Here is a 57,671-nt window from a genome sequence, read left to right as displayed (position 1 = left end):
ATTCTCATATATTGAATCGCATTGATGTAGCAAACTTTGTAGCCCTCTCTCATGTCATATGTAGTAAGGAGAAAGAGGGGGCGATAGAATGAAGGGTTTTGGGGCAATGGTTCTTTTCGTTTTGGCTGGTGCAACTGTCTTTTCAAACGGAGTAGTGGTTCCACCGTATCCAATTGAAAGGGGTCTAGGCGGATTTGTTATGAACTCTCACAATGTTCATATAAAAGTCGAAGACGGAATTGCAACTGTGATTATCGAGGAGGAATTTGAGAACAAATCTATGAGATTGCTTGAAGCGGTGTATCTCTTTCCAATACCTTCTTCGGCCGTGATTAGCGACTTCACTATGAAGATAGGGGATCAAGTTCTTAAGGGAGAAGTACTGCCGGCAGATCAGGCCCGAGAAATCTATCAGGAAATTGTCGCAAAAATGAAAGACCCGGCATTGCTCGAATACGTTGGAACTCAACTGATCCGAATGAGCATATATCCCTTTGAACCGGGAGAGAAACGCCAGTTCCTGATCCAATACAGTCAGCCTCTCGAGATTTCTTCTAATTCTTATTCGATGATCTATCCTTTAAAGATTGATAGCTTTCTCTCTGCACCGATAGGAGCTGTCAACATCAGAGTTTCGGTCCCGTTTGAGATTGCAGAGGTCTATTCGCCGACTCACCCGTTCAGAGAGATGGAAAGCGCATCGGGCAGGGATTACATCTTTAACGCAACCGATTTCGTGCCAGGTTCGGACGTGGCTTTAGTTCTTACATCATCTGAAGACGAGATCCCTTCATCCCTTGCAACTCACTGGGATGACGCCATGAATGAAGGATACTTCCTTCTTACAATTATTCCTAGACTGAAAGAAGAAACAATCATTCCCAAGGATGTTGTCTTCGTTCTCGACATTTCCGGCTCGATGTACGGCGAGAAGATGGAGCAGGCAAAAAGAGCTCTGGAGCAGGTCCTTCAGATGCTTCGCTCTGGCGACCGCTTTGCGATTGTGACTTTCGATGGCCATGTCCACAATCTCACGGGAGGATTGCTCGATGCATCTGAAAGGGCTGTCTGGATAGAGAATGTAAGGCGCATTCAGGCAGATGGCATAACAAATATCTATGACGCTCTTCAAACGAGCATAGACATGTTTAGCAAAGACGACCAGGGAAGGTTCAAAGTGCTCCTCTTTCTCACAGATGGGGCTCCCACCGAAGGAATTACGGACACGGGGAAGATAATCAACGATGCAACTCCCGAGGCAAGAGCCAGAAATGTACACCTGTTTTCTTTTGGAGTAGGAACGGGCGTTGTCGCTGAACTTCTGGACAGACTGGTTCAGGAAAATGCTGGAAGGGTAAGTTACATTGTTGAAGGCGAAAACATTGAAGGAAAGGTTACCGATCTTTACAGGACGATCGAGACGCCGGCTCTAGAGAATGTGACTATATCTATCGAAGGATCGGAGGTTGCGAAGGTTCTTCCGACCGGCCCGCATTCTTTATTCTCCGGACAGGCTCTAAGACTCTCCGGCATTTACTTTGAAGAGGGCGATCTGAAAGTAATCGTAGAAGGAACAAGAGGAGCGGAGAGATACAGATACGAGTATCTATTCAGAGTTTCAAAGAATCCTGACAACCTATTTATTGCAAAGATCTGGGCACAGAAGAGAATTGCTCATCTTGCAAATATCTTCAGGTATGATTCCTCTCTCTCAATAGCGGCAAAAGAAGAAGTGAAGCAAGAGATTATCGCTCTTTCAAAGAAATTCAACATAATTAACGAGTTCACCTCCTACCTGATTGCCCCTGAAAGAGTGCAGACCTCTACCCTGGGAGACAGGGGCGGCTTCAGCGCCTCCCCCGCTGTAGATGCCGTAATGGCTGCAAAGTCTGTTGCCGAGATGGAGCAAGACCAGTTTGTCGGAAGCGGAGCCTCTGACTACAAATTTGTAGACAGTATCGGATTTGCTCTCGAAGAAGGAATATGGGTTCAGGACGACGAAGAGGTCAAGACACTTGAACCGATAAGCCTTGTTGCTTACAGCAAAGCATATTTTGAATTAGCTGACAGAAACGAATGGGTCGAAAAGGTCTTTGCTCTCGGAGAAAAAATCAAATTCATCTTCGATGGAATTCTTTTCGAGATTTCAGACGAAGGAATTGAGAGCGTTGAAGAACTGGACGAAATCTTGAAATAGGCATTGTTTTCTAATAGAAACCCTCAAAAAGACCGTGTTAGTTAGAAGGAACGCAAGACAACTGCGTTCCTTTTGACCGGGTTCAAGTTATTATTACCCATAAGTTTTTTTGTTCGGATCAGAGCCGTTGCTTACACAATGTCATCTGAACACTGTTTAGACGAAGTATTAAACGAGAGGATGAGAAAGTATTATGTCGAGATTTTCTCTTTTTAGGGAGGGCGAACGGCCTTCGTCCTCAGCTCCTAAGCCTCACTTTCTTTATCAAATGGATTTTCACGGTCTCCGTACTTCTATCATCGGCTTTTGAAGTTTAGCATCTGTAGGTTTTGCGGTTAAAAGAGTTCAAGAAACCGAGCCTGTCACGAAAAATAGATAGAAAGATTTATAAAATAGAAAAGGAACGCAGAGGTTGCGTTCCTTTTCAATTTGCTTCGTTCATTCAGTTATTTTAACTGTGAGGCTCTTGAATCAGATGCCTGCAAGATTCATCGTTTCTACCGGATCAATCTCCAATTATCGGGGCGAACTGGAAGTCAATCCAGTTGTCGCCACCGGAGAGAGTTATCGTCTGTGCATTGTTCAGATTAGGTTCGCCTCCGGAGTAGTTGTAGTATCCGAGGAGATCCCCGGTATTGATCGTCCCGCTCTCATCCATATCTCTCCAGGCATATACCTTCACTTGAGAAAGACTCACATTGCTGAAGTGATACGCTCCTGAATCAGATAGGTTGGTGCTGGCAATGTTGGAGCCTGTTGAGGGATTCCTCAAGAAGACTTTGAACTCCTGCGGCGAGGTAATGGCTTCGAGAGCCGCTCCCGCGTCTATCAGTCCCCACCCATAGTAATCGTCTCTACCTGGAGAACCTAGATCGATCGCTGTACTGCGAAGAACGCTTCTGATATCGTCGGGATCGGTTAACCCGGCTCCCATAAGAAGAGCAACTACGCCAGTTACATGTGGCGTGGCCATCGACGTTCCCTGCATATACATATAAGTGTTGCCCGTAGGGGTCCAACCGGTGCTGTAGATTCCATTTGGATCAGTACCCGACAGCATGTACCCTCCCGGTGCCACAACGTCCAAAGCAGGTCCAAAGCAAGAGTATGACGATCTCGTGATTGTACCTCTATCTTCCCAGACGGCTCCTACAGCTATCGTCTCTGGATAGCGAGCAGGATAGAGGATATTGCCGTCTCCATTGTTTCCAGAAGCTGCGACCATAACCACTCCATTCCTTGCTGCGTATTTCACAGCATCATATACCGCCGGGCTGTCTGAAGGTCCTCCAAGACTCATATTAATGACCTTCGCCCCATGATCGACTGCGTAGATGATACTGTTCATAAGAGCTGCTGCGTCTTTGATTCCTCTTATCGGGATCAAGGTGATTCCAAATCCCCCCCAGGTAACTCCAGATACGCCTTTACCATTGTTTGTAAGAGCAGCTATCGTTCCTACGACGTGCGTGCCGTGACTGTCGATTGAAGTGGTTGGTTCAGATACATTTGTGTTGTTGTTCACAAAGTTATATCCCGATTCGAATATGCCGGCTAGATCGGGATGACTCGTGCTGAATCCAGAATCGATTACCGCAACAACCACACTCCTGGAGCCAACCGCGTAGTCCCAAGCTTGAGGCAAATTGATCAGCGGGTAGTTCCACTGTAGCGAGTAGTAAGTATCATTCGGTGTTGTCTCAAGCGCATAGAAAGTGCTGTTTCTAGAAACCTGGACGACTCCCGGCAATCCTGTCAACTCTTTTTCGCTGGCCGTTGTTCTCACATGTATGTACTGCAGTTCACCGTAATAGTCTTCTATCCTGCCAATTATCTGGATCTCGGGAAGAGAGGAGGTGGAGAATGATTCCTCTACCTCCTTGAATGATTCTACCTTCAATAGATATTCATTCTCGATGTATTCCGGTTTGTCGTTCGTAGTTCTTATTTCCGTATTGGAGAGTATCTCCATCTCATTCAGGTCTGCTGTCTTTATGTTTCCCGTGTACGGAGTAACGATTCCAAAGACATTCTTTGTCGTGGTCTCAGCATTATAGTATGCAATCACATTCTTGGGAGAGTTGACATTGACAGTTATGGGGTTTGCATCTCCCATGTTCGCTCCGTTTATTACCCAGTGTGAAAAGGTGTAACCAGCTCTTGTTGGTGCGGTGAAGTTCTTCACTGTGCCCGCGATATACCACCCTGCACCTTCTATGGTTCCGCCTGCAGGATTTGTTCCCGTTGTCACTTTGTACTCTACTTTCATCTCTGCGGTATAGGTCATATCTGAGTTCAAGGTAATCGTTCTTGGGTTGTTAGTATTCGTGTCGCTCCACTGTATGAAGGTGAAGCGGGTATCAGTTCCTGTCACTTGAGCTGATTTATCTTTCTCTTGAGGGGAAGTAACTTCGATGGCTCTTGAAGTTCCGCTGTTGAGAGTCACTGTCTTCGGCGAAGTGTAGTTAGTACCACCTATGCTGATGTTCAATCCGGTTTCTGGAATAGTAGTCACCGTAAGAGTGTACTGAGCCTGCTGCTCTGCGAAAACGGCAGTTACCTGATATGGCTTGTCAACCAATAGCTCTAGAGGACGTGCACTTCCCACATCTTTACCATTGACATACCAATGGCTGAAGTTGTAAGGACCCAAATCACCGCTGAAGTCGAACAGCCATTCAGCGCCTCTTTCTGTCCAGAAATCGGCAACTTCAGAGACTTCTGATGGTGAGGAATCAACGGTGATGCGATACTCGGTGTCCATTTCTGCAGTATATGTAATATCAGAGTTGACTATCACATTTCTGGGATTCGAAGCATTGCCATCATTCCAGTTACTGAATACGTATCTCGAGTCTATTCCCGTAAGCCAGGGTGATATGTCCTTCTGCTGTGGAGTAACGACCGAAATCTGCTTCGTTGTTCCACTGTTCACAATCATTCCTTTGGGTGAAGTAAAAAGCGTCCCGTCGATTCTTATGTCAAGTGCCAGATCTGGAGAGGTGGTGACAGTCAAATTACACGGAACTTGATTTGCAGTGTAAACGGCAACAACGTTCTTAGGCTCGTTAATTGTAACGCCAAGAGTCATCGAGGAACCCGAGTTTGTCCCATTTACAAGCCAATGGCTGAATGTATAACCTGCTCTTATTGGTGCGGTGAAATTCTTAACCGTCCCCGCAATGTACCAGCCTGCGCCAGCAACGTCTCCGCCTTCTGGACTGGTCGATGTGGTCACCTTGTACTCGACCTTCATCTCTGCCGTGTAAGTCATATCGGAATTGAGGGTTATAGTTCTCGGGTTGCTGGTGACCGTATCGCTCCACTGAAGGAAAGTGAAACGAGTATCCGATCCTATAACCTGACCCGATCTATCTTTCTCTTGAAGAGCGGTAACGCCAATATCCGTTGAAGTGCCGCCATTGAGAGTAACCGTCTTCGGGGAGTCATAACTTGTCCCAGCTATGCTGATGCTCAGTCCGGTTTCCGGCGCAGTCGTGACAGTCAATGTGAATTTGGTAGGGGTCGGACACCCCGCAAGCATAATGATCAGTGTTGCGGATAAGGTTATAAGAGCAAAAAACTTGATCTTCATAGATACCTCCTCGCGATGGAAGGAAACATTTCGCATAATCAAGTGTATATGAGGGCTTCAGGTTAGGAATTGCTTGACAATGTGTTAGCTCCGACAAACAATCCTAGCATGAATCATGCTATATATAGCAGCCAATTCCACTCTTAGGACGAAGCAGAGTATTGCCAACCGGAGGTCGTTATGAAAGCGATTGAAAGCTTCGTTTAACTGACAGAGCATGGTTTATCAAACTATCGTTGCTTTCTTTATTTCTCTAGACAGGCTCTCTTTTTTCTTGTACATCTTTTCATCGGCAACAATCAGCAATTCTCTTATTGTCTTGCCGTTTTCCGGATATACTGCTATACCCACACTGGCAGTTAGCTTTACACGTCTTCCCTTTACAGAAAAGGGCTCATCAAAGGCTTCATGCACTTTTGCTTCAGCCTTTATGGCCCCTTCTGTTCCCGTTGAAGGCAGAATGTACACGAATTCATCGCCACCCATTCTTGCAGTTGAGTTACTTCTACGGCAGATCGAACTTAGACGTTTCCCAATGCTTTTAAGAAGCGCGTCACCGAAGTCATGGCCAAGAGTATCGTTAACTCCTTTGAAGTCATTGAGATCGAGATACAGGATAGCCATTTCTTCCCCATTCCTTTTTGAGAGCTCTATTTGCCTCATTGCACAGTCAAAGAAGGCTCTGCGATTCGGAAGGCCTGTTAGGTAATCTTCCATTGATAGTCTTTCCATTAGCTCCCTTTGCCTTCTGAGTTCATTGACAGTCTGAATTCTCAATAGAAGAACCGAGATCGCCTTTCCAAAACTCATTGCAGTTCTAATTAACTCCTCGTCGTCAAAAGCAGTCGGCGAATTAAAACTGTCGAGGTTGAAATACATTTTCACTTCGTCATCGATCTTTATCGGGATAGATAGAGTACTCATTATTTCTCGCAGCCTTCCTCCATTAATAATCCTTTTGAGCCGTTCATTTTCCATTCGGTAGTCAACACTGTAGTCCTTTATAACAACTACCTCATCACTTCCTTTCTGGATTAGTTCTTCTGTACTGAAGGAAACTGACTTCAATTCTTCAAAGTCATAGTTGTATGTTGCAACAAAGTGAAAACGTCCGTCATCTTGCTTGAGAAGAAAGGCAGCTGCATCTGCTCTTGGAAAGGCTTTCACACACTTCATAAGAAAGTACTCGTAGGTCTCTTCGTAGAAATCGCTTCCAAGCACCTCTGTGATTAACTCATTAAGAACTCTTTGGAACTTGCTTTGCTCACTCAGAGCGGACTCAATTTTTCTAAGATGAGTAACGTCCTTAAAGGTAAGAACAATCGAATCAGGATCCTCCTTTGAATCTCTTCCTATCACTAGATTGATTTCCGCATTTAATCTAGACGTATCGGAAGTGATCAATTCACCTGAAAACGAAGCTGTGTTTTGACCGGCAAACAGAGATTTTTTCGCTTCTTTGTAAGCTTTCACACTTCTCTCAGAGAAAAAACCGAAAAAAGCCCGGTTCATTAGATCTTCTTCCTTGTATCCCAATAGAGCACATGCGGTTCTATTAGTAAGCAGAATCCTATCTGATAGATCGAGAATAAGTATTCCATCAAGCGAATTGTTTACAACGGCGGTGAATTCGGAGATTCTCTTCTTACGCTCCCTTAAGTGATAGATAACGTTAACTAGAAGGATTGGGAAGCCCGCAGCCAGCAGTCCCAATGAAATGAATTCGTAGGCTGCCATCCCGGTTAGTGCTTCAACTAGATCGAAATACGTTGACAACGATAACAGGATAAGGCCGATAGGAATCCCCCGATGAAGCTCCTTGCTTCCAAGAAGGTAGGCTGCGACAAGTAAAGCTCCGATTACAACCATCTCACTCAATATCGCCAGTAACTTAACCGGTTCAATCGAATGCAGGGAAAAGACAATTACAGATATGACAAGAATCGCCGCTGAAGTAAGATACACCTGCAGCTTGCTTCCCGAAATGTTCAATTCGCTATCACCTCAGTAGCATTATACATTCATTAAATAACCCTATCAGTCAAGAAAGCTCAATTCTGCTGCACGGCGATATTATACGCTTCAAAGTCTATCGAAGACTTCACACCTTCCCACTCACGGAAGTATCGAAAAACGATCGAGGTGTTACCCTCATCAACCGCCTGGAAGGTCCAGGTGACTCTCGAGGGAGCCCCGACCTTTCCGCTAGTGTCTGTCACTACATCTTTTGCAACTTCCCTAACTCCATCTCCGAGTATCTCATAATGCCATGTGTACCCTGTGCTCGCATTCTCTTCTAGAGTGATGGTGAAGGTTGAGCCGATATTCACTTCGTTCATGAGAAGCTTCAGATCAACTTGCCCTTTTCCTTCTCCAGAGACATCGACGGTTAACGCCCTGAAGTCTACCGATTGCTTTTCTCCTTCCCACTCTCTGAAGAGTTTTAGCGTGATCAGCGTCTTTCCTTCCTTTGCCGCGGTCATTATCCAACCTTTTACAGAAGGAGCCCCGGGCATAAAACTCGGTGCGTTATGCTCTTCAAGAAAGTTTCTAAGAACACCTGACGGTTCCGCGAAAACATGCCAGAGATAACCCGTTGACGGGTTTTCCTGGATCTCAAGAACGGCCAGTTGAGATACCATCATTGTGTTTGAAGACTTCACCAGCTCATTCGACAACCCCAGCACAGTCGTCAAAGCAACAATACAGATAATAACAAGAATTCTTTTCACGAATTCTCACCTCCTATAAAATGAATAGTTCTTCCTGCCTTCCATCTAGATAGTCGATCTTGTTGTTCCTGAAAGCGACCGTTTCTTCAAGGAATCCGTAGACCGGTTGGTCATCCCAAGAGTGCAAAGGAGACCGGCAGTTCAGCTCCATAGCAAAACAAGTCGAATTCCTGATCTTGAGATCTCCTGTACCCGGGATCTTCTCCTGATTATTCCATAGACCGATGATCGGTCCGGCCCCATGGCCGTGATACCCTACAGGGTGAGAGTAGATTGTCGCGTCCAAACCCCTTTCCTTTGCATCTCTTAAGGAGATGCTTAGCAACTCGTTTCCGCTTATACCTTCTATGAAATTCCGTGCCAGAATATCCTGAACTTCGTTTGTCTTCCTTATCACATCATCTAGCCCTTCCGGCAGATCGTTCTCTTCATCGCTCTTCAGATAAAACATCTGCTGGGTATCCGTCGCGAGACCACTGTACATAAAACCGAAGTCACAGTGAAGGAGATCTCCCCCCTCAATCACTCCGGTCTTTCTGGGATCTTCTGCGCCACGCCTTTGAAGGTCTACGTCCGGGCCAAACCAGGTTCTCAAACCGAGATTCGATGCGAGTTTTTTCAGTCGCATTTCGACATCTCTGGTAGTTGTAACCCCCGGAATGATATTCTCTCTAGAGAAGGCGTTACCAATGATTGTGTGTGCAATCCTGTCAAGCTTTCTGTAGACTTCAATCTCCCTATCACTCCTTGTTTGCAACCAATTTACCGCGATTCTCTCGGCGCTCACGAGATGTATATGATCGTCAAACTTCTGTCTTAGAGACTCGAAAAGCGAATGAGTAATTCCATCGGCCAACGCGAAATCCTCTGAAAAGTTCAGACCGAGTGTTCTTATCTTCAAATCTCTCAGAAGCTTAGCCATTGATTTGAAGACATCTCCTTCCTCAATTGTCCAAGCGCATTGATAGAACTCCTCCATTCGACTTCCGTAAGGAGACAGCACGAATCTCTCTTCCTTCGTGAACAGGAACGCGGTTACTCTGCTTGCCCCATGGAACGAACCGGGAAGGAGTGTCTTGATTATCGGGTCTTCATTGTTCTCCCTTCCTATTACCATCCAGGCATCAAATTCCTCTTCTTCGAGAAGTCCCGGCAAAACACTGTTCAATCTATATTGCAGGATTTCGTTGTACTCAACAATCCGTTGTTCTTCCGAGGGCATATTCTCGCTAATCTCTTTATATTGATCTGCAGAACTATTCATCAATATCTCCATCATCTTTGCCTATCGGGATATCTATCTCTGAGTTCTTAAGAAGCTTTTTGAGAAACTCATCATTCTCCTTTAGAAAACTCTCTTCAGTAACTAGACGGATGCCCATTGGTCCTTTGCTTCTTATCCTCAGTTTCTTGTGTGCGCTTTTCTGTCGGCTAATGAGTTTGTAAGTAATACCGTTGACTTCGACAAATCCCTTGACCTCCAATATATCACCTCCTGAGATAATCTATCATTTATGATTCGCAAAACAAAGAACTGTGCTCTCTTGCGTTGCAGGAAAGATACGGAGTAGAATAGAAAAGCCGTGAATGAAAGGAGAAGGAATTGCTTTTTCAGACCGAACCAGGAAGATTTCAGAGTCTTGATTACCTTTTCGGAGAGCTCGCTCAAAACCTCGCATATCTTTCGATCCTCCATCAAAACACCCGGGGAGCGGTCTACACTGATAACCCCGACGAGCCACAATTGGCTGTTGTATGGAACTGCTGTGATACTGTACTAATCGGAGGAGATATTGTCGGGGCTGCAGATTCGATACTTCTTGAGTTCTTCTCTGAAACGCTAATCCCCGAAGCAAAAGCGAGAGGGATACCTTCACTGAACGTCTATTCAGCTACTGATTTTTTTGAGAGACTTGGAGATCTTCTTGGGTTAATGAATCCCAGAAAAAAGATAAAAAGATAGCTCTTTCAGTTGCGTCAACTAGACACTCGAGATGTATCAGGTTTCATGATGGATCATTTCCTACAGAGGATTACGGAAAGAACGTTTGAGACAGGACTGGTCAACTCCCTCGCTGTTGAGGGATGGATATATTCATTCTAAGAAGATCTCGATTCCTTCATTGATAAGAGCGATGGCTACATGATAGTCAGGGATGGTGTAATACTAAGCTGGTGCATAGGTGTTTACAGATCCGATGATAGAGTTGAAGTTGGTTTGGAGATGGTCGCAGAGTATAGGAAGAGGGGATTTGGTTTGGCCGTATCACGGGCATACACAAATGAATTCCTGTCCAGGGGGCTGATAATTGACTGGCTCTGCAACTACGAAAACTTGCCATCAATTTGAATTGCTAAGGATCTTAGATTCGAAGAAAAGGCAGAGGATTCAGTCTATGAAATAAGGCTCTGAAAGAGGTGATATGATGAAACATTCGAGACTAATCTGCACTGCTTGCGGAAAAGAGTATTCTCAAGAATACTTCCGCTGCACGTGCGGAGAACCATTGGAAATCGTAATCGAAAACCAGAAGCTCATTAAGCTTCAATTCAGAAGATCAGAAATGTTGGAGAGCTTTTCTCATCTTTTACCAGAACTGAAGGATAACAACTTTCTTTCGATGGGAGAAGGATTGACCCCACTAACAAGACTGGAGAATACCACTCTTGATGGACTGGAACTGTTCGTTAAGAACGAGTCGATAAACCCCACCTGGTCATTTAAGGATCGGGGAAGCTATCTGGCAACGCTTGACGCTATAAATCAAGGATACAGACAAATCGGCACAGTCTCTACGGGCAACATGGGGGCTTCCGTCGCCGCCTATGGAAAGAGAGCAAATCTGAGAACAACGATCCTGATTTCAGATTCCATTCCAGAAGAGAAAATAGCTCCAATCGCAATATATGGACCAAGAGTCCTCAAGGTTACAGGAGACTACGGTGACTTGTACCACAAGTCTGTAGAAATTGGCGCGAAAGCCGGGATTTACATGGCAAATTCAGATGTTCCAATGAGGGTTGAAGGCTCGAAGACGATTGCGTTCGAGATATTTCTTCAGTTAGGTGAAAAGGTTCCTGACTTTATTGTTGTTCCAACAAGTTCTGGAGGCAATTTGAGGGGCATCGAAAAAGGCTTTCGCGAACTAAAGAAATTTGGATTCTCGAATACCCTCCCGAGAATTGTTGTAGCGCAGGCGATGGGATGCTGCCCCATACATCTGGCCTTTTCACAAGGGGCTGAAACTGTCTCGCGATTTATTGATCCTTGTACTGTCGCTCACGCTATCGAGAATCCTTTCCCTCCAAGCGGGAACGCAGTACTGAAGATTTTGAGAGAAACTGATGGAATAACTGTCGCAGTAGATGAAGCGAGTATCCTTAAAGCTCAAAGAGATCTGGCTGAAAAGGGGCTCTTCGCCCAACCAGCCAGCGCTGTGCCTTTGGCAGCTTTGAACAAACTGCAAAAAGAAGTGAATATGAAGAGAGCTGTTGTTGTTGCAGTTCTCACAGGGTCAGGGCTGAAGTACCCCACAATTCTTGAGAAGCATCCTTCGAAGATAGAAATAACTGATCTTATCTCTCTTGGAGAAACCCTAGAACGGAATCCTAACTGTATCCAGTAAGGAGATCGGCAAGCAACCGGCTTTGTCCCGGACAGAGTTCAATCAAAAAATCAGTAATTATTGTCAGTCTTATACTAAGAACGCTATACGATTTCATTATGTAATTATTTACGTCCCTATTACCCTCTCTAGAAAAGACTTATATTCTGTCTTAATTATGATTATCTCTTCTTGACAGGTGCACTCCACTTACCTATAATAGATTTGTAGATGTTGAGTTGGTGGCAAGGAGGGAAATCAGATGGCAAATAAGGAATACACAGTTGGTATTGACCTTGGAACTACAAATTCAGTTATTTCGTGGGTGAAGCCGGACGGTAACGTTGAGGTCATTCCCAATGCTGAGGGGAATCGAACCACCCCATCGATAGTTTCTTTCAGCAAAACGGGAGAGATCATTGTCGGCGAACCCGCCAAGAGACAAACGATACTAAATGCAGACAGAACAGTAAGATCTGTGAAGCGAAAAATGGGTTCCGACTACAAGGTGAAGATTGATGATAAGGAATACACGCCTCAGGAGATAAGCGCTTACATTCTGAAGAAGATGAAGGCCGACGCCGAGGCTTACCTCGGAGGAAAGATAACACAGGCGGTAATTACTTGTCCCGCATACTTCAACGATGCTCAGAGGCAGGCCACAAAAGAGGCTGGTATTATTGCTGGACTGGAAGTCCAGAGGATCATTAACGAACCAACAGCAGCTGCCGTAGCTTACGGAATCGACAAGAAACGCGGCGATAAGAAGATCATAGTATATGATTTGGGTGGAGGAACCTTCGACGTCTCCGTATTGGATATAGGTGACGGTGTAGTTGAAGTCTTGTCAACGTCGGGCAACAACCACCTCGGTGGAGATGACTTCGACCAGAGGTTGATTGACCATATAGCAGAAGACTTCAGAAAGAAGAACAACGTTGATCTTCGAAAAGACAAACAGGCGTTCCAGAGGCTTAAGGATGCCGCAGAAAGAGCAAAGATAGAGCTTTCTTCAAAGTTTGAAACGGAGATTTCTTTGCCTTTCATAACTGCAACTGCCGATGGACCATTGCATCTTGAAATGAAGATAACTAGATCGACACTAGAATCTCTGATAAAGGATCTTGTGGAAGGCACCAGAGAGCAGATAGAGAGAGCAATGAGCGATGCAAAACTCTCTCCGAAAGAGATAGATGAAGTGCTTCTTGTAGGAGGTTCAACAAGGATTCCAATGGTTCAAAGTTTCATCAAATCGATCTTCGGCAAAGACCCGAACAAGAACATAAATCCAGATGAGGCCGTTGCTATCGGAGCAGCTCTGCAAAGCGGAATACTGTCCGGCAGTGTAGAAAGTGATCTTGTGCTCGTAGATGTCACTCCTTTGACTTTAGGAGTAGAAGTAATGGGCGGTTTGATGGAACCGATCATCGAGAGAAACTCTACCGTTCCAGTCAAGAGATCGAAGGTTTTCACTACAGCGGCCGACGGGCAGACGGAAGTGGAGGTAGCGGTCTACCAGGGAGAAAGAACTATGGCAAGAGACAACATGTCTCTTGGAAGCTTCAAGCTTACCGGAATTGCTCCCGCTCCTAGAGGAGTTCCTCAGATTGAAGTGACTTTCGATATTGACAGCGATGGAATAGTTCACGTCTCCGCAAAAGACCTGGGAACCAATAGAGAACAATCCATGGTGGTAAGTGGAAGACAGAAGATGTCAGAAGAAGAAATAAAGAGAGTGGTAGAGGAAGCAAAGAAATACGAAGAACAGGACAAACAAAAGAAACAGGAAATTGAGTTGAAGAATCAAGCCGATCAGCTTGCATATAGTATAGACAAACTCCTTAGTGAGAGCGGCGACAAGATATCCTCTGAGGACCGAGGCAAGCTCGAAGGCCTCGTGAAGGACCTGAGGGACGCGATCAACGAAGACAACATTCAGAGAATAAAGCTGTTATTTGATCAGCTTCAGAAGGAAAGTATGAGAGTTGGACAGAGTGTTTACCAGAAAGCCCAGGCTCAAACTCCTGCAGACGGAGTCACACAAGAAGGTGAAAATAATGATAGTGACAGTGGTACCGAGTATATACCGCCGGAAGACAGTAAATAGCAGAAATCATAGAGATCCTAAGAATGGAGGTGTTAATATGTTGGCTATCAGAAGAGGAAGTGATGTTTTCAGACCTTTCGAGGAGATTCAAAGAGAGATGGACAGACTCTTTAATGAAGCCTTCAGAGGCCTGAATGATCAGTCGAAAGAAGCTGGGATGTTCAGTCCGGAAGTTGACATCTACGAAAAGGATAACTCAGTTTTTATCGAAATGGACATCCCTGGAATCAAGAAGGATGAACTCGAAATCAAGGTAGAAGATGATGTTCTCTCAATCAAAGGCGAGAAGAAGCTTGAAAGAGAGGAAAAAGAAAGAGACTACCATCGCTACGAGAGATATAGCGGAGCGTTCCAGAGAATATTCAGGCTTCCTGAGTACGTTAAGAGTGATGATGTCAAGGCGAAATACGAAGACGGTGTCCTAAAACTCGAGCTTCCCAAAAAAGAAGAAGTCAAGAAAGAAGCTATCCAAGTAAAGATCGATTAACGTTAGAGAAAAACTAAGGGGGCGCTTTCGGGCGCCCTTTTTTTGGAGGTGCAGTGATGATCAACTATGAAGAATACACCGAAAAGGCGAAGAAGATTCTTCTGGATGTCCAGGATATCCTAACCAGATACAGGCAGAATCAACTCGCATCGGAACATATACTTCTTTCCATGCTCGAGGACGGGGATAATATTGCCATCGAGATACTGAACGGGAAGAACATCAGCATAGATTCTCTGAAGAAAGATGTTGAAGAAGTCATCGGCCGTTATGGAAGTAGCCGAGAGTCAACAAACCAGATATATATCACTCCGGAGGCCAGGCACATCCTCGAGAATGCCCGAAGTGAAGCGAGAAGAATGCATGATTCGAAAACTGGAACCGAACATATACTTCTGGCGATGGTACGGGAGACCTCTGCTGTTGCAAGCAGACTCCTGTCCAAATACGGGATCAATCTCGATAATATATACACATTGATTCTCAAGGGCCGAACAAAAAGCGGCGCAGAAGAGGATGAGAATCTTTCTTCCTTGAAGAAGTTCACAATCGATCTTACTCAGCTTGCAAAGGAAGGCAAGCTTATGCCAGTTATTGGTAGAGAAGATGAAGTCAGAAGGGTAATACAGATTGTTGGAAGGAAAACCAAGAACAATCCCGCGCTCGTCGGAGAACCGGGAGTTGGAAAAACCGCAATTGTAGAAGGTTTGGCTCAACGTATTGTGAGTGGCGATGTCCCCGAATACTTGAATAACAAGAGCGTCCTGGCTCTGGATATGGGTAGACTGGTCGCCGGAACGAAATTCAGAGGAGAATTCGAAGAGAGAATGAAGGACATCATCGATTCAGTGAGAAAACTCTCTGGTGAAGTAATCCTGTTCATAGATGAGATACATAGCGTAGTAGGAGCTGGCTCAGCCGAGGGATCTATGGATGCTGCAAATCTCTTGAAGCCAGCTCTTGCCAGAGGCGAACTACAATGCATCGGTGCAACAACTCTTGATGAATACAGAAAGTACATCGAGAAAGACAGAGCCCTCGAAAGACGTTTTCAGCCTGTGATGGTCGATCAGCCGACCCCTGAGGAAACCTATAGAATTCTTGAGGGACTGAAATCTACTTACGAGAAGCACCACGAGATAAAAATCGAAGATGATGCTTTAAAAACAGCCGTCGACCTTAGCGTGAAGTACATAACTGACCGTTATCTTCCAGACAAAGCAATAGATCTTGTTGACGAAGCGGCTTCATTTGTGAGACTTCAAACGGGTTACATGCCGGAAAGACTAAGACTTCTTGACCGTCAGCTCAAGGACCTCGACTCTCAGATAACCTCACTTGCAGAAAAGGGAGAGTATCAGGCTGCTGCAGAGTTGAAAACGGAGGCCGAGAGAAAAAGCAGAGAATTTCGCGAAGAGAAAAAGAAATGGGAGTCAGATGAGTCATTTGGAAAGGCCGTAACACCAAATGTGGTAGCTTCTGTAGTTGAACAGTGGACGGGAATTCCGGCTGGAAAGATGCTTCAATCCGAGCGCGAAAAGCTTCGCGACCTAGAGTCAATAATCCATGAAAGGTTCATGGATCAGGAAGAGGCAGTGAACGTCGTCTCTCAAACAATTAGGCGAGCCAGAGCAGGCCTCAATGCTCCTCATAGGCCATGGGGTTCTTTCATGTTCCTGGGTCCAACCGGAGTAGGAAAGACGGAACTTGCAAAGGCACTTGCCTTCATCCTATTCGGTAGCGAAGATGCTATCGTCAGGATTGACATGTCCGAATACATGGAAAAGCATACTGTTTCCAGACTTATAGGCGCTCCTCCCGGCTATGTAGGCTACGAAGAAGGTGGTCAACTAACTGAAGCGGTAAGAAGGAGACCTTATTCTGTTGTGCTTCTTGATGAGGTTGAGAAGGCTCACAAGGAAGTTCACAACGTGCTGCTACAGATAATGGATGACGGTCGGCTAACAGACGGAAAGGGAAAGACCGTCTCATTCTCGAATACGATCTTAATCATGACAAGTAACTTGGCCTCTAAGGAACTAACTGAAATGAGTGATGAGAACCAAATGAAATCAGTTGTGGGGGAGATCTTACGAAGAGCTTTCAGACCCGAATTCATTAACAGATTGGACTCAATAGTGCTATTCAGACCACTAGACGAAAAAGCTATGGAAGGCATAGTCAAGATGAGGATAGCAGAAATGCAGAAAAGACTCGCTGAACAGAAGATTTCTGTTGAGATCAGCAAGGAAGCACTTGGGTATCTAGCAAAAGAAGGTTATGACAGAGAATACGGTGCTAGGCCAGTTCGAAGGTTGATTGAGAAATCTGTGGAAGGACCGATTGCCGATATGATAATCGATGGATCTCTGGTTGAAGGAATGAAAGTGATAATTGATTTGAGAGCCTCTGAAGTTATCATAAGACCGGAAAAAGCATTGTAAGTGAACTTATCGGCTTTTGAGAATAACTAATAATGATATCATCTTCTTAGGAGGTGCTTAATGGACAAAGTCTTCTTCACTTACAAGATCCCCGATGAAGGTATGCTTCTTCTGAAAGGCTATGATATCTATGGAAACACTGAAGACAGATTTCTTAAGAAAGAAGAGATAATTCGTGAAGGCAAAGACGCGTCAGCACTGATAACTCTTCTCTCGGACAAGATTGATTCAGAAGTCATATCTTCACTGCCAAAGTTAAAGGTTATCGCAAACTACGCAGTCGGGTACAACAACATCGATATTGAGGAGGCAAGAAAGAGAGGAGTACGAGTCACCAATACGCCGGAAGCTCTTACCGATGCCACTGCAGATTTGACAATGGCACTCATTCTGGCAACCAGCAGAAGAATCGTAGAGGGAGACAGTTTCATTAGAGAGCGCAAATTCGTTGGATGGAAGCCAGATTTGCTAACCGGCCCTTCTCTCTCCGGGAAGAATCTGGGCATAATCGGACTTGGCAGAATTGGAAAAGCTGTAGCGAAAAGGGCTAAAGCGTTCGGAATGAATGTCTTTTATTTCAACAGAAAACCACTTCTTTCTCAAGAAGAAGAGAGATTCAATGTAAGGCATATGAGTCTTGAAGAGTTACTGAAGAGTTCTGATTTTCTGTCGCTTCATGCTCCTCTAACTAAGGAAACCTATCACTTGCTGAACGAGAAGAGGCTCTCATTGATGAAGCCAGGAGCCATTCTAGTTAATACTGCCAGAGGTGAGATCATCGATGAAAGCGCACTGATAAAGGCGCTTAAGACCGGAAGACTAGCCGCAGCTGGCCTAGACGTATATGAAGAAGAACCTTATGTGCCTCAAGAGTTGATAGAACTGAACAACGTGGTTCTTCTTCCCCATATTGGATCTGCCACCAGTGAAGCAAGAAAAGAGATGGCAATTATTGTAGGACGCAACGTTGCAGCCGTTCTTGAAGGAAAGGAGCCACCTAACCCTGTGGTTTGATCACTTGGTCAAGAAGTACCATATCGGACCATGATATCTGTTGCCGGCTGCATCGACTGCTACGATTTGCCAGTAATATATAGTGTTTGGAGATAGTCTGTCTACGAAGTAAGTACTTGAGTTCGTTGTCGCATAAAGCTGCGGAGTCGGGGATGTTCCAAGGTAAAGATTGTAACTGACGACATCGATAAACGGCGATGACTTAAGACTAACTCTTGCTCCGGAATCCCTGTTTGATATCCAGAGATCTAGATTGCTCAACACAACGGAGCTGTTCCTGATAACAACGTCCCAGCTCAACACCACACTACCGCCATAGACAAAGGTTCCGTCTTGCAAATAAGTGTTAAAAACAGTTTGCGGTTCCTGATACATAGCACTTGCAGCAGCGACGATAAATATCGTCATTAGAACAGCAAAGAAGACTCTTTCCATAGTCCGCACCTCCAATTCATCAGACTGTGGATCGGTCTGCAAAGTTTATTAATCAGAAGGGAGAGTGAGATCATGAAAGTAAAAAACGTTGGAGAAGTTTACAGATGCGAGATATGCGGAAACGTAGTTGAAGTGAAAGAAGCCGGCGGAGGAGAACTCGTCTGTTGCGGAGAACCGATGAAGCTTGTTCAGAAATAAGAAGAGCCCCATAAGGGGCTCTTCTCCTAAAAATACATGTCGAATCTCAAGAGGACGGGAAGAGGCCAGAGGAAAAGTGAGAACTTGAACCTATCTGTCATCTTGGTCACATCAATAAAACCTATTTCTGGAGAGAGTCTTGTTTTGAATCTATCTGTTGACTCATAGAAAGAGAACATAAATTGTCCTCTAAGGCCCATGGAAAGCATGTACCTTCTGCCAAACAAGTTGAAAGAAAGGCTTTCAATCCCAGGTTACTAAACGACGACCAATACCCGCTTCGAGACCTGAGATTTTCCCGAGCGCACCCGAATATGACAAGTCAGGTCCTGCGTAAAGTATTGTTGGAGTAAATCGAAGACTGCCGGTTTGAGAGCCACCGAAGACTTCAAGACCCAACCTGTAGTAGCCATTTACAGAGAAAATACCTGGAAGCAATGGAAAATAGACAACTGAACCTCCAATATTGTTCGCGGTGAAATAGCTCCCAAATGAAACTGACGCAACAATCATCACGATTATGAAAAGTACGATTATTCTCAGCTTCACTACACCATCTCCATAAAAGTTTTGCACTATTAATCATACATTCCGTCCACTCTTGGGAGAAATGACTTAAGCAAAATTGAAGTGATCTTTGTCTCCCTAATTCTCATAGAAGACACTCTGAACACATAGGTTTCTTTGACCTCCTTGAGGACTCTCCTTCGATTTCTTTCCGGCAAAGGTTTCATGCCAAACATACCTTACACAAAAGGAATTTCTCCTTCAAGAAACAGATACAGAAATAGTTGATTATAGTACCATAAACTTGCTGGAGGTTGATCGATGAACAAATCCAATCTTTCCAGAAAAGAGATAGTCTCCTCCCTAGAAGAAGCAGTAAAAAGTAGAGGATCTGTTATGGGAAACGGTATACTGAGAGTGGACTCCTTTCTGAATCATCAGATTGACCCTTTACTTATGAAAAGTGCTGGAGAACTGATAGCTGACTTTTTCAGAGATTACGAAGTCACAAAAGTATTGACTGCCGAGAGTTCCGGAATAGCTCCCTCTCTAATGGCTGCTTGTGAATTGGGAGCTCAGCTTGTTTTCGCACGGAAGAGGAGGCCCATTACGATGCAACATTATCTTAGCGAATCGGCTCCTTCTCATACAAAAGGGGGAGTAGTGGAACTAAATGTTTCCCTTGATTATCTTGGCAAAGAAGACAGAGTAATAATCGTTGACGACTTCTTGGCAAGCGGCAAGACTATTGAGGCTCTTGCAACGCTTACTCTAAGAACTGGTGCATCCTTAGTAGGCTTCGCGGCAGTAATAGAGAAAACTTTTGAAGAGGGGCGCTCTCTACTCGAGAAGTTCAGCGTTCCTGTACTTGGAATTGTGAGAATTTCCTCTCTCAATCCACTTTCTTTTGCTGTGAATCAACCCTAGAAATACGCGCAAAACTGAGCGCCAAGACTTACAAACGAAAGGAACAACCTGTCTCCATCGAAAGAATTGGTCAAAGACCAGTATCTCGAACCGGCTCTCACGTAATAAAACGGGCCTTCAAAGTGGAGCCCTGCATAAAAATCGATAAAGCCGTTCCCTTTGCCGAGCCCTGTTGCTACCTCTAAGGCAACGAAAACCTGATCATTCATCTTTAACTTTATATCTGCTGCCGGACCAAAACCAAAATCAGTCTTCTTGCGGCTGTATTGCTCTGAACCCGTAAGATCAATCTGCTTGAATAACAGACGTCCTTGAACTCCAAGTTGAAGAGAAAAACGATCCAGAACGGGGAGAGCATATCCGTAAGTTATTGAGAGCACATCTTGCCTAAACATTGATTCGTAAGTAATTAGTGATTCTGTTCCTGTTGCTTCGAGTGAGCTGTTCACGGAGAAGTGTATAATACTCACTTCGATCAGGTGTTCCTGGAAAAACTCATATCCTGCAGTCGGAATGAAGTACGCGCGAAAGTTGCTTCTGTCGAGAAGATCAGTTTTCCCCGAACCAGCTTGTTCAAGAAATCCATTCCAAGGCATCGCAAAACCACTTTCTGCCTTCAGTTCAAATTTCGCACAACCGAGAACTGCAAGAAGCCCCATGAAGGCGAAAAGACAGAGTCTTCTTGATATCATGATCTAAGCAACCCCTTATCTATCATCCAGCCGGTAATTACTCTGACTTTTTCAATTTCCACATCATAGTGAATGCTGGCAAGAAGCTCTACGGATTCCCTACCTCCGATCAAGGCAGCTCCCCCTACCACAAAATCCGCGATGCTGGCGAAATCTATAGCCAGCTCCTCCTTTAGCTCTTGAGGAAATGTCTTAATCCATTCTAGGCCCAGAGAACTCTCGAATGTTGGTTCTAGAGGGCTTAACGAGGGGAGATTGTCTGAATTGCTGAAAATCTTTCTGAGTGAATCTCCCTCGAAATTAGAGATGAGAAGATCATAGATATCGTCACTTCCCTCCCTTCCAGCTATTCTGTTTAGAATCTGATATAGCTCGCCAATCATCCTGCCCCTAACACTTAGAAGCACATTAGGATCAGGCTGGACAAGCTGGTCGAGAGTTTCTAAAGCTGATAACCCCACCCATTCCAGCTCCATTTCGTCCATCATGCGAGGTGTGTCGAAATCAGAGTGATAGTATCTATCTGGCAGATGGCCCATAAACGGAGAAGGAATTCCTAGAGTCGTGAATACGCAGTGATCAGATCCGGCCATAAATGGGATCTCGCCAAATCTCTTCAATGGATAACCGGAACTAGACGGCATATTCCTTTCTATGTTGTAAGCAAGAGTCCTTCCCCATCTCTGAGGAAGATATGGTGGCACTTTCGAAAGAATGAAGGTTGAACCTGTCTTATCCTGATCGGCACCAACCATATCGAGGTTTATAGTGCAAACAGGGAGACGGCTCTCATTCTTGAGTTGAAGAGCATACGGAACACTACCTAGATACTCGGGAACCAGAGCAACCTTTACGGAATACGGGAATCCGCTGTCATTAAGAACCTTTGCAATCTCTGCAGCGAGAGCCGCACCGCTCGCATTGTCATCGGCCCCAGGAGAGGGGTGACATAGATGAGCAGTCAGAAGAACCTCAGGACCTTCGTTGAAGCCTGTTGCGTCTATCTGCAGAATCTCTAATTCGCCCTCTGTAAGTCTCGTTTCGGCCCTGAATCTTACAAGTGAAGAGCTCCTTTTTACGCGTTCAGACAGAAGATCGAATTTCTCCTTCGACACAGAAAACGCAACTGTATTCCTGTTTGCGGATTCTCTATCGTGTGGAATAGTCAGAAAGTTGGTCATTTCAGGTAAACTATCCAGGCTACGGCCAATTTCCTCAAAAGCCTTCCTCATGTGGCATAAGATAAGACACCTCGCTCCACCCTCAACTACTGCGTTTTGAAAGACCTTTGCCGGATCATCATTTGCCAAAACCGCCTTTTTCGAATAGTCTCCTTTACCATCATAGATAACCAGAGGAAGCGTTTCCCAGCCTTCTGTGCTCCCACTCCCCGAGACAAGGGAAACCTTCGTGACTGCTGTCGAAGTTATGAAAACCCTTTCGGGATCTTCCAGCCACAGTTCTCCATATATCGGTTCCCATGCAAGAGTAGACAGAGTATTTCCCGTTCTCGTAACTCCGTCTGCCGGGTAACTGAATATCTTGAATCTTTCCTCCGGAAGTCCCCCACGAAGAAGGTAATCAATAACGGCATGCATTGATTTGGTGTAATCCCTGCTTCCTCTCACTCTGTGATACCCAGAAAGCATCTCAATAAGTGACTTAACTCTAGCTCCTTCGAGTCTTCGGTTCAACTTTCACCACCTCTTTTCGACATAAATCATCTTCCGTGTCATGCCGCCATCAATAATCAGATTGGCACCCGTAATGAAAGAGGTCTCATCACTTGCCAGGAAAAGGCACGCTTTCCCTATGTCCTTTGGTCTGCCTACTCTACCCACGAGATGTTTTTTATGAGCGGTCTCACTCAGACTGGAACTACTATTGGCTCCCCTGTCTGTAACGTCAATCATTCCAGGGCTGATAGCGTTTACCTTATCTTTGGTCCAAGACTAATAGCCAGTGAATGTGTAAGAGCCAGTAATCCACCTTTTGAAGCCAAGTAAGGTTCTGAGTCTTGTTCAGACATTAGTGCTCTGGTTGAGACAATGTTAACTAAACTGGGAGCTTCAGAATTCATCAGATAAGGAACACAGTACTTAGTCATCATATAAGGGCCAGTGAGATTGACTTCAAGAACCTTTTTCCAGTCATCTATCGACCTGTCTAGAATCGTTCCAGTCCAAGCGATACCTGCATTGTTTATTAGCGTATTGATCGATCTTGTTGGCGCTGCGGCATAATCAACAGCTCTCCTAACATCTCTTCCCGAAGAGACATCTCCTTGAATGAAAAATGCTGACCTCCAAGCCCTTTAATAGTCTGCACTGTGTCGTTACCGGCCAATTCGTCAATATCCATCAGGACTACAAGCGCTCCAGATTCTGCAAAGCCAAGTGCTATTGCCTTCTTGATCCCTTTAGCACCACCGGTAATCAAGACCGCCTTGTCCGAGAACCTCAAAGAGCACCTCCTGACGCATCACATTTTATCCCATAGCGGGCTAGATCTTGGTTAGCCTTTCAGACTGTATCATTGCACACTTTTCGATTGCTGCAAGCTTTATCTCTTGTTCTTCAAAAGTCTCTGCAATAGCATGATAATGGTTGTAAGCCATTTTCCAGTATAGTGAAGCCCTGTCGGGTTCACGTTCGGTTTTTGCGATCTTTTCGAGAGTCATTCCCTTAACAAGCCAGAGAGACACATCATCGCCTCTCAACCTTAAGCCCTTTTCAAAGATTTCAAGAGCCTTATGATGTTCTTCAAGACGGTCTCGGAGCAAAACCCCCAGTTTCCTTATATAAACAAGCTTATCTTCCGGTAGTTGGAGAATCTCTATAAGTCTTTCGTAATCCCTGGCGAGCTCCTCAAGGTCTTCTCTGCTCGCATTTCTGTTTTTGGATCTTGATTCAGAGACCGAAATTCTTTTCTTGATCAATTCAATATCATTTGATTCATCTGAGCAAATCTCGTTAACACTTTCTGGAACAGATTTATCCAGAAGCCTGATCTTTTCAAGCAGAGCTTTCTTGTCTTCAAATCGATCTATCCTTGATAGGATTTGATCAAGCCTGATAAGAAACGACGCTTCGTTTCCTTTAAAAGAATACCCACAGCCATCAAACCTTTCGACTATTCTCTCAGCGATTTCACGCAAATCCTCCTCTGAAGACGTGACGAGACCATACATTATAGAAAGTTCCAGATACAGAAGCTCATCTCTTATAGTCATTTCACCAGAGACTACGATTCGCCTGAGAATAGCTAGCTGATCCTCTCTCGAAATCTCTCCCACTTCTGCAATCGTCTTCATGTACATCTCCTTAATCTTGGAAAGCCTCTCTCGACTTGCAGAAGCAACGGTCATTTCAATATTCTGGAGAGCAACCTCCACAAAAAAGACTCTTCGAGAAATCCTGTAGCAAGCAGTTGCCAAATCTATGGCTAGATCAGGCTCCTCGCTGAAGAAGAATCTCATAACTCTTTTCCATAGTTTCTCATCGAATTCTCCGGCAAGTCTGATCAAAGATCTGGTTGCAGCTGTTCTCATAGGTCTATCAAACTTTTTAAAGATGGCCGAGAAGTCTTCAAACGACTCATCGCTTCTGATAAGTCTTAGTCTCTCAACCGCAGCTTCAAAAGCACCTTCTATATCTCCGATTTCTACTTTCATGTTCATCAGTTCAGCGAGAAGTCTGTTCCTCTCTTCGTCCCCTTGTGATCTCTCTATTCTTCTCTCTATCTTTGACATCTTCCTATCTTTCATTCTTTGACTGATCTTCTTCAAGAACATCATATCCTCCGGCAATAACTGAATAAAATCGCTTCTATAAAAGGATACCAGAAAATGAGATCCTGATAACATGAAAGATTCTCACAAAGGCTCCTCATTATGGGTATTCCGCCAACGAACTCTTTACGATGGGTTACCTATACTACACGGAAGCAGACGAAATAGCCACATCGAGAATCAGATCAATCAAGGATCTACTCCATTCAATTCTGTAACCCCAGATCGTTCTTTGCAGATAGTAAACCCTCGCACCGCTGAACTCCGTGAAAACGTTTTTCTCGGAGGATCCAGGGATGAATATGAGGCAATAACTATCTGGATCGTCCTGCAACTCGTACAGTTCAAGAAAACTACTGTACTCAGGATCATCTTGAGTATATAGCGATCCGGACAATCCTTCTATGAACCAGTCGCCGGATCGATGCGCGTACTGGATGTAGTGACGCTGCATCAAGGGCCAATCTTTTTGGAAATCAAACACCAGACTCTTCATGTCACCCTCAAGCTCAACTATCGCCAGCTCTCTCAGGAACGCGATTTCCCTCTCATTGAGACCTGCCTTAGAACCGGCTTCCTGCTGCTGACGAATTTGAGCGGTGTAATCAAGCATAGCCCTTTCATACTGAATAAAAACTTGGCTGGGACTTCTGAAGAAATTGAAGCCCCAAATATACGATATTGCTAGAAAAGCCGTTACGACAACGAGAAAAGGTAACCAAAGTTTCAAATCAATACACCACCCGGTTTCACCGCATATTCAAAGATAACACAAGTCTCTGTAGCATAATCGCCCAGAAACAGCTCAAACTTCAAAACAGCCGGAGATGTTGTATCATTATGACTGACAAAGAACAAGAAGGGAAGCTATATGCTGTTAACTCTTAGCAAAGTGGGACATGATTATGGTCAGGACTTCCTGTTTGATGAAGTCTCAACCTCAATAGACAAGAGAGACAAGATTATCCTTCTCGGTAAGAACGGAAGCGGAAAATCCACCCTAATGAGAATCATAGCAGGAGAGCTTTCTCCAACTGAAGGAGAGGTTTTCCATTCGTCAAACGTAAAGATTGGTTATCAGATTCAGAGCAGAATTCCCGATGAGAAAATGACGCTTATGGAGTACTACCTGCAAGACAAATCAAATGTCCCTCTGGATACGGAAGAGTTCTATTCTTATGATAGAAGAGTGAGAAGCATTTTGGTAGGTTTGGAATTCTACGAAGAAGATTGGGAAAGACATTTGGAAACCTTCAGCGGAGGAGAACTCACAAGAATATCACTTGGAAAGCTCTTTCTTGTCGACCACGATATTCTCTTGCTAGACGAGCCAACTAATCATCTGGATCTTGAATCAACGGAGTGGTTGGTTGATTTCCTGAAGAGCTATAAAGGTGCGCTCCTGGTTGTCACTCACGATAGGTATCTGATAAGGAATGTTGGAAACAGATTCTGGGAGCTGAATGGAGGATCTCTCTGGGATTTCGCCGGAACATATGACAAATATCAGTCTGACAGAGAGATCATGGTTAAGAGTGGATTGAGGACACGAGAGAACCTTTCAAGAGAAATTGAAAGGCTGGATGCAGTTGCAAAAAGATACAGACTTTGGGGTCAAGAGAAGTTCATAAAACAAGCAGTTAATAAGGAGAGGCAAAGAGATAGACTCAAGGATCAGCTTGAAACTATAGATCTTCCAGACGAGGAAATCAGGCCAACTAAGTTCAGACTCCCTCAGCCAGACAGAACCGGCTACTCAGTTTTGAAGATCGAAGGACTGTCGTTCGGATTTGGAAGCAAGAAACTTTTCAACGGCGCCTCGGCAGAAGTGCACAGGAGGGACAAGATTGGACTTTTGGGCCCCAATGGAAGTGGAAAGACAACCTTGCTGAGGATAATAACTGAGAATCTTGAGGAGTATGTTGGGCAAATTACTTGGGGTCATAATGTTCGCTGGGGCTACCTGTCGCAGCTTACTGAAGATCTGAACCCATCTAATGATGTGATAAGCGAGATTTGGCAATTGATGCGGGGGCAGCCGGATTACGAAGTGCGGAAGTACATTGGAAGATTCGGTTTCCCGGGCGATGATGTGTTCAAACCAGTTCCATCTTTGAGTGGAGGAGAGAGAACAAAGCTAGCACTGGCAAAACTTATTCTATCGAAACCAAACGTTCTAGTGATGGACGAGCCTACAAACAACCTTGATATCTGGTCTATTGAGAGCCTTGAAGAGGTTCTGAAAGAGTATGAGGGTTGCATAATCCTAGTGTCACATGATAGAGAATTCGTACAGAACGTATGTGATCACTTCCTGATGATAGATGGGAAGAAGTTAAAGGCGGTATCTTCTGTTGAAGAATACCTTAGAAGAAACCAGAGAAACATCGATTCTACGGGCAACGAATATGCGAGGCTAACCTTTCAGGAGCGGCGTAGACTATCCAACAAGAAAAAGTCAGTCCTTGAAAGACTTCAGCAGTTGGAAGTTGAAGAGAACGAACTATCAAGGAAGTTGGAAATGGCACAGCTGAAGATGGGCCTTTTCTCAACAGATTACGAAAAACTTCAAGACCTTTATACTGGCATAGAGAGAATTGAATCAAGACTCCTAGAAATACTCCAGGAAAGAGAAATGCTGGATGATGAACTTGACAGGCTCTCTGAAACTCTTGATGAGACCTCATAACATCAAGAACGCGATGGAAACCGCTGACAATAATATGCAAAGATCTGAGTATATCAGATATCTATGAAAACTCTTCTTGTCGACCTCTACCATCGACCTGGGATCACTGGCCCCCTTTATTATCAACCGATCTGCCTTGTACCAACAGAGCGCGGCAGAGGCGATTGAACCGAAGAAGACCAAACTCCATATAATCGACAGTGAACTGATCAGTATGATAGATAAGGCAGTGCCAACAATCACAAACAAAGTAGCCACTGCCGGTATTCTAATAGTCTCCCAAAAAGTGTAAAGATAACCCTGTACTCTGGCTTCAGTTCTAGGATCTCGCAGAGGCATCATGAAGACTGAGACTAGTAGTCCCCCACCCGCCAAGAGAACATAAGAAAGCACAAACACCGTCTTGTTAAAACCTTCGAACACTCCCATGCTCATCACTCCAAAAAACCTGCCAGCTGGATCTTCTTGCTGAAAACAACAAACAAGTGCATCTGGAAAAGGGATACTTTTCAAGCCTGTTCTACAAAAATCATTATAGCAGATATTGGAATAACGATGATCCAGGGTTCCTACCAGCAAATCGAGAAGAAGGACTGGACAAAGGGCTTGCTCTCTTCATCGATCAAAGGTCAAACGGCTTTCCTCACTTCATTCGAGTCCGCCTCTTCACAGAGGCTCTCTATATCACAGGTTGCTCCCAGAGAAAAACTCTTAGTCTGGCCACCCTTAAGAGGCCCAAGAATCGCTGTGTAAAGCATTGACATTAGCATCACAAAGAACGGCGCCGGATCACGGATGTCCCATGAGTCGTCTCTCAGTCTCTTTCTGCTCTTGAAGAAGCCTTTCATTTTACCAAACCTTCCTTTGAACAGCACGCTGAAGAACCAGCCTATTTCCATTGCAGTTGTATAAGTGCCATTACCCACTTCTGGCGACATAATCTGCTCGGCTCTATTCTTGGTCACCAAGTCCATATATGCCTTTACCATATCTACTCCCGAACAATATGCCACCAAGAGTCCAGGACTCATCCTCGGATTAACATCAACCAGAAAATACGCGTCTCTTTCCTTATCATAGAGAAAATCCGTTGATATGAATCCCGAGTAATTGAGGTTGCCGACGATTTTCTCAACGTCTCTCAAGACCGAATCACATTCAATGGAGATCCTGCAAGTTCCTATCCCTCCGGATTCCGGATACTCTCTTACATTCTTGTAAATAACATTTCCTATCATTTTACCATTGTAGGCGAGCCCAGTAGTACATATTTGGTGAGGCGGCTTCAACTCCTGAACAAGAAATCTCTTTCCATCTAGCGCTTTCGAAATCTTCTCGAACTCCTTGGAAGAAGTTACTCTCACTATTCCTTCGGCGGACCTTTGATTACGCGGTTTCACTATAAGCGGAAACGAGCTGCCGTTAGGCTCAAATTCCCCAAGCAATGCTGTTCTAGGAACACATATTCCAAGTGACCTCGCGTAATCTGTCATAGTGAATTTGTCATGAAGAAGCTTGATGTGATCGTATGAAGGCACCAGAACTTTGACCCGCCCCTCAAATAGATGCAGGTACTTGCTTATAACAAAGCCCTCCTCAAACGTCGGGAATATCACATCTATCTTCATTTCATCTGTCTTTTCCAGAATCTCGTTGATAAATCCTTCGCTATCATCGCTGACCGATGGATAGACAAACTTCCCCTTTAGGTACCTAGAATAAAGGCCGCCACTGAACTTACTACTATCCGCAGCAAAAACATCATGCCCATTTCTAGCCAGAAGTCTGATAGCATTGATCGCATACCACATTCTCGCGCCAGTAATTAACACCCTCAAACTAAGAAACCTCCCGTGGACAATTAGCAAAACAAGGTAGTTACATTCATACTATGCTAAGAACGTAACAATTACATTATTCAAGGTGTTTCACTTATGGCGCTTCCTGAATTCTCCTGGCTCAGTACTGGCAATTTGATGAAAGACTGTGGAGTTATCAGAGACCTAAATATGTAAATTTGCACATCCATTTACATAATAAAGACGGTTTGATTTCTTTAAAAAGAAGTTGTATAATGTCTTTGAATGGTTGACGGTTAACTTCATTTATTATGTATTCACAATGAACTCGATCACATAACAAAGTTAGCCGCAATCCGGACAACTCCTCGTTTCGTAGCAATTCCCCCTTCGATTCCTGACGCCAGTCAGGAATCCTTTTTATTTATCTCTATGATTCGAATAAGGTAAAAAGAGCCGCCTTCTGGCGGCTCCACTAACAGACAAGACTATCTTAATCTCTCAACAAGTGAATAAATCGATTCTGCTGCCTCCGCAGGCAGCTTGTCAAAACCTCCTCTTTCAATTTCTCTGGATCGAAGAAAGCTCAGTCTGTCAACCAATCTATCTCTTACCAGCTTCTTATAACTCTCGTCAGTAAGATCGGGGATGAATCCTTTAATCTCCATTGTCTCCAGTTCAGTGAACGGACCCCAGGGAACAAACTCGGCCCGCCTCTCCACTATCAACTCAAGAATCTGAAGAGTAAGGTCTTTTGGAACTTTCACATCACGGAAGTATCCTGTGTTGAAAATGTAACAATCGATGCTTCTACTTGTGAACAGCTCTAGATAACGGTCAAAATCAGCAGAAAGGGGATAGGTTCTGAAGGGATTAGCGTATGGTTCGATTACCAATGCATTGGGATCCACGCCTGGCGCAAGGCGTTCAGCAGAGGTTCTCTTCGTCGCAAGGGTAGCTCCCATGGTTGATGCAAGAACGGGATCAACAACTCTAACCACAGGGGGAATCGAAGGATCCTTCATTAGCCATACTATCGAATCTACCGGCTCGTCAAATCTGTCTACTCTGTTGGGTGACCATAGCTTCGACTTGATTGCACGACCATTTCCATTCCTTATATCCTCGGTCACGATGACTATTCTCCCCTCATCATCTTGAGTAGCTCCGACATTTTGAACAGATAGAAGATACTTATTGTCTTCACTGCTCAAGGGATAATCAGAGGTCTTATCGAAATACGAAGGCTCTAGCGCCACAGAGGAACCGTCTGAAGAGGAAATGACAAAAGCATCGTCATGAAGAACAGTTACATCATACTTACCGCCATGCTTGGCATGCGTTAATGTCGATTTCCCCGAACCTGAGAGTCCGAAGAACCCGACCACGAATTTTCTGTCCTGAAGATTGTATCTCTTCTGACCGCCATGGCAAGCTGCAAATCCGCGCCTGTTGGCACAGCCCCAGGCAAGGGTTAGAGTACCTTTCTTGAATTCGCCAAAGTACCTCATTCCAAGAATTGCCGCGCAATTATGTTCTGGATCAAAGAACGATAGTCCCAGCGGATGATCCGGATGTTGCCATTCCGGATCGGAGAATACGAAAATATCTCCCTCACCTTCGAATCCTTCAGAGGTCTCGTACATCCCATTATAGAATTCGTTTATTGGCTGGAAGTTCAGTAGCCAGTTATAGATAAGATTCTCATGAGTTTCTGGAACAAGAAGATGGGCCTTGACCATGAAGTTTTCATCTAATCCTATATAGGCCTGTGCATGATACATTTTCCTACTTCTTGTATTGTAGATTGCCTCCCGGATCTTTGCCCCGTATTCCGCTTCATCTACTCCTGGCTCCCCCAAGATTCTCCGCGCAGTAGCACACCTGCCTGTTACGGCGCCATCGTTGAAAAGCAGAACTCGCGAGTCACACTCAAGTCCGACCTTCTCGGGTTTGAAGACATGAAGATCCGTCACAATTGTACCAGGAGAGTCCTTAGCCAGTTTATAGGCTTCACTCGGGGAAGAAACCGGAATCACGTTATTCCCGTAGAAAGCAGTTTCAATCGTTACTCTAGCCATTGAAAATAGGGGGTTATTCTTTCCTATCTCACCCCTGATGAATCTGGAACTGGTTGACATTTTTCACCTCCATAGACCATGAGAAAATCGGCCGATTCCTCGGCAAAGGTATTTCCTTAGCAACAACTAGAAGGATTCGCAAAGTCTTGGTTGACTGTGCGAATCACAATTAATCTTGCATCATTGTGCATGAATGGGGTAGATTCAGGAAGACTAGAACACAAAAATGATGTACAGTTATAATGGGGAAAGGTAGTCAATTATTGATGACGAGTTCCGTATCTACCGGCTTCTTTTTGAAGACAGATTACACAATTCCTGAATCGCTCATGAGAAACTCGTTGCTCTTGCTCTAGTCGCCGCTCGCTTGAGCAGATCAGTGGAATTCATCTCTATGTTATCTAGCGTTTTCCGGTAGTCTCTCCATATAGTTCGCACCGGTACATCGGCGAATCTGTCTTCTCAAATCCGAGGAGATCCCCTCTTATTATTGGTGACACTATGTTTCCGATTCTAATCTGTCTTCAGAAGGAGCCCCTGGTACCAGAGAGTATTTACATTCATTTCCATCCTTTTAGCGCCAGTTCTCAACTTAGGAAGTCAAGTTTGAGACTTAGAGTCAAGACTATATGGAAGTACAGAGCTTGACAGACCGATTAGTGGAGATTGTTCCAGCCAATACTTTACTAAGCCAGGTAAAGAGTTTTCGAAGAGACCACGCGGCCTGTAATTTCCTGAGAGAAAAAAAGGCATGACTTAATCCCATCCTTAGTTATCCACGACATTTCGTCCAAAACAAAGCCGCTTCTCGCTGTCTTGTGGAACAATCGCTCGTTTGTTAGAAATACCAAATACTGAACACTTCTTCAACTATCCAGATTTTCTCTTCTAGAAAAAAGCTCTGCAATCTTCACAATTACCATAACGGCCTTTTCCATCGAGCTTACCGGGATATACTCGTATCTTCCGTGAAAATTATGACCTCCGGTGAAGATGTTCGGTGTTGGGAGACCCATGAAAGAGAGACGCGCGCCATCGGTGCCCCCTCTCACTGGTGAAATCCTTGGTCGAATTGAAAGACTCTCCATAGCTCTTTCTGCAATTTCAACAAGGAACATCTTTTCTTCGATTTTCTCTTTCATATTATAATAGGAGTCTCTTGTCTGCAAACTCACCGTATCATCGCCGTATTTCGAATTCAAGAAGACCGCGATTTCCTTAATCATTTTCTTCTTTCGTTCAAACTTCTCCATATTGTGCTCCCTAATGATGTACTTCAGAATTGTCTCTTCCACTGAACCTCTTATACTGAGCAGATGGAAGAAGCCTTCTCTACCTTCCGTTGCCGCAGGTACTTCACTTGAAGGCAGCAGATCGTTGAACTCGCATGCTATCAGTATCGAGTTCTTCATCTTACCTTTTGCACTTCCAGGATGAATGTTCCTGCCTTTTACAACAACTTCGGTATTTGCGGCGTTGAACGTTTCGTACTGGATTTCGCCCAAAGCCCCTCCGTCAACTGTGTAAGCATAGTCTGCCCCGAATTTCTCTACATTGAAGTACTCAGTTCCCCTTCCTACTTCCTCGTCAGGAGTAAATCCTAGTCGGATTTCGCCATGCTTGATCTCTGGGTTTGAAATGAGGTACTCTATTGCGGAAAGAATCTCCGCAATTCCTGCTTTGTCGTCTGCTCCTAGCAGAGTAGTTCCGTCTGTCACGATCAGCCTTTCACCAACATACTCTTCGAGCTCAGGAAAGAGCCGGGGATCGATGAAGATATCCTTGTCTTTGTTAATGACTATCTTGCCTCCTTCATAATCAACAATTGAAGGCTTGATATCTTTGCCGCTCATATCTGGGCTCGTGTCCATATGGGCTATGAATCCCAAAACCGGAAGTCCATCACCAGCATTTGACGGCAAAGTCGCCATTACGTATCCGTGGTCATCCAATGTCACTCCTTTCAGACCCATTTCCTCCATCTCCGTTTTGAGAATATGAGCAAGATCAAGCTGACTGGCAGTTGATGGAAACGAATCTGATTCAAAACTTGAGGTAGTCTCTACAGATACATACCTTAGGAACCGTTCAATCACTCTTTCCATTTGTTCTCTCCTTCCGTTGTTTAGCCTTGTTCTTATGTACTAGTACTTCGATAAGCTCTCTAGGTCTTGCCGCAAGTCGATTAGCTAACACTGCAGCCGAATTAAAAACCATTCCCGACACAGAGACCACCTTTCTCGTCTTGACTCTCTTCAAGAAAATCAAAGAGACGCCTCTGAGAACAAAAGTAACGAAGAACAGGATCTGGATGCCGAAAAACCTGTGTCCACCAACCATCCAAGTGAACCTGTTCAGATATGCAGCGAAAAATCCTCCCACCAGGGAGCCAACAAGAGCCGAGGCACCGTTGGTGAATGAAAGCAAAGCATAGTAAGACTGGGCGTCAACCCCGCTAAGCAAGTCGAGCATTGTGGTGAATAAACAGAGGTTTATGGCGCTCCATGAAGCGGTCCCGATAAAAGTATCAATATACAACAGATAGACCGTCCCGGTGTCCATAAACAACCACAGGATTGTCTTGAGGAAAGCCCCAAGAACCCCAAACTCAAGGACCGCCTGACTCCCGATTTTGTCAGCGATCTTTCCCCACAACAAGTAAAACAGTATTGTTAGGAGCGAACTGAAGACATTCAGTATACTAAGAAATGAGTAATCCAGTTTCATGTTGACTAGCTCATGATAAGCGAAAAAGGGCGAGGTAATAGCTATTGAGAAGCTCCAGAAGGAGTAGAATCTCAAATACGGCATGAACCTTATGTCTTTAGTGACGGCCCTGAACAAACCTCGACCATGACTTATTTCGTGGGGAGGATCGTTATGAAACCCCAAGAGCACGAGGCTGACTAATGCACTTGCCACTCCAAAAGCAGTGATCAGAATGAAACCCATTCTTCCGGGCACCGAATCAAGGATAAAGGCGTAGAACAACGTTATAAACATATTCGTGAAAGTGAATATCACGTTTCTCATGCTGAAGAATCTAGCAGCACCTTTTAACGGCGCCACATCTCTTATAATCGAAACCCAATAGTTTCCGGTAAGACTCGCCGCAAGCGAGAAGAAGGCAAGAATAGTCAGCAGAAGTGACTGCCTGTTTATTCCAAGAGCAAGCGTGATAGGAATAAAAGCCGTAGACAGCCTGCTTGCGGAAGCGCAGATCATCATCGCCCGCTTTCGGCTCTTGACAATTCTCAAGAAGGATGGAGCCAGCAGCTGAATGAACTGGGAAACCGAAGGAAGAACGCCAATCAAGGCTATCACCGGTTCAGATGCCCCAAATTCGAGTGCAAGCCCTGTACCAAGAAAACCCTGAGTTATCAAGAAGAACCCGTTGTATATTGCACCCTCAAAAACCGAGAGAATCCTAGTCTGCCGATTCTTATCCAATCAATACATCTCCGGACGACGTAGAGTAATACAAACAGTGCTACTGCATATTATCGCAATTTACTGGCAAAACAACTACGAGAGAGATCACTTTGTCTACTAAAAAATCTTTAGAAGACCCGCGAAGATGCCTATTAACGAAATGTTTACAAACTAAAAGCCGATAATTCCACTCTACTATCTTGACAAACCCGATCGATTTGGGTACAATTAATTCAAATAGATAAGAAACCTTGCAACCCCAAAAGCTCAACCGGTCATTAAAAAAGACAAAGCACCTGAAAGCAATATGCAAGTCCCAATTACCCCCCATATTGTTGAATGGACGTGCATGTTGAAACCCCCTGGAATATCCCGACTTTTAAGCCGCCAATTGGCGGCTTTCTTTTTTACTACTCAATAATCGCTGCAACACCTACGAGACCAGGACCTGTATGACACACAAGAGACTGAGAAATTTGACCTGTTATCACATCATCTATTCCTGCAGCCTTAATCTCTTCTATTGCCATTCTAAAGAATTCCATTGTCTTTTCACTCTTATCTGAAGTATATGCGGCAATGTTCAGAAGCCTCTTGCCTTCAATGAAATTCAAGAGATTCTTCACAGAAGCCCTGACGGCTCTCTTCATGCCTCTCTCTTTTGAAACACTGTGATAGACTCCATCTTCTCCAACGGTTATTACGGGTTTCAGGTCAAGAATATCACCTATAGTTGCAGTAACTTTTCCTATTCGTCCTCCAGCCTTTAAAAACTTCAGAACAGGTATGCAGAAAAAAACCTTAGATTTCTTTACAGAAGCGTGAATTTCGCTCACAACCTTTTCAAAGGCAAGACCACTCTTAACCATATCTATCCCCTTCATAGCGAGCAGCCCCGAGCCAATCGAAATATTCATTGAGTCGACTACCTCGACCTTCACATCGGAGTGCTTTTCGGAGAAGTCTCTGACAAAAGTCTTCACTTGACCAAGCGTTCCGCTCAGACCGCTGGATATTCCAATATAAAGCATCTCCTTGAATCCCTTTTCATAAAGGCTGTCAAAAGCCTCACCGATTTCCGACTGTCTTGGAAGAGATGTCTTGGGAAACTTATCTTCCATATAGTGAAGCAGATCGGGTGTGGATATGTCGATGTTGTCTCTGTACTCCTTACCATCCAGAACTATCTTCAAAGGTACAACTCTAACGTTATCTCTTGCTTTCATCTGTTCAGGAAGATCACAACCTGAATCGACAATAAATCCAATCATCTGGCAAACCCCCTGTCATACAAGCTAATTACATACCTCTCTTTAAGACCGGCGTCTAGATTGCTGCGTTCACAGTTCGAAGAGTTAAACGTTGAAACGACCGTTTCTAAGTCAGTTATGTCTACCAAAATCTGATTCACAAAGACCGAAGGAAATCCCTGTAATAGTTGAAACTCTTCTTTGGAACTCGTTTCAGATCGTTTTTGAAGTCCACGTATACCAAACCAAACCTCTTGGAGTAACCTCGTGCCCATTCGAAATTGTCCATCATAGTCCAGACAAAGAAGCCCCTAAGATCCACTCCTCCCTTGATCGCGTTAAGAGCAGCTGAAAAGTGCTTTCTAAGGTAATCAATTCTCGGGCCATCGTCAACGTTGCCATCAACCAAAGCATCTTTGCTTGCGATACCGTTCTCAGTAACATAGATCGGTTTCCTTCCGTATTCTTTGAAGACCTTGAATAGAAAACCTTCTAGACCTTCTGGGTAGATCTCCCATCCCATCTCGGTCTTCGGGAGGTCTCCCTGAACAACTTCGCTGCCAAGCACGCTTGATTCTTGGCTTCTAACAAGGTTTCTTGTATAGTAATTCACACCCCAAAAGTCGAACGGCGTGGATATTAGTTCCATATCTTCATCTTCGATAGTTGGGCTCACTCCTGCAATCTCGAACCTTGAGAAGAGTTCGGAAGGATACTCGCCAGTGATTGGGGTTTCAAAGAACCACCCGTTTACGAATTGATCATAGAGTCTTGCCGCTCGAAGATCAGCTCTGGAATCGCTGGCAGGCTCAACAAAAGCAGATACATTGGTTAGACCAATCATGCCGTCTCTCACTTCTTCCCTAAAACGCTTTACCGCTTCACCATGAGAAAGCAAAAGGTTGTGAGCAACGGAAAGTGAAATCCTCAAATCTCTCTTTCCGGGTGCGTGTTCCCCCCAGAGGTAACTGACGTGGGATGAGCAATACGGTTCGTTCATAGTTATCCAGAGCTTCACCCTGTCACCGAATTTGCTGAACATACTGCTGGAGTAATCGCCAAAGTAATGCCTTATTTCTCGGGACTCCCATCCATTAAATCTTTCCTGCAGTTTAAGAGGGAGATCCCAGTGGTAAAGAGTAACAACAGGCCGAATACTCCTCTTAAGAAGTTCATCAATCAGTCTATCGTAGAAGTCGATTCCCGTCTGGTTTATCTGTCCTCTACCTTCAGGAAACACTCTTGGCCAGGATATGGAAAATCTGTAGGAGTTCACTCCGAGCCTAGTCATAAGCTCAATGTCTTCCAAGTACCTGTGGTAGTGATCGCAGGCAATATCGCCATTTTCCCCGGAATCTATTCGTCCTGGTTCATGGGTGAAATCTGACCATATCGAAGGCCCTTTACCTTCTTGCAGGTCTGCGCCCTCAATCTGATAAGAAGCCGTTGCAACACCCCAAAGAAAGTCCTCAGGAAAACTTGCTCGCAAAGAGATCCCCTCCTAGCCAACTTCTCACTTTACAAATCCTACCACATTACTCTTTCCAACATGTAGAATCAGAGGTCGGTAAGAACCAGGAAATCTGTCCCATCTGATCAAAAGCCTTCGGCTTGTATTAGTATTGATAAAGAAAGCAGTTCCGAATTTGTCGGTTCTTGATTTCTCCATGCTAGGAGTTGAATTCATTTCTGGGAGGCAGCACTGATGAATCTACTGTCGAATTTCGTTATTCCCGCGCAAAACTTGATAATGTTTGCTATTGGCGGAGTTCTGATCTATCTAGCGATAAAGAAAGAATACGAGCCGATGTTGCTTCTTCCAATCGGTTTCGGAGCAATACTCACAAACATTCCGGGATCATCGGCTATTGGAGAACATGGAGTGCTAACTATCCTATACGAAGCTGGAATTGCAAATGAGCTCTTTCCTGCCTTGATCTTCATCGGGATTGGAGCGATGATCGATTTCGGACCTCTTCTTCAAAAACCGGTCATGTTCTTCTATGGAGCAGCTGCCCAATTGGGGATCTTTCTGACGATAATTGTGGCTGCTCTGCTGGGATTTGATATAAGAGAAGCGATCGCTATCGGGATAATCGGGACCGCGGATGGTCCGACATCAATCTATGTCGCAAGCAGATTGGCCATTCACATGCTTGGGCCGATTTCAGTCGCCGCGTATTCCTATATGGCTCTTGTTCCGGTAGTTCAACCACCCATTATTAAGCTTCTTACTACCAAGGAAGAGAGAAGAATAAGAATGGATAATAGAACCGAAAAAGTCCCCAAGTACGTTAAAATCCTCTTCCCGATTCTTGTTACGCTTCTTGCCGGTATCATCGCCCCTGTAAGTGTAGCTCTGATCGGAATGCTCATGTTTGGGAATCTGATAAGAGAATCGGGAGTTCTGAACAAGTTGAGTAATGCTGCTCAGAACGAGCTCTCAAACATCATCACTTTGTTTCTTGGAATCGCCATCGGTTCTACTATGACGGCCAGCGCATTCCTGAACTCCAGAACACTGTTGATTCTTCTAATGGGATTAGTTGCTTTCGTACTTGACACTATGGGTGGAATCATTTTCGCAAAGGTTTTCAACCTATTTAGAAAACAGAAGATTAACCCTATGATTGGCGCAGCAGGAATATCGGCTTTTCCTATGTCGGCAAGGGTTGTGCATAAGATGGGACTCGAAGAAGACCCGAACAACTTCTTAATAATGTACGCAACAGGCGCGAACGTAGCCGGGCAGATCGGCTCCGTTCTAGCCGGCAGCATAGTTTTGGCGATCTTTTTAAGATGAAAGGAGCATAGACAATGAGTGAAGCAGTCTCTAGTAGCATCGCGATTTTTCTTGAAGGTTATCCTACGATATTTGTCGCTACGATTGCCTTCTTCATAATGATAAAATTGCTAATGAAGTCTACCTCAAGAAGGAATGAGAAATAGGTCGCTGCAGCACGTTTCTTTTATCAATAGACCTCGCCTGGGGACTTCAAAAAGCACGAAAAGGAGAGTTGCCATGATTGATGGAAAAAACGGCACTTACCCTGTGCTTACCGAAATCCTTAGAAAATACGATACATCCTTCGACAGAATAGAGAATTTCGTCAACTCGAAGCAGGGCTTTTTCTTCATTTTCAGTTCAAAAAGGGTTGAAGGAAGTAGAGGTCCTTACTACGACTGCATTGTCGGAGACTCCAGAAACAGAATCGATGCAAAGGCATGGATAAGCGAACAGGGCTGTTTGGAACCTGTGATAGGTAATGTGGGCCTTGCTGACTATCTTATGGATGATAGATACGGGTTGAGTATTAAAATAAGAAGGCTGTTCTCGGTAGATGAGATGGAAAACTACAGTTCCGGTTCGATTTCACAGTTACTTCCGGTTGTCGAAGATCCTGAGAGAATCGTATCGGAAGTACGCGAACTTATCGAATCTGTCAAAGACGACTATCTGAAGGCCCTTGCAGAAAAGCTTATTTCAGAGGACGGGCCTTGCCCAGACTTCTTCGAAGCGCCGGCAGCCAAAATGTATCATCACGCCAGAATAGGAGGACTTGCGGAACACAGCCTTTCGGTAGTCAAGTACGCACTTGCTCTGACTGAGGTTTCTGGATCAAGAGCAAATATCGACAGGGACCTCATAATCACCGGGGGACTCTTCCACGATATTGGAAAGACAATATCATATACCACAGAATCATTCGAATTCGACTACTCAGATGAGGGTTACCTTGAGGAACACATAGCGATCGGCGCAAGAATCATTGAGATTGAGATTTCAAAGATCAAGGGTTTTCCTGAAGAAAAAAGAAAGACACTGATCCACATAGTTCTGAGTCATCATGGGGAACTGCAGTTCGGTTCTCCCGTTACTCCAAAGACCCGCGAAGCAATTCTCATATGGCTTTGTGACAATCTCGATTCGAAGCTTGATAGCTTCGAGACCAACGCTTCCACAGCTTCAAAGGGAAGCAAATGGACTGCTTTTTCAAAGATGTTTCAAAGCAGACTATACTTAGGTGAACGAGAGAACGAAAAGGAGTCTGAATTCTGATAAATCAGGCTTCCGCCTAGATAGATTGTATTAACAACTGATCGTTGTCTTTTTCCGTATCAACATACAATCAAACTGCGAAAGGGTGATTTGATGAAGAATTTTATCCTGGTGTTTCTCCTGGTCTTTGCTTATATAATTCTCGTTGGCGGGGAGTTAACGCTTTTCTTTGGAAATCCTCATTCTCACACTTCTTATTCTGATGGCACTGGATTCCCTGAAGAAGCGTATTCGTATGCAAAGGGTGTACCCAATCTTGACTTTCTTGCTATAACTGATCACGCTTATTACTTCGTTCAGGACCTCCCCGACGGAAGAGATAAGCTGGCAGCGACTATAGAGGCAGCCCGGCAAGCATCATCTGCCGATTTCCTGGCACTTGCCGGATTCGAGTGGACGGCTACTGGCACCGGACACATCAACGTCTACGGCACCAGCGATTGGACTGATAGAGTCAAGTCTGATCTATGGCATTTGTACGACTGGATTATCGAACGTAACGCAGTTGGGCAGTTCAACCACCCGGTGAGAGTCTTCGGAGACAACTTCAAAGATTTTCAGTACTCTCCGGAAGCAGATCTCCATATGAACCTGATAGAAGTAGGAAACGGAAACTGGTGGGAAAACGATACAATTGTAGACGAGATGTTCGAAGCTTACCTTCAGGCACTTGGCAAGGGTTGGCATCTCGGAGCAACTCTTGGTCAAGACAACCACAAACCTAACTGGGGCGGAGCAAACGATTCCAGAACAGCCGTATATGCACGCGAGCTGACAGAAGAAGCAATTTTAGAGGCATTCATCAATCGAAGGACCTACGCGACTGAAGACAAGGACATCTTGATTCACTTCTCGACCGAAGAAGCCTTCATGGGAGATATCGTGTATGATACAGATCAAGTTAATTTGTGTATCTCCATAAAGGATACAGCAGACGATCCGCTGGAAATAGTCAGGATTTATTCTCTGGAAGGATTGTTTGCAGAGTTTCTGGTTGACGGCAATGAATGTGTTCTTGAGCTCGCCGTTGATATAAAAACGGGTTTCCAGTACTTCTTCATATACGCAAGGGGAAAAGACGGTGAGGAAGCGGTATCTTCACCAATCTGGATTCAGAGGTCTCACCCGATCCATCTTCACAACCCGAGCGCTTATCCTGAGAGCGTGAAGCCGAGAGAGAGCGTTACACTTTCCTTTCAGCTCTCCAATGTTGAGCAAGGAGAGGCTTCTTCATTGTTGCAGATTACCAATTCCCGCGGAGAGATACACAGCGAAATCGTCACACTCCAAGGATTTGAATCCAAAATAATTAACTTAAGAAGGGAAGTAGAGGAATACGATGGAGAGTTATCATTCTTTCTCGACTCAATTCTATATTCAGTTTTGAAACTCAATATCAGGAGCGCATCTTCATTGAACATTCTACTGGATAGGAGCCACGTCAACTTCGCCAGTAACGAACGAACCAAGTTGCAGACGTCACTCGAAGATATGGGTCATAAGCTTCTTGCTGCCGATAGGATTTTCAAGGCAGGAGAGCTCGATACTATAAACGTTCTTCTTCTCCCTCTACCAGGTGCTGGTGGAAGTTTTGAACGACTGAAGATGCTCATGCCGCAACAGGCACTGATCATTAAAGAGTTTGTCGAAGATGGGGGGACACTAATAATTACCGGAACTGGTGAAGAGATCAGTGAGGAGGTTCTGTCCACATACAACATGCTATTGGAAGATATGGGTATTGCATGCAGCTATGAAGGACGCATAACCGAAGAAGTAAGAGAGATTGATGGAGTCTTCTTTGATGGGCTGTCTCGGTTGGTCGGAGAATCAGGAAGATACCCCCTGGGTCGAGGCGAGGTGATTTTACTTCCTGGCGACCCTTTTACAGACGATGTTATTGATAGTAACGGAGAGCTGATTGATCAGCTGTTCAAATAACAGAAGGGCGGGACGTCTAATGCTCAGCTGCAGTGAATAATTTGGCTCACTTTGCTCTCGGTCGTACCGCTTATTCCGTTATCCTCCTAATTCAGAAATCTTAGGCAGAACTAGAATTATTTACCTCATGACAGAGCAAGGTCATTAAAGTTAAAATACGCTTTAGAGAATCTTTGACTTTGAAGTTGAGAATACTTACTTGTTGTGCTATAACTTGCCAGCAAAAAACAGCTTATGGAAGGAGGCATAGTTTGATGTTAATTAGATTCAGAGTTCAGGCAACCGTTTTCCTCAACCGGGTTTCCGGTGATGCCACGCTATGCCACGCCTTCTTCCATCGTTCGGGGTATAAGATCGTATAACGAAAAGGAATAATGAAGGACCGTGGCGAGTAAGAGCCACGGTCTTTTTTTGACTATCGGAGGTGATCAAATGTCATAGTAAATTGCGGTCAGTGAGTTAGCAGGATTTTACGGAGAAGCAAATGGATGCAAGAACGAAGAGAGGAGAGCCCGTCATTAGTTACAGTCAGCCTCGCCCGCCGGAAACGGGACAGGTTCTCCTAAAGGCCAAGGGGGTAAATATGTCAATAGTAATCGTTCCGCTAAGAAAGAAAAGAAGTGACGATTTCGGGGTCCTTCCGCCATTCATATGCAAACCGGAAAGTCTTGATAACCTTCCGAAGTAAGCAGATAACAGGAGGAAACCCAACTATGAGGAGAATACGAGGCTCAAAGAGTGCTTTTATCGATGGTTTGGTTTAAAAGCAGAAAGTTGAAATGGAAAGCAAATTCAGCAGACCTCATTATCTTTGAGGAGGTGAAAAAAGTGGCAGACGCTTTGCTTGCCAATAGTATCGTAAAGACTTTCAAGAAGAACAAGAAGGAAGTCAAAGCGTTGAAAGGAGTTAGTTTAAGAATAAAGGAAGGAGAGATCTATGGTCTTCTCGGTCCAAACGGCTCAGGAAAATTTACCTTTATAAGGATTGCCTCCACACTCTTGATACCTGACAGGGGGGCATATAGATTTTTGGATATGACTCAGTGAACAACTCTGCGGCGGTTTAAAGAGTGATAAACAGGGTATCCGTCGAGGCCAGTTTTTTCAGAAAACTGTCGGCTGTCGAAAACCTCTGTTTCGCGGCAGGACTTTATGGAATACCAAAACGAGAAGCCTTGAGGAGGATCAGCTCTCTCGCAGAGAGGTTCGGTCTGAATCTGAAGAGACTGAAAGATTCTCTCGAAGACTTTTCGAGAGGCATGCAGCAAAAGGTAGCCATAGTTAGAGCTTTCATGACTGAACCCAGAATGCTCTTGCTCGACGAACCAACAACAGGACTCGATCCAAGAGCAAAAAGAGATGTACAGAGCCTACTAAAAGATGTAAAAGAGACTATGAACACGACGATGCTTCTGACAACACACGACATGGACGAAGCAGAGAAGCTCTGCGACTATGTGGCCATAATCCATCTCGGAGAATTGTAGCTTCCGGAAGACCATTGGAGCTTAAGAAGCAGTTGCTCGGAAGGATTGAGAACCCAAGCTTCGAAGATGTCCTTCTCGAGTTCACCGGTGTGAGCATGGAGGAAGCAGAGTATCAGGAGGTAGAGTCGGCATGAGTTCGCAGTCAATTGCTCAAGAGCTCCGAGCCTCTTGGGCCTTCATCGAAAGGAACTTCAACTTCACCCTCCAGAGAGTGGTCCATGCTGACGACACCATGATAGCACTCCATGAAAGGCACAAATGAAAACGGCCCCATAATTCCCGGAGAGTAGAATCTGACGGGCCAAAGGTAAGGGTCTATTATCTTGATCTCTCCATCGATCTTGACTTTCTCATCCTTCATTTTGAGACTCACTCTTTCTGTTGAGAAGTGATTATCTCCGATTTCGACGGAGAATCGCTTTGTGTCGGAATGAAAATCATCGAAGGGATAAACGAAATTTCCGGATTCATTTCTGCTGCCTGAAAGGAACTGGATGAAAGAATGCGATTCGTTTTTTGAGGAAGCCGTTGAGACGCCGGGAATCACTGCAAAGGACTTTTGCTTTCTCTTGTCAACAAACTTGAATACCACCCCTCAAAGAAGCGCTTCTTCAGAGAATTGCCATGATATAGATAAGAATTGAACAGCGCACCGATACTCATAAGCCACCTCCCTGAGAGTATTTTACCTTTGACTGCGATCAATGCGTCGGGTTAGCCAGTGTACATCTTCTTCTGGACAATTGAATGTTAAGATTGATTATCATTAAGCAATTCACTCGCAGTGCGTTAAGGCCATCTGAAATAGATATCAACTGCCTCTTCTGTTGTGGTCTCTTATGCCTGACAGCTATTTTGGATGATGTTGGTTTACTCGATGCAGTTCATCTTAACCAAAGGGGGAACGAAATGGGAAGCAAAGTTCATGTGAAGGTTGAGTTCACGGGAGGCTTCACCGGTACAGGAATAACAGATTCCGGCTACAAAGTGAAAATCGGTTCAGATGGTGCGGTACCTTACGACCTGCTCCTAATGAGTCTGGTATCGTGCTTACACGCTACATTCCTCGATATTCTAAACAAAAAGAAAATTGACTTCACTTCTGCAGATATTGAAGTATGGGGAGAAAAGAGAGAACAAGTCCCCACCACTCTCAAAATATGCGAGATGAAGATTGGGATCAAGGGAGTAGATCTGTCTCACAGAAGTTCGGTCGAGAAGTCTTTCGAACTTGCAACAAAATACTGTTCAGTATACAAGACCGTTTCCAGCGTGGCAGAGATCGTCTGGGAAGTGAATTTTGACTGATAGGCGACAATCTTGTCGAGAGGTGGGACATTATGAAAAAAATGGGTGAGATGCTCTCGTCTCCAAACAGCGGTTCAGAAATAATGATAGGAAATACCGCGATTGTAAGAGCGATGCTGGAAGCAGGTGTTAGGGTTGTTACTTCGTATCCCGGATCTCCCACTCCAGAAATTGCAGCTGCAATAGCTTCGATTCCCGCGGAAAGAAATCCGATGTACTTCGAATTTTCAGTAAACGAGAAGGTTGCCACCGAGGTTGCCTTTGGAGCTTCTATCAATGGTCATCTTTCGTGCGTGTTCTTCAAGAGCGTCGGCATAAATGTGGCTGCAGATACTTTCGTTCAACTCTCTCTAATGGAACTCATTGGAGGCATGGTAATTGTATTGGGCGATGATCCGGGAGCAAACTCCTCACAAAATGAGCAGGACAACCGTCACTATGCGCATCTCTCATACACTCCAATCCTAGAGCCTTCAACACCTTCAGAAGCATACTCGATGTTTTTAGAAGCATCAAGACTTTCGCAAGAGATGCGTATGCCTGTAATTGTGAGACTCTCGACTCACGTATGCCACGCCAAAGAAAAGGTGGAGTTTAAGGAATTGGTTTTCCAGGTGCAAGATAACCGGCCAAAATTCAGTCTTGAGAATGGGCCATATATTCCAATAACTGCTGAAGCTCTTAAAATGAAGCGAAGAGCTCTGAAGAAACTCGAGGAGTTCAGAAAGACTACGGAGAAAAGCTGCCTGAATAGTGTCATTGAAGGCTCAGACAAATCAAGAGGGGTAATCACGGCCGGAGCCCCATTTCTCTCTCTTCAGGACGTCCTTAGTCTGTCAGATAAACGTCCGGATATTCTCAAGCTGGGAATAGTGCACCCTCTTTCTGAAAAGGAAGTTGTGGATTTCCTTTCTTCTCATGAAGAGGTAAAAGTCCTTGAAGAACTTGACAACGTGATAGAGAAAGAAGTCAAGGCAATTGCGTATGACCACAAACTGAATACAAGAATAACTGGAAAGCAAGACATCGAGGACTGGATAGGAGAGTATACACCAGACAAAGTTAGGGAGGTATTGTCAAGAATCTGGCCTGACGTTGTCAGTCCTCCTGGAGTAGAAACTGAGCCAATCGAGCTTGCGCCAAGACCAGCTCAGATGTGCCCTGGCTGCGGTCATAGATCAGCATTCTACGCCATCAAGAAAGTCCTGCATGCCTCTGATATTTCCGTGGCAGACATTGGATGCCATACACTCGGGTACCTCGAGCCGTATAGAGTGGGGAAAGTACTTCTTTGCATGGGGCATTCAAGCGGAACTGCTTCCGGCCTTTCATTATTCAATGACACAAGAAGAGTCGTGGCCTTCCTTGGTGATTCCACTTTCTTTCATGCAGGACTACCGGGCATTGTCAACGCGATCTTCAACAAACACAATTTCACACTGATTGTCATGGAAAATGGCACAACAGCAATGACGGGTCATCAGAATCATCCCGCCGTAGGGCGGAACTTCAGAGAAGTGACTCAGAAGATTCCCGTTAGGAAGGTTCTGGAAGGACTGGGTGTAGATAATATTCGAGAAGTCGATGCCTACAACCAGTCAAAGCTTAAGCAGTACGTTGAAGAAGCCCTGGCAGAAGACGGCCTCAAGGTCATTATCGCCAAACATCCATGTATGTTGAAGTTCACAAGAGAATTGCGCAGAAGCGGTAGGTCGCTGCCGAACCCCGTGAGAGTCGGCAACAAATGCAACAGGAAGTACATTTGCGTCAGTGACTTTGCATGTCCCAGCTACCAGCTTTCTGATGACGGTTCGGTCTGGGTACAAAACGATCTCTGCATAGGAGACAGATCTTGCGTCCAGACATGTCCTTCGGATGCGATTGCTTCCGAAGATAGATAAAGGATGTGAGAGAATGGAGAAATTCGACATATACATTACGGGAGTTGGCGGTCAGGGAATTGGTCTCCTCAGTGAAGCTCTATTAAGAGCGATCGACCATTCCGAGCAGAGGGGTATTGGGGCAGACACACACGGATTGGCTCAGAGAGGTGGCATGGTTTCTTCTCACTTAAGAATCGGTCACGGTGCCTACTCGGTTCTGATAATGAAGCACAGCGCAGACATGGTTATAGCACTTGAGCGCCATGAGGCTCTGAGAGGAATGGGAAACTATCTGAAGAAAGGCGGAACACTTATATACTATGATACTGTCTGGCAACCACTGGAAGTTCGTCTAGGAAGAGCAGAAGAGATTAAGAATGAAGATATTGAGCGAGAAGCCGACAAGAGAGATGTAAAGGTAGTAAAGGTATTGGTCGAGAATTTGAAAGATTCTAGAATGCAAAACGTAGTTCTCATGAGCAAGATTGCTCATGAGGGGCTTATTCCAGGTGTAACCGTTAAACATTTCGAACTAGCTCTCTCAGACCTTATGGAAGGAGACCTGCTCAGGAACAATCTTGAGCTCTTTGGAGAGCTTTCCAAACAAGGGTGATTAACATGGCCTTCGATGTTGCAGTTATTGGTGCGGTCGGGATCGATACGAATGTCTATCTGTCGGATTCTAAAGTAAATCTCTCGGTCGAAACGAGTTTTGGCGAGAACCTTGATTGCATAGGACAAGCAGGTGGATATGCCTGCCAGGGTTTTGAGAGACTTGGTTATAGAGTCTGCTTTGTTGGTTATGTCGGCGAAGACTTCTCAGGGAAATACATTCGACAGATTCTTACAGAGTTGGGTATAGACACTAGTCTGCTGATGATAGACCCACTAGGAACGAAGAGAAGCGTAAACCTCATGTATATGAACGGAGGCCGAAAGAACTTCTATGATGGCAAAGGAGCAATGAACCTCTGCCCCAATATCGAAGACATTAGGTCACATCTATCTGGAACAAAGCTAGCCCATGTAAACATCGTGAACTGGACTAGATTTCTGCTTAAACCACTGAAAGAAGAGGGCCTAATTCTTTCGGTAGATATCCAGGATGTCACTGACTCAGACGATCCCTATAGAAAGGACTTCATAGAAGAGGCTGATGTTCTATTCTTCTCTTCAACAAACTTCGCTGACCCGTATCATCTGATCAAGAAGTATCTCGAAATTAGAGGCGACAGGATAGTCGTATGTGGAATGGGAAAGAGGGGTTGCGCAATTGGCTCAAATAAAGGTATTGAGCACTTTGATCCAGTTGAATTGGAAGAACCCGTTGTGGACGCAAATGGAGCCGGCGACAGCCTCGCCGTAGGTTTTCTTTCAAGTCATTACTTCGAAGGCTATTCAATAGAAGACGCGATTCTGAGGGGTCAGATAGCGGCTAGATATTGCTGCACAAAAAAGGGAACATCATCGGAGCTAATAACGAGTGAGCATCTAGATAGGCTGTTCAAACAGATCAATACAAGTCGCAAACAAGATCAGTAAACGCTCCGGGATTATCTCTGAGTCAATCAGAAGAGGAGTGCCGGCTAAGAGCCGGCATCCCCTCTACTTTCATTCAGGTCTCACATCCGGAAAGACAATTACGTCTTTACTTGGCAGACCCACGAAAAGCACTTCATTTGTTACGTAATTCATCACTACAATCCTGTGCATGCCCTGCTGGTCCTTCTCAGTGAAGTATACGAGATTCCCTTCTATCTTCACCGAAGGTACCGGCGCATCCATGAAGAGAGTGCTGTCAGATATTACCCTATCCCGGCCGTTCACCGTGTCAAACACATGCAAAGAGTCGTACAAGAAGTCCGCATAGTCCTCAGGATACTCAAAATAGACTATTTTCCCGTCTTCACCAAACTCAGCCCAGAAAGCCGGCGCATCTGTATTCAGTACAGACTCTGTGTCAAGCTGAACTATGTTTCCTTCGTAATCAATCACGAACGTCTTCTCGTTTGAAAGAAAGACAAAGTGATGGTAGTCTTCAATCGTTTCTTGCACTTCTCCAGATTCCACATCTATAATCGAGAACACATCCCAACCGGTGGACACAGCTATTCTTGATCCATCAGGAGACCATGCAACCGGTATCATACCGTAATCTGCCTCCATTGACCATAGAACGCTAATATCACTGTCAACCATCGAAATTGTCTCTCGCCAGGTGTCCATTAGCAAGAACCTTGTTCTGTCAGGCGAAAGCGAATAGACGTCAACTCCATCGAATCTCGCCTTTTTCTCACCTTCTACGACAACGCCGTCCATATTTTCGGAGATGTAAACGTAAGTACTGGCATCCAAGAACTGCCCGTATATGGAATTGACTAGCGTACCCTGAAGAACTCCCTCAATATCGTAGAATCCTATGCTGATTTTCTCAAAATCGAAGTTTACTGAAGTATATGATACTACCGAAACCTCCTCAGCAAGGATTTCGGTTAATCTCTTCGGCTCAGGAACTCTGGAAACCCAGGAGAAGATCCAGGAAAGTTCAGGATAATTCGCAACAAACTCCTGAATATTCGCGTTCAACGACGTTTCGTCATCTGAAAGCACAATCGCTCTGAATAACGCATTGACATTGTCCGGGACATATATATAGTAGATCAGAGCCAGGGCTTCGTGAATCTCCGTTCCATCATCATATGCTTTACCCTGCAGAAACCATTCTACTGCGTCATCGTAAAAGCCTTTCTCAAGATCAAGAATCCCATTCAGGTAGTAGAACATCGGTTCCCTCTCTAGCAATCGAGAGCTCTCGTTCAGCAGATTTCTTGCAGCATAAAAGTCATAGTCATCTATCATCCCAATGATGTAAGGTATTAGATAGTCAGTCTCCCCGAAATCCTCAACTAGAATTCTAGATACTATCAAATTCAGATCTGCAGGATACAGTTCAACAGATTGCTCATGTAGGAAGATGTATGTTTCTAGCTGCCCTTCTCCAAGTCTGTCAACAGATTCGCGGACTCTCTCTTCGGATAGATACCAGCTGCTGTTCATTGCCTTAAGATACAGAAGCAGCGAATCTTTATTGGGCTTAAGCTCAAAGAAGACTCCAGAGACATCCTCGGCATAGTCTGAGTAATAGTTCTCGAGAAGTCTCTCAATTCCGTACTTGATCACTTGAAACATAGGTTCTGGAACTTCATCAATCGAAGCCACTACATCTTTCAAAAGCGTTCCGTAGCTCTCGAAATCTTAGTTGTCATCGTAGATCTTCAATAAAGCCTGAAGGCTCTCCACATCCATAGGATTCTCGGCCAGCTTGGCTCTGAGTTCTTCAACTTGCGCCGTCACAATCAGCGGCGTAATGAGCAGAAGCAGTACGAATATTAGTCTTTTCATCGAAACACCTCCTCGGCCAATTCTAACGCTGTCGGTAGTGCATAGCTGCCACGTTGAAGTGTCTCTTCCTAGAAAGAAGCCAGCTCACTGTCGACAAAGATCATGAGCTCCGACAAGTACTCTTCTGAGAAATCGAATTCTATCCCAGCGCTTTCAAACAACTCATCAAGCGGCCTTGAGTAACCCATTGATAAGAACCTCTTGTAATCTTCTATTGCGCTTGATCCATTTTGCTTGTAATTTCTGTATATCGCAAGAGCACCGAGCTGAGCTATTCCGTATTCGATATAGTAGAAGGGGTTCGTAAAAATATGAGGCTGAAGAAGCCATCGGATTCTCTTTTCACTTTCCAGTCCAGTCCAGTCAACACCTGCATTGAAGCGTTCAAAGATTTCGGCAAACTTCTCGTCTCTTTCATCGGGAGAATGATCGGGATATGTATAGATCCACTGCTGAAACGAGTCAACAACCATGCACCAGGGTAAGAAGCTCAAAGTACCGGTCAGTTCTTCTCGCCTGGCAATTGTCATCTCATCTGCGCTGTAGTACTCGTCCCAGTAATCCATCGTCAGGAGTTCCATGGACATAGAGGCAAGCTCAGCTGCTTCATGCGTTGTATGTCTGTACGTGATCAACCTTTCGTCTGCCGTAGCAAATGAATGCATTGCGTGGCCAGACTCGTGAAGGATTGTCCGGACGTTTGCAGGAGTTCCCGTAGCATTCATGAAAATGAATGGAGCACCAGTCTCATCAAGAGGATAGTTATAGCCACCTGGAGCCTTCCCCTTTCTGTTTTCAAGATCTAGCAGGCCGTTATCCCTCATCTTGGATAAGTTTTTACCGAACTCTTGATCGACTCTCTCAAGAATCCTGATAGCTTTGTCAACAAACTCATTCATATTACTGAATGGTTTAAGCACCTTCCCTGAGGGTACAACATTCATGTCCCATGGTTTCAACCTCTCCAGTCCAAGCTCTCGACTTCTTTTCTCATTTAGCTTGGAAACGTAAGGAACCACTACCTTCTCTACTGAATCGTGGAATCTAAGCACATCCTCGACCGAATACGCAAATCTGTTTTTCTTCTGATGCATATAATCCCTGTAAGTTGCAAAACCTGCATTCCTCGCCTGCGGAACTCTTATCGAGAGAAGTTTGCCAAACAGATCCTCCATGCTCTCATGAACTTCTTTCAGCTTTGCCATCGAAAGGCGCCATGCCTCTTCCCTGATTGAACGATCAGGTTCAAGTTGAAACTTTGAGAGTTGAGACAGTGTGTACTCCTGTTCTCCATACTTAACAGTCAGAGAACCAATACTTGCCGCATATTCAGAACTTAAATTCTTCTCCTGAACCTCCAGAGGAAGGTTCTCCTCTCTGAATAGTTTTACTGTATTGGAGACGATCGTATCGAAGTTCTCGTATCTGATTCGATCTAATTCGCTTCTGAAATCACTGTCTAAATACTTTTTCATCAGCATAATCCTATAAGGCTCCGCTTTGGAATATACCTCAGCGTAGAATCTTGAGTACTCCTGCCTCTTATCCTCGCTGTCGGCAGCCCTAGTCATGTCTATATACTTCCACGCGAGTCTTTCCTGAAGAATCATGAACAACTCACTCCAGAAGTAAAGAAAATCCTCAAGAGAAGCTCTATCTACTATCGGATACTCTTCCAGTCTCCTGAGCTCTTTCTCAAGGTCTTCCCATATGGAGAGGTCAACGTCTTCGCCGACATATCTTCTCTGAAGCTTTCTAATTGTCTTGCCACTCATTATTGAACCTCCTGTCTCGAATATGTGTAGTCAGTGTAAACTTAATTATACACGGTCCGCCCTTCAGTCGTTGAACACTAGATCTCCATAAACCAATGTTTTAGAAGATCCTGGCTCAGTTATTGGAAATCGTTCCTGCAGTGATAGACTTATCATTAGAAGGAGGCATTGAATTGTCGCGAATTGCCGTTGTTGGTGAACTGCTTATTGACCTGATATCAAGCAGTTTTGTGAGAGATCTTGGCGAAGCTACTTCTTTCGAAAGATACTTTGCCGGTTCTCCAGGAAACCTTGCTGTAAATCTTCATGATCTAGGTGTTGACGCAACTCTTCTCTCCAGAGTAGGCGATGATTCCTTTGGAAGAGCTTATCTTAAACACCTCGCTTCGCGAGGAATAAATATCTCTTATGTTCAGAGAGACGCGGAAGCACATACTTCAATCGTATTCGTTTCGAAGTCACAATCATCCCCACAGTTCATAGCTTTTAGAGGTGCGGATTGTTTTCTTGAAGAACCGGTGGATATCGTGAGTTTTCTCGAAGATGTGGAATTCATTCATTTCACATCTTGGCCATTCTCATGTGAGCAGTCGCGGCTGGCGTGCATGAAGCTGGTGAGAAAGGCATTGGAAGCGGGAATAAAGATAACATTTGATCCCAACTACAGAAGGGTTCTCTGGGATCGAGAGGATGATGGTTCGGAATTCATAAAGGAATTCCTGAAGTATGCATTCATTGTAAAACCTTCTGAAGATGATGCCTTACATATCTTCGGTACCGGAGATCCTCATGAATACATTGATAAGTTTCATAATGCCGGCGCCTCAAATGTCGTCCTGACTTTGGGCCACAAAGGATCTGTGATTTCTGACGGTCACAAAACTGAAACACTCTCTCCATGCGCAAGAAGAGTAGTGGACACCACCGGTGCTGGAGATGCTTTTTGGTCCGGTATCCTATATGGCCTCCTTCAAGGGAAGGATATCTTTGAATCGGCCGCTTATGGGAACTATTGTGCCGCCTTTAGAATCGAACATGAGGGAAAGGATGTAATTCTGCCTTCTATAGACGCTTTGAAGGCCATTTTCGAGGCAGGTGATGACTTGTGAGAGTGGCATTTATAAATCCCCAGGGAAACTTCGATAAGAATGACAGCTACTGGACAACGCATCCGGACTTTGGAGGTCAGCTGGTCTATGTGAAGGAAGTTGCATCGGCTATGTCAGAAATGGGGATCAACTGTGACATAATAACGAGAAGGGTTATCGACGACAAATGGCCTGAGTTTGCCGAGGAATTGGATTCCTATCGAGGAAAAGATAGCCTCAGAATCATAAGAATCCCTTTCGGTCCAGAAGGCTTCTTGAGCAAGGAGAGACTTTGGCCTTTCTTGGGGGAGTTTGCAAGACGAATTAGAGAATTTTATTCGTCGGAAAGAACTTTACCGAATTTCGTTACTACTCATTATGGGGACGGAGGTTTGACGGGAGCTATGCTATTCAAAGAGACAGGAATCCCATACTCTTTCACAGCCCACTCCCTTGGGGCTCAAAAACTCGACAAACTACTGCAGACTGGAGCTGACCGTGCAGAGATAGAATCGAGATTCAATTTTTCCTTCCGAATAGCGGCTGAACGCATTTCGATGAAGTATTCGGCAGTCAACTTTGTTTCCACTTCTATGGAGAGGTTCCAGCAGTACAGTCACATACTCTATCGAGACTTTTCGGAAGTGGGCAACGATTCAAAATACTCCGTTGTTCCCCCGGGAGTCAACACAGACATCTTCGCTGCAAGTCCTACTGAACTTGACACAATCATTGAGAAGAGATACAAAGAGGCGGTAGAGAAATTCTCTAAACCGTCCAGACTCCAACTCCCGATGATCATCATTTCTAGCAGATTGGAACAGAAGAAGAATCACATGGGAGTAGTAAGGGCCTTTTCTAGCGACGGCAAACTGAACAGTTCCTGCAACCTTATTATTGTTACTCGGGGTCTGAATAATCCCTATGATGAGTACAAATCTCTTCAAGAACCTGACCGAACTGTTCTGGGCGAGATTATTGATCACATTTTCAAGAATAATCTCGAAGAGAGAGTCCTCTTTATGAACATAGAGAATCAGTTGGAGCTTTCAGCTCTATACAGAATAGGGGCAAAGAGAAGATCTGTTTTTGCCCTTACTTCCCTGTATGAACCGTTCGGACTTGCCCCAATCGAGGCTATGGCCTGCGGTCTACCGGCTGTTGCAACATCTAGCGGAGGCCCTACAGAGAGCATGAGAGAAAACAATGTTGAATACGGAGTGCTGGTGGACCCTCTTGAAACGGATGATATCGCCAGAGGGTTGAAAAGGGTCCTTTTCACCAGTGAAGATTTCTGGAATGAATTGAGCTCGAGAGGTATTGACCGTGTTACTGAGAAATACACATGGCGTTCTACTGCGGAAGGTTATCTTAACCAGATCAAAGAGAAAATCAGGTGTGAATATCCAGAGCCTGAAATCCCGGACTATCTTTACTCTGGTGATGCCATCCCCTTCATTGAGTAATCTGCCTGTATAACAATCGGCATTCCGGGGAGCTCTGCCGAAGAACCCGCAGTAGCCGGCTAACAATTTCGTGGATGACGGAGGGAAGATGTGAAGTACAACTTTGACAGAGTTATCGAAAGAAGAGGAACGAATTGCATAAAATGGGACCACGCCAACCTTTTCTTTGGGCGGAATGATCTGCTACCGATGTGGGTTGCCGACATGGACTTTGAGTCACCTCCCGAAGTTATTGAAGCGATAGTTGCCAGAGCTAGACACGGCATTTATGGTTATACTGCGAGATCAGACGGATATTACGAATCGATTGTAAGATGGCTCAACAAGAGACATGGATGGAAAATCGAAAAGGAATGGATTTCACATGCACCGGGAGTAGTAGCGGCAGTTCACATAGCGGTGATGGCGTTTTCCCATCCAGGTGACAAAGTGATTGTCCAAACTCCAGTCTACTATCCTTTCTTCAAAGCGATTACAGAGACAGGACGTCAGATGGTTCGGAACCCTTTGAAAGAATCCGGTTTACATTACACAATGGATTTTGATGATCTTGAGAAGAAGATCGATTCAAGAACGAAGATTCTTATTCTCTGTAGTCCTCACAACCCGGTTGGAAGAGTATGGAAGGAAGATGAGCTTTCTAGACTCACTGATATTTGTTTCAGGAAAAACGTTCTAATAGTATCAGACGAGATCCATTCAGACCTGGTTTTTGGCAACTGCAAACATATTCCAACCGCGGCGATTTCTGAAAGTTCATCATCTATCACGTTGACTTGTTTGGCGCCAAGCAAGACCTTTAATCTCGCAGGGCTTTCATCTGCAGCAGTGATCTCTTCAAACAGAAGACTTCTCGACGAATACTCAAACATGCTGAACTCTTTGGGCGTAGGGATGTCGAATGTTTTCGGTACGGTTGCTCTCGAAACAGCTTACAACCATGGAGAAAAATGGTTGGAAGAGCTGTTGAAGTACATAAATGCCAACTTTGAGTACATGAGAGACTTCTTGAAAACCAACTACTCAGAAGTGAGAGTCACTGAGCTTGAAGGCACTTATCTCGCATGGGTTGATTTTAGAGCTACGGGTATGAGCGTTGAAGAACTTAGAAGTTTTCTCTACGAAAAGGCAAAAGTCGGGTTTGAGGATGGTTCAGTATTCGGTATCGAAGGAGAAGGATTCATGAGAGTAAATCTCGCATGCCCCAGAGCTATACTTGAAGAAGCAATGAAGAGATTGATGGAAGCCAGGAAGTGATCCAAAAGTCAAACTACTTCGAAACTTCGTAACTTACTCCGAAAGAGAGAAAAGAAATACATAGAGACTTAAGAAACGGTCACGTCGAGTTAATTGACATATTGTTTGTTTCAACTAGAATAATTTAAGGACTAGAACCTAATGCAGAACTTAAAACACCAGCTTTGCTGTTCGACACGACACGATTAAACAGATGCAGATATTCTAACCCCACCCCTGTTCGGAAATTCCCAAATCGCAAACAGACCCTCAAAGAGAGGGTCTGTTTATTGTTATATAAATGTCCTCGGCCACTTATCTGTTTAACTTGAACGAGGTGTATCGTCTGTTATCGGTAAACACAATGTTGAGACTGACAATCTCAGAAACTCTCTTCATTGTATCTAGGGTATAGAAAGATATGTGACTCATATCCCTCATGTAGTACCATTCTATGAATTCCTGTCTGTCCTCAGGATGGAAGAGCGTCATCACTGATAGAACTCCATCATCTTCTAGGCAGTCGGAAAGCATTTTGAAATACGCAATGGGTTCATCTAGGTGTTCAAAGACTTCTGTTGAGGTTATGAGGTTGTACTTTTTCCCCAGAAAGACCTTCTCTGGCGAAAAGTAGGAATCATATATCTCCATATTGAATCCATAATCCCTTTCAAGTATCTTTGCAAGAACCGGTGTTGGACCACTCCCAAAATCAAGCCCTCTTCTTCCTTCAGATAGAAAATCGGTGACTGCAGTATCGATAAAGTCTCTGAAATAGGCAACGTATCTTGGATCGTCAATGCTGTTATTGTGTCTTCTATAGATCTTTAATTCATCTTCCGGAGAGATCCGATCTGCCTCGTGTTTCGAGATGAAACCGCAGTTATCACAGCAATTGTAACCCACCCCGAATTTGCGGTGAACAATTCTTTCGGTTTTCGAGCCGCATATTAGGCAGTTAACAGCCTTCCTTTCATCAATCGCAATTGTCTCCTTCAGTTCTATTAGATTATACATCAGGCGTCCAGTCGAGCTGTTTAGTGCAGGCAAACGAGTACACCATTTGGGCTATTGTGAGATTCTATGATGCAGTAATTAGAATTTATGCACAGTGAAGTTGATCATTTCCAACAATCTTGCAGTATTTGGAAACAATCAGTCGTCATTGAAGTGCATATTTCTCCAAAGAGCATACGAAAGATGGTGAACTTCACTATTTTTCTTTAGTACAGAACAAATTATGGAAATTAGTTGAAAAGTAGTTATTATAATTGAAGATTCTTTTAGTTCACGCCTTGACTTTTTATGTTTTGTTGTGATATATTATAAATGTAGAACCAGAAATTAATAAAAAGGGGTGTAGATATGAGAAAAGTTAAGGATCCAGCTTCCATTGAAAGAGCCGTTCAGAAGTTCAAGGAAAAGGTTGCCAAGGAGTCTTTCCCACAGTATCTATGAAGGAGGTGAGAAAGATGAAAGGAAGAGAAAGGAAGATTCATTACAAGGAAAGAGAGTTCTACCCGGAGATCGTTGAAGATTCACTGAGAGCTAGACTGATTAACGTTAGGTAAGAGAGGAGGAGGAGAGTAGATCAGATTTAAAGAGAAGAGAAACTTGAAGGCAATAGACAGATTGATCGAGAGTGAAAGACAGCGTTTACAGTAATCTATTAATCAGTCCAAGATTCTAAGACCATTTAACTCCGTAGAGAAGGAGGTAAGATCATGAGAGAGAAAAGAAGAGAGAATTTGGCAGATGTGGATAGGTATTTAGAGAAGGTAAAGACCGATGCTCTGAAGAGATACATGACCTCCATCCACAGCTGAGAAGAAGGCGAGGCGTGTTAATTGAGAAAATCCATTACAATACTCCATACCAAATAACTGAAGATCCGTTCCATAACTTTCTAAAGGGTCTTCAGTTTTTTGTGTAAGACTCTGTGGAAAGAGATGGAAGAAATGAAGGCGTAAAATACACCCCTCACCTTCGGTGATCATTTACACTTGTTTGGAAAGAGCCATGGTAGTGAACGTTACGGGAAAAG

At 44.5% G+C, this 57,671-nt stretch carries 48 protein-coding genes and 2 pseudogenes; 25 read left to right on the top strand and 25 right to left on the bottom strand.

Annotated elements, in window-relative coordinates:
* Positions 1-88: 88 nt before the first annotated feature.
* Entirely contained in the window at positions 89-2,197 is a 2,109-nt protein-coding gene (locus tag B3157_RS11705; RefSeq protein ID WP_292590621.1) for a VIT domain-containing protein, read from the top strand.
* A gap of 505 nt (positions 2,198-2,702) precedes the next feature.
* On the opposite strand, the gene B3157_RS11700 is transcribed toward B3157_RS11705, so the two are convergent.
* The 5 genes from B3157_RS11700 to B3157_RS11680 all read right to left on the bottom strand — a co-directional run bounded on the left by B3157_RS11700 (position 2,703) and on the right by B3157_RS11680 (position 10,008).
* Positions 2,703-5,792 (bottom strand): S8 family peptidase, encoded by a 3,090-nt coding sequence (locus B3157_RS11700; protein WP_292590620.1) that lies wholly within the window; start codon positions 5,790-5,792, stop codon positions 2,703-2,705.
* A 225-nt stretch (positions 5,793-6,017) separates the two neighbouring features.
* Complete coding sequence (locus B3157_RS11695; RefSeq protein WP_292590619.1) at positions 6,018-7,784, bottom strand: bifunctional diguanylate cyclase/phosphodiesterase; 1,767 nt, start codon at positions 7,782-7,784, stop codon at positions 6,018-6,020.
* 59 nt (positions 7,785-7,843) lie between these two features.
* On the bottom strand, positions 7,844-8,524 hold the full coding sequence (locus B3157_RS11690) for a protease inhibitor I42 family protein (protein ID WP_292590618.1): 681 nt from the start codon (positions 8,522-8,524) through the stop codon (positions 7,844-7,846).
* Between the two features lie 13 nt (positions 8,525-8,537).
* The gene (locus B3157_RS11685) at positions 8,538-9,788 is read right to left on the bottom strand and encodes a M24 family metallopeptidase (RefSeq protein ID WP_214060826.1); all 1,251 of its coding nucleotides are present in this window, start codon (positions 9,786-9,788) and stop codon (positions 8,538-8,540) included.
* The gene (locus B3157_RS11680; RefSeq protein WP_099829884.1) at positions 9,781-10,008 is read right to left on the bottom strand and encodes a hypothetical protein; all 228 of its coding nucleotides are present in this window, start codon (positions 10,006-10,008) and stop codon (positions 9,781-9,783) included. The genes B3157_RS11685 and B3157_RS11680 overlap by 8 nt, the downstream gene beginning before the upstream one ends.
* A 119-nt stretch (positions 10,009-10,127) precedes the next feature.
* On the opposite strand from B3157_RS11680, the gene B3157_RS11675 reads away from it, so the two are divergent.
* The 7 genes and pseudogenes from B3157_RS11675 (at position 10,128) to B3157_RS11645 (ending at position 18,181) form a co-directional block, all read left to right on the top strand.
* On the top strand, positions 10,128-10,487 hold the full coding sequence (locus B3157_RS11675) for a hypothetical protein (protein ID WP_214060825.1): 360 nt from the start codon (positions 10,128-10,130) through the stop codon (positions 10,485-10,487).
* Positions 10,488-10,643: 156 nt separating this feature from the next.
* A pseudogene (locus B3157_RS11670) lies at positions 10,644-10,874 on the top strand (GNAT family N-acetyltransferase); the annotation flags it as partial.
* Between the two features lie 76 nt (positions 10,875-10,950).
* The gene (locus B3157_RS11665; RefSeq protein ID WP_292590617.1) at positions 10,951-12,150 is read left to right on the top strand and encodes a threonine synthase; all 1,200 of its coding nucleotides are present in this window, start codon (positions 10,951-10,953) and stop codon (positions 12,148-12,150) included.
* A 241-nt stretch (positions 12,151-12,391) separates the two neighbouring features.
* Complete coding sequence (gene dnaK / locus B3157_RS11660) at positions 12,392-14,236, top strand: molecular chaperone DnaK (protein ID WP_214060822.1); 1,845 nt, start codon at positions 12,392-12,394, stop codon at positions 14,234-14,236.
* A 37-nt stretch (positions 14,237-14,273) separates the two neighbouring features.
* Positions 14,274-14,723, top strand: a complete 450-nt coding sequence (locus tag B3157_RS11655; protein WP_099829875.1) for an Hsp20/alpha crystallin family protein — start codon at positions 14,274-14,276, stop codon at positions 14,721-14,723.
* 56 nt (positions 14,724-14,779) lie between these two features.
* A complete protein-coding gene (locus B3157_RS11650) occupies positions 14,780-17,167 on the top strand; it encodes an ATP-dependent Clp protease ATP-binding subunit (RefSeq protein WP_292590616.1) in 2,388 nt (795 codons plus the stop codon).
* Between the two features lie 60 nt (positions 17,168-17,227).
* A complete protein-coding gene (locus tag B3157_RS11645) occupies positions 17,228-18,181 on the top strand; it encodes a 2-hydroxyacid dehydrogenase (RefSeq protein WP_214060821.1) in 954 nt (317 codons plus the stop codon).
* On the opposite strand, the gene B3157_RS11640 is transcribed toward B3157_RS11645, so the two are convergent.
* Positions 18,182-18,616: a hypothetical protein gene (locus tag B3157_RS11640; RefSeq protein ID WP_214060820.1), complete on the bottom strand. Its 435-nt coding sequence runs from the start codon at positions 18,614-18,616 to the stop codon at positions 18,182-18,184.
* 72 nt (positions 18,617-18,688) lie between these two features.
* On the opposite strand from B3157_RS11640, the gene B3157_RS11635 reads away from it, so the two are divergent.
* Positions 18,689-18,814, top strand: coding sequence for a desulfoferrodoxin FeS4 iron-binding domain-containing protein (locus B3157_RS11635; protein ID WP_099829869.1), 126 nt, complete (start codon positions 18,689-18,691; stop codon positions 18,812-18,814).
* Positions 18,815-18,840: 26 nt separating this feature from the next.
* On the opposite strand, the gene B3157_RS11630 is transcribed toward B3157_RS11635, so the two are convergent.
* A complete protein-coding gene (locus tag B3157_RS11630; RefSeq protein ID WP_214060819.1) occupies positions 18,841-18,993 on the bottom strand; it encodes a hypothetical protein in 153 nt (50 codons plus the stop codon).
* 64 nt (positions 18,994-19,057) lie between these two features.
* Positions 19,058-19,363, bottom strand: a complete 306-nt coding sequence (locus B3157_RS11625; protein ID WP_214060818.1) for a hypothetical protein — start codon at positions 19,361-19,363, stop codon at positions 19,058-19,060.
* A 279-nt stretch (positions 19,364-19,642) separates the two neighbouring features.
* Between B3157_RS11625 and xpt the strand changes: the two genes are divergently transcribed.
* On the top strand, positions 19,643-20,248 hold the full coding sequence (gene xpt / locus B3157_RS11620; RefSeq protein WP_214060817.1) for a xanthine phosphoribosyltransferase: 606 nt from the start codon (positions 19,643-19,645) through the stop codon (positions 20,246-20,248).
* Here the strand turns inward: xpt and B3157_RS11615 are convergent.
* The 5 genes and pseudogenes from B3157_RS11615 to B3157_RS11595 form a co-directional block, all read right to left on the bottom strand.
* Positions 20,245-20,940 carry a hypothetical protein gene (locus B3157_RS11615; protein ID WP_214060816.1) on the bottom strand — a complete coding sequence of 232 codons (696 nt, stop codon included), beginning with the start codon at positions 20,938-20,940 and terminating at the stop codon, positions 20,245-20,247. The genes xpt and B3157_RS11615 overlap by 4 nt on opposite strands.
* The gene (locus tag B3157_RS11610) at positions 20,937-22,634 is read right to left on the bottom strand and encodes a DUF4910 domain-containing protein (RefSeq protein ID WP_214060815.1); all 1,698 of its coding nucleotides are present in this window, start codon (positions 22,632-22,634) and stop codon (positions 20,937-20,939) included. Before B3157_RS11610 ends, B3157_RS11615 begins: the two co-directional genes overlap by 4 nt.
* Positions 22,635-22,637: 3 nt before the next feature.
* Positions 22,638-23,379: pseudogene (locus B3157_RS12830) on the bottom strand (SDR family oxidoreductase).
* A 64-nt stretch (positions 23,380-23,443) separates the two neighbouring features.
* A complete protein-coding gene (locus tag B3157_RS11600; RefSeq protein WP_214060522.1) occupies positions 23,444-24,733 on the bottom strand; it encodes a hypothetical protein in 1,290 nt (429 codons plus the stop codon).
* A 142-nt stretch (positions 24,734-24,875) separates the two neighbouring features.
* Complete coding sequence (locus B3157_RS11595) at positions 24,876-25,460, bottom strand: hypothetical protein (protein ID WP_099829857.1); 585 nt, start codon at positions 25,458-25,460, stop codon at positions 24,876-24,878.
* 141 nt (positions 25,461-25,601) lie between these two features.
* Between B3157_RS11595 and abc-f the strand changes: the two genes are divergently transcribed.
* On the top strand, positions 25,602-27,419 hold the full coding sequence (gene abc-f, locus B3157_RS11590) for a ribosomal protection-like ABC-F family protein (RefSeq protein WP_214060521.1): 1,818 nt from the start codon (positions 25,602-25,604) through the stop codon (positions 27,417-27,419).
* On the opposite strand, the gene B3157_RS11585 is transcribed toward abc-f, so the two are convergent.
* The 7 genes from B3157_RS11585 to B3157_RS11555 all read right to left on the bottom strand — a co-directional run bounded on the left by B3157_RS11585 (position 27,414) and on the right by B3157_RS11555 (position 37,470).
* Positions 27,414-27,848, bottom strand: a complete 435-nt coding sequence (locus B3157_RS11585; protein ID WP_214060520.1) for a hypothetical protein — start codon at positions 27,846-27,848, stop codon at positions 27,414-27,416. The genes abc-f and B3157_RS11585 overlap by 6 nt on opposite strands.
* Positions 27,849-28,048: 200 nt before the next feature.
* A complete protein-coding gene (locus B3157_RS11580) occupies positions 28,049-29,251 on the bottom strand; it encodes an ATP-utilizing protein (RefSeq protein WP_292590622.1) in 1,203 nt (400 codons plus the stop codon).
* A 455-nt stretch (positions 29,252-29,706) separates the two neighbouring features.
* Positions 29,707-31,359, bottom strand: coding sequence for a phosphoenolpyruvate carboxykinase (ATP) (locus tag B3157_RS11575; RefSeq protein WP_214061448.1), 1,653 nt, complete (start codon positions 31,357-31,359; stop codon positions 29,707-29,709).
* Between the two features lie 806 nt (positions 31,360-32,165).
* On the bottom strand, positions 32,166-33,404 hold the full coding sequence (gene pepT, locus B3157_RS11570; protein ID WP_214061447.1) for a peptidase T: 1,239 nt from the start codon (positions 33,402-33,404) through the stop codon (positions 32,166-32,168).
* Complete coding sequence (locus tag B3157_RS11565; protein ID WP_214061446.1) at positions 33,388-34,749, bottom strand: MFS transporter; 1,362 nt, start codon at positions 34,747-34,749, stop codon at positions 33,388-33,390. The genes pepT and B3157_RS11565 overlap by 17 nt, the downstream gene beginning before the upstream one ends.
* 392 nt (positions 34,750-35,141) lie before the next feature.
* A complete protein-coding gene (locus tag B3157_RS11560; RefSeq protein WP_214061445.1) occupies positions 35,142-36,002 on the bottom strand; it encodes a DegV family protein in 861 nt (286 codons plus the stop codon).
* Between the two features lie 136 nt (positions 36,003-36,138).
* Entirely contained in the window at positions 36,139-37,470 is a 1,332-nt protein-coding gene (locus tag B3157_RS11555; protein WP_214061444.1) for a GH1 family beta-glucosidase, read from the bottom strand.
* Between the two features lie 216 nt (positions 37,471-37,686).
* On the opposite strand from B3157_RS11555, the gene B3157_RS11550 reads away from it, so the two are divergent.
* The 7 genes from B3157_RS11550 (at position 37,687) to B3157_RS11520 (ending at position 43,469) form a co-directional block, all read left to right on the top strand.
* The gene (locus B3157_RS11550; protein ID WP_099829849.1) at positions 37,687-38,784 is read left to right on the top strand and encodes a sodium ion-translocating decarboxylase subunit beta; all 1,098 of its coding nucleotides are present in this window, start codon (positions 37,687-37,689) and stop codon (positions 38,782-38,784) included.
* Positions 38,785-38,798: 14 nt separating this feature from the next.
* Entirely contained in the window at positions 38,799-38,930 is a 132-nt protein-coding gene (locus tag B3157_RS11545; protein ID WP_292590614.1) for a hypothetical protein, read from the top strand.
* 73 nt (positions 38,931-39,003) lie between these two features.
* Entirely contained in the window at positions 39,004-40,041 is a 1,038-nt protein-coding gene (locus tag B3157_RS11540; RefSeq protein WP_214061443.1) for a 3'-5' exoribonuclease YhaM family protein, read from the top strand.
* 93 nt (positions 40,042-40,134) lie between these two features.
* Positions 40,135-41,982 (top strand): CehA/McbA family metallohydrolase, encoded by a 1,848-nt coding sequence (locus tag B3157_RS11535; protein WP_292590613.1) that lies wholly within the window; start codon positions 40,135-40,137, stop codon positions 41,980-41,982.
* A gap of 484 nt (positions 41,983-42,466) precedes the next feature.
* Positions 42,467-42,670 (top strand): hypothetical protein, encoded by a 204-nt coding sequence (locus B3157_RS11530; protein WP_214061441.1) that lies wholly within the window; start codon positions 42,467-42,469, stop codon positions 42,668-42,670.
* A 140-nt stretch (positions 42,671-42,810) separates the two neighbouring features.
* Positions 42,811-43,029: an ATP-binding cassette domain-containing protein gene (locus tag B3157_RS11525; RefSeq protein WP_292590612.1), complete on the top strand. Its 219-nt coding sequence runs from the start codon at positions 42,811-42,813 to the stop codon at positions 43,027-43,029.
* 23 nt (positions 43,030-43,052) lie between these two features.
* Positions 43,053-43,469, top strand: coding sequence for an ATP-binding cassette domain-containing protein (locus B3157_RS11520; protein ID WP_292590611.1), 417 nt, complete (start codon positions 43,053-43,055; stop codon positions 43,467-43,469).
* Between the two features lie 142 nt (positions 43,470-43,611).
* Here B3157_RS11520 and B3157_RS11515 read toward each other — a convergent pair whose 3' ends face one another.
* The gene (locus B3157_RS11515) at positions 43,612-44,061 is read right to left on the bottom strand and encodes a hypothetical protein (RefSeq protein ID WP_214061440.1); all 450 of its coding nucleotides are present in this window, start codon (positions 44,059-44,061) and stop codon (positions 43,612-43,614) included.
* A 317-nt stretch (positions 44,062-44,378) separates the two neighbouring features.
* Here B3157_RS11515 and B3157_RS11510 point away from each other — a divergent pair, with 317 nt between their 5' ends.
* From B3157_RS11510 to B3157_RS11495, 4 genes are read left to right on the top strand one after another with little or no spacing between them, the layout of a single operon-like run.
* Positions 44,379-44,777, top strand: coding sequence for an OsmC family protein (locus B3157_RS11510; protein WP_214061439.1), 399 nt, complete (start codon positions 44,379-44,381; stop codon positions 44,775-44,777).
* 32 nt (positions 44,778-44,809) lie between these two features.
* The gene (locus B3157_RS11505; RefSeq protein ID WP_214061438.1) at positions 44,810-46,678 is read left to right on the top strand and encodes a thiamine pyrophosphate-dependent enzyme; all 1,869 of its coding nucleotides are present in this window, start codon (positions 44,810-44,812) and stop codon (positions 46,676-46,678) included.
* 13 nt (positions 46,679-46,691) lie between these two features.
* Complete coding sequence (locus B3157_RS11500) at positions 46,692-47,273, top strand: 2-oxoacid:acceptor oxidoreductase family protein (protein WP_214061437.1); 582 nt, start codon at positions 46,692-46,694, stop codon at positions 47,271-47,273.
* 5 nt (positions 47,274-47,278) lie between these two features.
* Complete coding sequence (locus B3157_RS11495; protein WP_292590610.1) at positions 47,279-48,202, top strand: carbohydrate kinase family protein; 924 nt, start codon at positions 47,279-47,281, stop codon at positions 48,200-48,202.
* A 69-nt stretch (positions 48,203-48,271) separates the two neighbouring features.
* On the opposite strand, the gene B3157_RS11490 is transcribed toward B3157_RS11495, so the two are convergent.
* The 3 genes from B3157_RS11490 to B3157_RS11480 all read right to left on the bottom strand — a co-directional run bounded on the left by B3157_RS11490 (position 48,272) and on the right by B3157_RS11480 (position 51,837).
* The gene (locus B3157_RS11490) at positions 48,272-49,891 is read right to left on the bottom strand and encodes a hypothetical protein (RefSeq protein WP_292590609.1); all 1,620 of its coding nucleotides are present in this window, start codon (positions 49,889-49,891) and stop codon (positions 48,272-48,274) included.
* A gap of 24 nt (positions 49,892-49,915) precedes the next feature.
* Positions 49,916-50,062: a hypothetical protein gene (locus tag B3157_RS11485; RefSeq protein WP_214060494.1), complete on the bottom strand. Its 147-nt coding sequence runs from the start codon at positions 50,060-50,062 to the stop codon at positions 49,916-49,918.
* A 68-nt stretch (positions 50,063-50,130) separates the two neighbouring features.
* Positions 50,131-51,837 carry a M3 family oligoendopeptidase gene (locus tag B3157_RS11480; RefSeq protein WP_214060495.1) on the bottom strand — a complete coding sequence of 569 codons (1,707 nt, stop codon included), beginning with the start codon at positions 51,835-51,837 and terminating at the stop codon, positions 50,131-50,133.
* A gap of 173 nt (positions 51,838-52,010) precedes the next feature.
* Between B3157_RS11480 and B3157_RS11475 the strand changes: the two genes are divergently transcribed.
* From B3157_RS11475 to B3157_RS11465, 3 genes are all read left to right on the top strand, one after another.
* Positions 52,011-52,946, top strand: a complete 936-nt coding sequence (locus tag B3157_RS11475; RefSeq protein WP_214060496.1) for a carbohydrate kinase family protein — start codon at positions 52,011-52,013, stop codon at positions 52,944-52,946.
* Positions 52,943-54,391 carry a glycosyltransferase gene (locus B3157_RS11470; RefSeq protein ID WP_214060497.1) on the top strand — a complete coding sequence of 483 codons (1,449 nt, stop codon included), beginning with the start codon at positions 52,943-52,945 and terminating at the stop codon, positions 54,389-54,391. The genes B3157_RS11475 and B3157_RS11470 overlap by 4 nt, the downstream gene beginning before the upstream one ends.
* 90 nt (positions 54,392-54,481) lie before the next feature.
* Positions 54,482-55,648 carry a MalY/PatB family protein gene (locus tag B3157_RS11465; protein ID WP_214060498.1) on the top strand — a complete coding sequence of 389 codons (1,167 nt, stop codon included), beginning with the start codon at positions 54,482-54,484 and terminating at the stop codon, positions 55,646-55,648.
* A gap of 294 nt (positions 55,649-55,942) precedes the next feature.
* Here B3157_RS11465 and B3157_RS11460 read toward each other — a convergent pair whose 3' ends face one another.
* Complete coding sequence (locus B3157_RS11460; protein WP_292590608.1) at positions 55,943-56,644, bottom strand: class I SAM-dependent methyltransferase; 702 nt, start codon at positions 56,642-56,644, stop codon at positions 55,943-55,945.
* Positions 56,645-57,671 lie beyond the last annotated feature (1,027 nt).

This window comes from Mesotoga sp. UBA5557, assembly GCF_002425715.1.
Taxonomy (GTDB): Bacteria; Thermotogota; Thermotogae; order Petrotogales; family Kosmotogaceae; genus Mesotoga.
This window is presented reverse-complemented; position numbering and strand designations above follow the sequence as displayed.

What these genes read in the sequence shown, in the direction of transcription:
- B3157_RS11705 (WP_292590621.1), top strand. Translation starts at nt 89, where the DNA reads ATGAAGGGTTTTGGGGCAATGGTTCTTTTCGTTTTGGCTGGTGCAACT.
- B3157_RS11700 (WP_292590620.1), bottom strand. Translation starts at nt 5,792, where the DNA reads ATGAAGATCAAGTTTTTTGCTCTTATAACCTTATCCGCAACACTGATC.
- B3157_RS11685 (WP_214060826.1), bottom strand. Translation starts at nt 9,788, where the DNA reads ATGAATAGTTCTGCAGATCAATATAAAGAGATTAGCGAGAATATGCCC.
- B3157_RS11665 (WP_292590617.1), top strand. Translation starts at nt 10,951, where the DNA reads ATGAAACATTCGAGACTAATCTGCACTGCTTGCGGAAAAGAGTATTCT.
- dnaK (WP_214060822.1), top strand. Translation starts at nt 12,392, where the DNA reads ATGGCAAATAAGGAATACACAGTTGGTATTGACCTTGGAACTACAAAT.
- B3157_RS11655 (WP_099829875.1), top strand. Translation starts at nt 14,274, where the DNA reads ATGTTGGCTATCAGAAGAGGAAGTGATGTTTTCAGACCTTTCGAGGAG.
- B3157_RS11650 (WP_292590616.1), top strand. Translation starts at nt 14,780, where the DNA reads ATGATCAACTATGAAGAATACACCGAAAAGGCGAAGAAGATTCTTCTG.
- B3157_RS11645 (WP_214060821.1), top strand. Translation starts at nt 17,228, where the DNA reads ATGGACAAAGTCTTCTTCACTTACAAGATCCCCGATGAAGGTATGCTT.
- B3157_RS11640 (WP_214060820.1), bottom strand. Translation starts at nt 18,616, where the DNA reads ATGGAAAGAGTCTTCTTTGCTGTTCTAATGACGATATTTATCGTCGCT.
- B3157_RS11635 (WP_099829869.1), top strand. Translation starts at nt 18,689, where the DNA reads ATGAAAGTAAAAAACGTTGGAGAAGTTTACAGATGCGAGATATGCGGA.
- B3157_RS11630 (WP_214060819.1), bottom strand. Translation starts at nt 18,993, where the DNA reads ATGTTCTCTTTCTATGAGTCAACAGATAGATTCAAAACAAGACTCTCT.
- xpt (WP_214060817.1), top strand. Translation starts at nt 19,643, where the DNA reads ATGAACAAATCCAATCTTTCCAGAAAAGAGATAGTCTCCTCCCTAGAA.
- B3157_RS11615 (WP_214060816.1), bottom strand. Translation starts at nt 20,940, where the DNA reads ATGATATCAAGAAGACTCTGTCTTTTCGCCTTCATGGGGCTTCTTGCA.
- B3157_RS11600 (WP_214060522.1), bottom strand. Translation starts at nt 24,733, where the DNA reads ATGTTCTTGAAGAAGATCAGTCAAAGAATGAAAGATAGGAAGATGTCA.
- abc-f (WP_214060521.1), top strand. Translation starts at nt 25,602, where the DNA reads ATGCTGTTAACTCTTAGCAAAGTGGGACATGATTATGGTCAGGACTTC.
- B3157_RS11585 (WP_214060520.1), bottom strand. Translation starts at nt 27,848, where the DNA reads ATGGGAGTGTTCGAAGGTTTTAACAAGACGGTGTTTGTGCTTTCTTAT.
- B3157_RS11575 (WP_214061448.1), bottom strand. Translation starts at nt 31,359, where the DNA reads ATGTCAACCAGTTCCAGATTCATCAGGGGTGAGATAGGAAAGAATAAC.
- pepT (WP_214061447.1), bottom strand. Translation starts at nt 33,404, where the DNA reads ATGGAAAGAGTGATTGAACGGTTCCTAAGGTATGTATCTGTAGAGACT.
- B3157_RS11560 (WP_214061445.1), bottom strand. Translation starts at nt 36,002, where the DNA reads ATGATTGGATTTATTGTCGATTCAGGTTGTGATCTTCCTGAACAGATG.
- B3157_RS11550 (WP_099829849.1), top strand. Translation starts at nt 37,687, where the DNA reads ATGAATCTACTGTCGAATTTCGTTATTCCCGCGCAAAACTTGATAATG.
- B3157_RS11545 (WP_292590614.1), top strand. Translation starts at nt 38,799, where the DNA reads ATGAGTGAAGCAGTCTCTAGTAGCATCGCGATTTTTCTTGAAGGTTAT.
- B3157_RS11540 (WP_214061443.1), top strand. Translation starts at nt 39,004, where the DNA reads ATGATTGATGGAAAAAACGGCACTTACCCTGTGCTTACCGAAATCCTT.
- B3157_RS11535 (WP_292590613.1), top strand. Translation starts at nt 40,135, where the DNA reads ATGAAGAATTTTATCCTGGTGTTTCTCCTGGTCTTTGCTTATATAATT.
- B3157_RS11530 (WP_214061441.1), top strand. Translation starts at nt 42,467, where the DNA reads ATGGATGCAAGAACGAAGAGAGGAGAGCCCGTCATTAGTTACAGTCAG.
- B3157_RS11510 (WP_214061439.1), top strand. Translation starts at nt 44,379, where the DNA reads ATGGGAAGCAAAGTTCATGTGAAGGTTGAGTTCACGGGAGGCTTCACC.
- B3157_RS11505 (WP_214061438.1), top strand. Translation starts at nt 44,810, where the DNA reads ATGAAAAAAATGGGTGAGATGCTCTCGTCTCCAAACAGCGGTTCAGAA.
- B3157_RS11500 (WP_214061437.1), top strand. Translation starts at nt 46,692, where the DNA reads ATGGAGAAATTCGACATATACATTACGGGAGTTGGCGGTCAGGGAATT.
- B3157_RS11495 (WP_292590610.1), top strand. Translation starts at nt 47,279, where the DNA reads ATGGCCTTCGATGTTGCAGTTATTGGTGCGGTCGGGATCGATACGAAT.
- B3157_RS11485 (WP_214060494.1), bottom strand. Translation starts at nt 50,062, where the DNA reads ATGAAAAGACTAATATTCGTACTGCTTCTGCTCATTACGCCGCTGATT.
- B3157_RS11480 (WP_214060495.1), bottom strand. Translation starts at nt 51,837, where the DNA reads ATGAGTGGCAAGACAATTAGAAAGCTTCAGAGAAGATATGTCGGCGAA.
- B3157_RS11460 (WP_292590608.1), bottom strand. Translation starts at nt 56,644, where the DNA reads ATGTATAATCTAATAGAACTGAAGGAGACAATTGCGATTGATGAAAGG.